The following is a 45,008-nucleotide window of genomic DNA, read 5'->3' on the forward strand; positions in this document are numbered from 1 at the left end:
ACAGGATCCTTGGGTGCAGGCCGTCGCCGTGGATAGCGACCTGAGGCTTCCCGAGCGGGTAGAGCGCCTCGATCTCAACGACACCGCGGCCATCGCGGAGTGGGTTCGAGGGTGGACGCAGCAGTGGCCAAGTCACTGCGAGCGCCTGCTCGGGAGGAAGGAGCGCTCATGACGACGCTGTCGTGTTTCGAGCTGGGCGAGCGAATGCTCTCCGTGGCAGAGGCGCATGAGGCCTTGTTGACCCTGGTGCCGCGACCGCTGGCATCAGAACGTGTGGCGCTGGTCGAGGCCCACGGGCGTGTGCTGGCTCAAGATGTCACGGCCGGCTTCGATGTCCCACGGCATACCAACTCGGCGATGGATGGCATCGCCTTGCGCTGGCCCCAGGACGCGGCACGCCAAGGCGGCGCCTGGCGCCGGGTCGGCGAGGCACTCGCCGGACATCCCTACACGGGTCGACTGGGCGTTGGGGAATGCATCGCCATCACGACCGGCGCGGCGCTGCCCGAGGGCGCCGATACCGTTATCATGATCGAGCAGACCTCGTCGGTGGGTGATGCGGTGTCGGTGCACGCCGTCGAGCGCGTGAAGCCTGGTCAGCATGTGCGTCAGGCGGGCGAGGATCTTGCCCGGGGCCAGGTGGCACTGGCCGCCGGGCACCGACTCGAGGCTGCGGCACTGGGACTGCTGGCGTCGCTCGGCATCGCCACCGTTGCGGTGCGTCGACGACCTCGGGTCGCGGTGTTCTCCACCGGTGATGAAGTCACGGCTCCCGGCGACGCGGTGGGACACGCGGGCATCTATGACGCCAACCGCTTTTCGCTGATCGGCCTGCTTCGGGAGCAGGGCGCCGAGGTCGTCGACCTGGGTATCGTCGTCGATGACCCCGCCGCGCTGGAGGAGTGCCTCGGCGAGGCGGCGCGCGTCGCCGACCTGGTGGTGTCCAGCGGCGGGGTGTCGGTCGGGCAGGCCGACCATACCAAGGCGGCGGTGGAGCGCCTGGGGCGGCTGACCCTCTGGCGCATTGCGCTGCGGCCGGGGCGACCTCTGGCCTGCGGCGTGCTCGGCGAGCGCCGGGTGCCGTTTCTTGGATTGCCGGGCAATCCGGTGGCTTGCCTGGTCACCGCGCTGAGGTTCATGGTGCCGATGGTGGCGGCCTTGGAAGGGCGTGCCCCCCTGGTGCCGGGCCTGTCGGCGGTGGCCGACGGGACCTTCCGCTCGCGGCTTGGGCGCACGGACTTCAATCGCGGCCACTATCATAGCGACGCGCAGGGGACATTGCGCGTGGTCAATACCGGTGCCCAGGGATCCGGTATCCTGTCCTCGATGGTTTCGGCCAATTGTCTGGTCGAGATTGCCGACGACAGGGAAGCGGCGGCCCCGGGCGATATCGTGACGATTCACCCTCTTTTTCGTTTTCCTTGAGGCAGAAACATGACGCTTTCCCATCTCAATGCGCGCGGCGAGGCCAGCATGGTCGATGTCGGCGACAAGGCTGAAACCCGCCGCGAGGCCACCGCCACCGGGGCGATCTTCATGGCGCCGGCGACACTGTCACTGCTCGTGGACGGCCGTCTGCCCAAGGGCGACGTGCTGGCCACGGCGCGGATCGCCGGGATCCAGGCGGCCAAGCGCACCCACGAACTGATTCCGCTTTGCCACCAGTTGGCGCTGTCGAAGGTCGCGGTCGACTTCGAGATCGATGGACCGGCGGGGTGCGTGCGTGTCTCGGCGACCTGTCGGCTCACCGGTCGCACAGGCGTAGAGATGGAGGCACTGACTGCCGTATCGGTCGCGTGCCTGACGCTTTATGACATGTGCAAGGCGGTAGACAAGGACATGACGATCGCCGAGGTGTGTCTTGCTGCCAAGACCGGCGGCAAGTCCGGCGATTATCGACGTCAGTCGTGGGGGGACGCAGGGCCGATCGTCACCGCATCGGCCGGTGAGACACCGATCGTCACAAGCCCAGGGGTGGCGGGGGAGTTGACGCTGGGGCTGTGTTCCCAGGGCGCGCCTAGCGTTCGCGTGAAGTGCTTGGCCGAACTGCGTGAGCGGTTGGGCATCGGCGAGACCACGGTAGCGCTGGACCGTCTGCCGAGCGCCGATGTCGCGGGGCTCAAGACGGCGCTGAAGGCCATTGATGAGCGCTTCCAAGGGCTGGACCAGGGGCGAGTGTTGTGTGCAGTGAACCAGGTCATGGCCGGTGACTCGACCCGCCTGACCAGTGAAGACGAGGTGGCCTTCTTTCCGCCGGTCACGGGAGGTTAGCGATGATTCGGGTGCAAGAGGAACCCTTCGATGCGGGTCTGGAGCAGCAAGCGCTGCTGGGCGGACGCACCGATATCGGGGCGGTTGTCGCCTTCACGGGCCTGGTCCGCGATTTCAATGAGCGTCCCGAGGTGACGGCGCTGACGCTGGAGCACTATCCCGGCATGACCCAGGCTTCACTCCGGCAGATTGTCGATGAAGCCTCGGCCCGCTGGTCGCTGGATGACGTTACCCTGATTCACCGGGTTGGACGTCTGTGCCCCGGAGATCCTATCGTATTGGTGGTGGTCGCCAGTGCGCATCGGCGGGCGGCGTTCGAGGCTTGCGATTTTCTGATGGATCATCTCAAGACCCGGGCGCCTTTCTGGAAGAAGGAGCATACCGCGAGTGGCGACTATTGGGTGTCGGAGAGGCATCAGGACCAGCAGGACGCTCGACGTTGGGAGGCAAGCGAGTCATGACCCACACATTGATTGACGATTTCGGCAGGCGTGTCTCCTACGTGCGCCTGTCGGTCACGGATCGCTGCGACTTTCGCTGCGTGTACTGCATGAGCGAGGAGATGACCTTTCTGCCTCGGGCGCAGGTGCTGACCCTCGAAGAGATCGGGCAGGTCGCCAGGGCCTTCACCGAACTCGGCGTGGAAAAGATCCGACTCACCGGCGGTGAGCCTCTCGTGCGGCGTAACATCGGTGAGCTGGTGTCGGCCATCGGGGCGCTGCCCGGTCTCAAGGATTTCGCCATGACGACCAACGGTGCGGGGTTGAGGCGCCATGCCGAGGCACTCAAGAGCGGAGGGCTACGACGGTTGAACGTGAGTCTCGACTCGCTTGACGCCGAACGGTTTCGGCGTCTTACGCGGACCGGTGATCTCGCCAAGGTGATCGATGGCATCCATGCGGCGCAAGATGCCGGCTTTCATCGTATCAAGCTCAACGCTGTTGTGCTCAAGGGCCGCAATGACGATGAGGTGATCGATTTGGTGGAGTTTGCGCGTCGAGAGCGACTCGATATCAGCTTCATCGAGGAGATGCCCCTCGGCGATGTGTCTGACCACTCCCGGGCGGAAACCTATTGCTCGAGCGATGAGGTACGGGAGCTGATCGAAAGCCGGCACCCATTGACGGCGACCACCGAGGCCACGGCTGGCCCTTCACGCTACTTCCGCATGGCGGATAGCGACACTCGCGTCGGGTTTATTTCCCCCCACAGCCATAACTTCTGCGCTAGCTGCAATCGGGTCAGGGTGACGGTGGAAGGCCGGCTTCTGCTGTGCCTGGGTAACGAACATTCGGTGGATCTGCGTGCGGTCATACGCCGTTATCCGGGCGATGGCGAACGCCTGAAGGCGGCCATCGTCGACGCCATGCCGTTGAAGCCCGAACGCCACACTTTTACCACCGACGGCGATGTGCAGGTGGTCAGATTCATGAACATGACGGGTGGCTAGTCGCCTCGTAGTTGCTCGTCTAAAGGGCGCCGTTGGCGCCCTTCTTGTTGGTAGTGCGCCGCGTAAATCCCCGGGACTCGACGCACATCGAAAGACGGTCGGGCGACGCATCATCCTGGCAACAGTCGCTAGCCGGGTGACACTGTGCGAAGAGGATGCTGGCGTAGGCTCTTGGGGTATTTGGCCTGCATAGTCGTCGGTATTCAGGACGTGTGCTTTAGAATCTCAACAGGCGGCGTTTGGAGTGAATGAGCGGTTTTTTTTCGCGATAGCGAAGAAAAATGTCGGGTTAATTCTTGCCAAGTGAAGGGGAGAGCATATACTTTTCCTCAAGTGAAACGCGGTTATACCCGTCAAATTGGTTAAAGGCATGGAGGGGCTTATGTCCAGTGAATCCCTGGAGCGCATCGCTCGGAACAAAAATGTTGCTCGCGCCGCCGCTCGCCAGCTGAGCATGGAACAGCTCCAGAAGCTCGCTGAGGTCGTCGAAGAAGTCATCGAGCAGAAGAAGGGCGAGGATCGTCAGCGTCAGGAAGACGAGGTGCAGAAGGCGCGTAAACTGGCGGAGATCCGCGAGCAGATCAATGAAGCCGGTCTGTCGTTGGATGACCTGGTAGCAGAACAGCCCAAGCGCAAGCGCGGTCGTCCACCGAAGAACGCCAGCAAGACCTGAGTGGCGACGAGCCGCGAGATGCGAGGCGTCGAGTGGTTCGTTTTTTCGCTCGACATCGGATGATGTCGAGCGATAGCTGTTCCGGGCAGGGATGGCGCTGATGCTTGGCCCGGGGCGCCATCGGTGGTCGCTAGACCCATGATCGCCCCCGATGGAGCCCCTGCTAGCGCATTGCAGGCCCGGCACGATGACGTACCGCTAGTGTCAGCACAGGCGCCCTCCGGGCGCTTTTTTTCTGCCGAGAGATGGCTGCCAGGAGAACGGGTTGGCCCTCGCGCGGGTGCGGGTGGCTGGAGCTCAGCTCAGGTCGCTGGCGAGGTTTTCGGTGTCAGTCGCCATCAGTTGCAGATGGACTTCGGGCACGCGGTGCAGGTGATCGGCGAGCCAGTGCAGCAGGCGTGGCTGCAGGGCTTGGCGCAGTGCTGCGAGGGTCGGCAAGCGCAAATCGTCGAGCTGGTCGTCCAGCCAATCGGTGAAGCTGGCTTCGTCCATGGCGCTGCATTGACTGGCGTCGACCATGAGTCGTCCTATTCGCGTCCAGCCACCCTCTGCGGCGGCCACCGACAGGGCCAGGAAGAGCGTGCCTTGACGACCACCGGCGGAAGCCGCTCCCATGCCCGCCAGTGGCGCGACGGTATTGCGCTGCACGATGCAGGGGGAAAGCGGTAGTCGTTGCTCGAGGCGCAGGCCCTGCGCATCGAAACGAACCAGGTCGCCGTTGCTGGGTGCCATTGGCGCACTGATGCCGAGGTCTTCGGCCAGCTCGATGTGTGCCTGCTGGTGCTCCGGTTCGCCGTGGGCAGGGAGCAGGTGAAGCGGTTGGAGCCACTCATAGAGTGTCTTGAGCTCTTCCTGAGCGGGGTGGCCGGATGCGTGCAATTCGGGATGGTTGAACTCATCGAACAGGATGACCTCGAAACGCTCCAAGGCACGTTTGAGGCGTGCGATCAGGTACTCGTTACCGGGGATCGCCTTGGCCGAGAAAATCACACTGTCGCCGGCCGTCAGTTCGAAGTGCGGGTGGCGACCCTGGGCCAGGCGCGATAATGCCGCGCGAGGCTCTCCCTGACTTCCGGTGGCGATCACCAGGACCTCTTCCGGGGGCAGGTACCCGAGGTCGCGAACCGGTACCAGTGCCGGGAAGTCGTCCAGGTAACCTAGGCCCCGAGCGGTGGCCACCAGGCGTTCCATGGAGCGCCCCATCAGGCTGACGCGACGCCCACAGCGAGCGGCCGCCCGGCCGATGGCCAGCACCCGGGCCAGGTTGCTGGCGAAACAGCTGACGACGACGCGCCCCTCGCAGCCGGCGATGGCTGTCGCCAGGGCTCGTGCGACGTCGCCTTCGCTGCGCGAATGTCCAGGCACAGGGGCGTTGGTCGAATCGCCCACCACCAGGTCAACCGGCGCCAGCGAGCGGAAAAGGGCTTCGTCTACCGGTGTGCCGATGAGCGGCTCCGGGTCCAGCTTCCAGTCTCCGGTGTGCAAGACGCGGTGGTCCCCGGCTTGGATCAGCAGCGCACAGCTCTCTGGAATGGAGTGTGTCAGCGGCAGAAACCGCACGGAGAACGGGGCCAGGTCGCGGGCTTCACCGGGATCGATGACTTCGATGGCGGCGGTCGCCAAGCCCCGTTCGGTGAACTTGTTGCGCAGCAGAGCCGCGGCCAGCGGCGTGGCCAGGATAGGGCAGCCCCATTTCGGCCATAGCCAAGCGGCGGCGCCGATATGGTCTTCATGGCCGTGGGTGATCACGAGTGCCCGAGGCTGGATGCCCAGGGTATCCAAGGCAGAAAGGTCGGGGACCTGAAGGGGGTTATCCGGCAGGTCCTGGCGAATCATCATGCCGCAATCCACCGCTATCCAATGGTCCTCATGCCCATAAAGGCTTAGGTTCATTCCGATCTCGCCACAGCCGCCGAGCGGCAGAAAGTACAGCGGCGGGCGTCGGCGTGGGCGGATTTCGGCGCGTGGCTTGAGCATCGCTTTGCGGCATCCTGGAGTGAGTGCTTGTCACTATACGGGAAGGCATCCGCCTGGCTCAACGCGATGCCCTGCCTCGTGTCAGGGTGTCGTGCTGGGCGCCAGGGTTTTCGCTACAATGCGCTCCCCTTGCCCGAACAGTTGTGAGAGTCCGAGATGTCGCATTTCTATCGCCTGGTAGTGTCCTGCCCCGATCGGGTGGGCATCGTTGCTCGCGTGTCCAATTTTATTGCCGGTCACGGCGGGTCGATTACCGAGGCCAGTCAGCATTCGGATCTGGCGGCGGATCGCTTCTTCATGCGCTACGAGATCCTGGCGGACTCCATCGGCATGTCGCTGGAGGCCCTCGGTGAGGCCTTTGCGCCGGTGGCACGGGAGTTCGAGATGGAGTGGACCTTGCGCGATACACGGCATAAGCGTCGCGTCGTCCTGATGGTATCCAAGGAGTCCCATTGCCTGGTGGACCTGCTTTATCGCTGGACCGCGGGTGAGCTCGACTGCGACATCGTTGGCGTCATTTCCAACCATGATGATATGCGCGGTATGGTGGAGTGGCACGGCATTGCCTATCATCACGTGCCGGTCACTGCAGACGGCAAGCGCGAGGCCTTCGCCACGGTGGAGCGATTGGTCGAGGAGGCTCAGGCTGACAGCATCGTCCTGGCGCGCTACATGCAGATCCTGCCCCCGGCCCTGTGTCAGCGCTACGCCGGCCGCGTGATCAATATCCATCACAGCTTTCTGCCGTCGTTCGCCGGTGCAAAGCCTTACCATCAGGCCTATGAGCGTGGCGTCAAGCTGATCGGCGCGACATGTCATTACGTCACCGATGAGCTCGATGCCGGGCCGATCATCGAGCAGGACATCCATCGCGTCAGTCACTGCCACACGCCGACCGCTCTGGTTCGCTTTGGCCGTGATGTCGAGAAGACCGTGCTCGCCCGCGGTCTGGGCTGGCACCTGGAGGACCGCGTCCTGATCCACGGCAACAAGACGGTCGTTTTCGCCTAGGGCGGTGGGCGCGGCGATGTCGGGCATGAACTGGCGTTGGCGTTGGCGTAGCGCCGCTGCTACCGGAGGTCGGAATGTCCTTTTCGCGTATGGTGCTGGCGCCCTGGATCGTCTGGGTGGCGACGGGAGTGGCCTTGGTGGCACTGGCCATGGCGGTGAGCCGGCGTCCGTGGCAAGCGCTGCTGCAGGATCATGCCATGCAGCATCGGTGGCTCGCGGCCACCGTGGCGGTCACGGTGCTGTGGCAGCTGCGCGCACAGGCCGTGGACTGGCTGACGCTGCACCTCATGTTCACCACCTTGATGACCCTGTTGTTCCGCGCCCCCCTGGCGTTGCTCAGCCTGGCGCTGGTCAACCTGGCGTTGGTGCTCGTCGGCCGGGTGGAGTGGCCGATGCTCGGCGTCAATCTGGTGGTGACCGGTGTGGTGCCCGTGCTCGTCACGGTGGCCATGTGGCGTTGGGTGGACAGGTGCTTGCCCAAGCATCCCATGGTGTTTCTGTTTGTCGGCGGCTTCTGGTGTGCAGCGCTGTCGAGCCTGGCCGCGGGGCTTGCGGTGCTGGGCTTGATGGCGTTGGGCTCGAGTGATCCGCAAGCGATGTTTCAGGCCCAGGAGTACGCCCGCTTCCTGCCGTTGCTGATGCCCTCGGAGGCGTTTATCAGTGGCATGTTGCTGAGCATTCTGATGTTCCATCATCCGCACTGGGTCGCGACCTTCAACGATCAGCGCTACCTGGATGATCAATAAAGGCCTGGCTTGCGCCGCGGTGAAGGCCCCGGCGGGTCCCCGAGGCCAAGCCTTCCTGGGCCGGTTGGGCATGCCTGCGCCTCGCGCGCAAGCGTCGCTGAGCGCTATTCGAGCGCTATTCGAGCGCTCGGGCAGCCGGCCTGGTGCCGCGTCGGGCTGGTCTCAGGCGTTCGCGTTGCGCACGTAGCGTGAGGGCTGCGGTTCGCTGTCGCCGTGCACGGCACAGTCGGGATTGAAATGCAGTCCGCGGGACTCTCGCCGCGACTGGGCGCTGGCGACGGTAAGCCGAGCCAGCGCCAAGGATTGGCGGCAGCCGATCAGATCGGCGTCCAGCGCGGCATCCGCCGCGGCGAGATCGATGTCGTTGGCCAGCGCGGCCAGTGTCTGCGCCGCCCTGGCCAGTCCTTCATCGCCTCTGACGATGGCGACCCGGGCGCTCATTTCTTCTCGCATGCGCTCGCGCCATGCGTGGATCTGTGCGCTTTCCAGGCGGACCGTGCCCCCTGCGCTAGCAGTCGTGGTGTCTGAGGTGGGCCTTGCTAGCGTGGCGTGCCTCAGGTGATCGGCGGCAGAACGCGCGAATACCAGGCACTCGAGCAGCGAATTGCTGGCCATGCGGTTGGCCCCGTGCAACCCGGTGCAGGCGACCTCGCCGATGGCGAACAAGCCGCGCACGCTGGTCGCGCCAGCCAGGTCCGTCGCGACGCCACCGCAGCTGTAGTGAGCGGCGGGGACCACCGGGATCGGGGTGGTGGCGATATCGAGCCCGCGGCTCAGGCAGTGAGCATGGATGGTGGGAAAGTGATGGCGGATGGCCTCATCGCCGAGGTGGCGAATATCGAGCAGGACGTGATGACTGGCGGTGCGTTGCATTTCGGCATCGATGGCCCGGGCCACCACGTCTCTGGGGGCGAGTTCGGCGCGCTCGTCGATGGCCGGCATGAAGCGCTCGCCGCGGACATTGAGCAGCAAGCCCCCTTCGCCGCGAACCGCTTCGCTGACCAAGAAGGGAGGACCCTCGGGATCGTAGAGACAGGTCGGGTGGAACTGCTGAAACTCGAGGTTCATCAACTCTGCGCCGAGGTCGTAGGCCATCGCCATGCCTTCGCCGCTGGCGGGGCTGGGGCTTGTGGTGTGACGATACAGACCGCTGGCGCCGCCCGTCGCCAGCACCGTGTCACGGGCTTGCAGGGTCACCATGTCACCCTCTGGCGTGAGGCAAAGGGCGCCGCGGCAGGCGCCCGTGGCATCAGGCAGTAACGTGACCGCGGTCAGGTCCGAGCGCAGGGTGATGTTGGGGTGGGCCGCGGCCTTGGCCAGCAGTGTGTCCGTTACCGCTCGGCCGGTGGCGTCGTCGGCGTGGATGATCCGGCGGGCGTTGTGCCCGCCTTCTCGGGTCAGGTGATAGGGATAGCCGGCAGCCGGGTCGGGATCGGGGGTGAACGGCACGCCCAGACCCAGCAGCCATTCGATGGCGGCAGGACCCTGTTCGACCGTGAACCGCACCGCCTCCTCGTCGCACAGACCGTCGCCGGCCACCAGCGTATCGTGAATATGCGCCTCGACGTCGTCCTGAGGCGACAGCACCGCGGCGATGCCACCTTGAGCCCAGCGGCTCGCGCCCTGGGCTTCATTGCCCGGGCGCAACAGGGTCACCGGGCGATGGTCGGCGATCTCCAGCGCCATGGCGAGGCCGGCGACGCCGCCGCCGATGATCAGGACGTCAAGAGTGGCGTTGGCCATGTGGGCTTCCTTCCTTACTGTCGAGGGACGGCGCATCATGCAGTCCGTGTCGCGGAGCGCGGCGGCGCAGGCGTTTGCTGGGCAGTCGCGTCAGGCTGCCGAGTCGCAGGGCCATGTCTTCGGCGAGTCTTGCGAGCTCGCGGTTGAGCCACAGATAGCCACTCGGGCTGAACAGCATTCTGCCATCTTTGCCGCGGGCGTGGGTCGCCTGCCCGGCGAAGGACTCCAGCGCGAACGGGGTGATATGCACCTCGATGGATTGCCCGGTTCTGACCTTGAAGGCGAGGGTGCCCAGATCCCGCGCCAGGCCGTGCTGACGTTCTCTGAGCCCGTCCATGGCGTCGATCCGCTCGTGGCCTTCGCGGGTGTTCCAGTGGGTTTCCAGCAGCAGCTCGATGGTCGAGAGCATGCGGCGCTGGAGCGAGATGAGATCGTCCACTTCCTCGCGGCTCAGGCGTCCTTCCCGGTGGACGGCCTCGACCAGGCCGCGCTGCTTGATCAGCAGACCGCTGGTCGATTTGAGCAGGGTGCGCGTGTCGACGCCGGGTGCCGCGGTCGCCGAGGTGTGGGCATGGTAGAGGCGTGCCATGCGGTCCAGGTTGTCGGCCATCATGAAGCGCAGCATGTCGGTGGCCTTCTGGGGCAGAAAGATGACCGTGGCGCCTATCCCGACGAGGGTCCCCACCAGCACGTCCAGGCTGCGCCAGAGCGCGACGGTGATTTCCTGGGTGCCGCCGCCGATGACCAGCAACAGGCTGATGGCAAACATCAGTCCGCTATAGGCGTGGCGATTGGAAAACACCACCCAGGTCGCTATCGAGATGCCGGTCAGTGCGCCGAGCTGGACGCCCCACAAAGGCAGCGGCAGGGTGATCAGCGTCAAGCCGAGCCCTGCGCCGAGCAGCGTACCGAGCAAGCGTTGGCGCCCCTTGTCGAGCACGCCGCCCACGTGGGGCAGGTTGCCCATCACCATGACGGTGCTGACCAGCGCCCAACCGCTGTGTTGGAACGGGAAGACATGAATGATGGCGAAGGTCAGCGTCAGTGCCAGTGCGACTCGAGCGACGTGGAACTTGCGCCGGTGGCGATGATTGGTGAACGGATCTCGTAGCCGCGAAAGCATCACCGGCCCCCTCTGTCCGAGTGGTCCGGGGGGGCGGCGAAAGGCGCCAGCGGGGCGCCGCCTGCCGCTGGCGACGACCGCCGTCCGGCGCCGCCGTTGAAGAGTCGTCTGGGGGGCTTGGCGTTATCGGTCAAGGTGGTGTCGGTTGTCTCGATGTGGCGAAAAGAACGGTCATGTGGCGCGCTGTTCGGGGGCTTACGTGACGAGTCGGTGCGAGCGCGCTACGGCACGTGTCGGTGCCTGGAGCCCGCCGAAACGGCGATGAAGGGAATCCCGAGAGGCGTGATTTTAGCACAGCGAGCGGCCGATCGTGAGCCTGGCCAGGTGGCTCCGACGCGATCGTGTGGAGACATGATCGATGAGGAAACATCCCGCGTAGCGCCCCGGGTGACGGATCCGCCGGGCAGGGTCGCCGGGTCAGGCCGCAGCCTCTTGCGGTGGCTGGGTTCCGGGAATGGTGCTGGATGTCGCCGCGCGGCGGCGTGGCGAGCCAATGGCAGTAGTGCCGCCCAGCGCCACCGGCCCGGCAATGCCCGTGACGAGCCGATAGCGGTGACCTGCGCGCCAGAGGGGGCTGGCGCGGCCCCGGATCCAGCGCCCTGGCATGTGCGGTCGTTATGCTCGGATGTCGCTTCCGCGGGTGCGGCTTTTCGCGAATCTTCCCCTTCGCCATGGTGGGCGGGCGATAGGATGCTGCCCCGGGGGCAGGAGCAGGGGAAGGGACAGGGCGTTAGTCTGCTGAATTAGGCATTATGCGGGCGAATCGTCGGCATTTTACGGCTCTCATGGGCATGATGATGACATGACCGCCAATTTCTTGCTGCGATGCAGCAAGATTGCGGTTATGGTAGTGGCCTATCCCTTAGGAGGGCTTCCCATGACTACCTTGACGTCGCTTTCATTGGATTCCATTGCGCTTGAATTCTGGTATCAGCAGGCTTGCTGGCAAGCCGCCGCCGCGCGTGCCATCGCTGATTACTGCGCGGAGTTATAGAGGCGCTACCCCCGGGGGGCTGGTGCCCCTCGGCGGTTTGGCCGGCAGGGTGTGGCGGGTAAAGGCCTGGGGGCTACCGGGATCGGCCCGAGCGCTTTTCAGGCTGCAGGTTGTTGCAGGAGGCGAAGATGTGCCAACTCATCCAGCGCGCGTCGTTGTTCAGCCGCGCGGCCCATCAGGCTATCGGCCAGCGCAGAAAATACACCGGGGAGCCATACTGGCACCACCCGGCGGTGGTGGCGGCGCTGGTGCAAGCGGCGCCGTCCGCTACCGAGGAGATGGTGGCTGCTGCCCATCTTCATGACGTCGTCGAGGACACCGAGGTGACCCATGATGACATCGCTCGTGAGTTCGGCGCGGTGGTGGCTGCCCACGTCGTCGATCTGACGGATCAGTTCACCGATCCAGGCCTGGGTAACCGTGCCCACCGCAAGGCCCTGGAGCGAGGGCGCCTGGCGTCGATTGCCGCGGGTAGCCAGACCATCAAATACGCTGACCTGATCGACAATACCAGCTCGATTACGCGACATGATCCCGGCTTCGCTCGGGTTTACATGGCGGAGAAGGCCGAGCTGCTGGCGGTGATGCGAGATGGGGATGCGGCGCTTCTGGAGCGGGCCTCGGGGCTTGTCGAGCGCTATCTTCGTTGCGAGCGAGGGTGAGTGGGCCTCATGCCACCGCCGGCTTGGTGGGCGTCGGCGTGGCGCTGGGTGGCTCGAGCCGGCGGGGCGTGGGGCGTCATCTTCGCGTGGAGTACCTTGCTGGCCCTGTCCGCCTTAATGCTCGTGGCCGCCATGCTCGTCGTCTCGATTGGGACCGCGCCCGCAGGGGGCAGATCCTCGACGTTGAGTGTGTCGAGACGTCGGAGATAGGCAGCGCACGAACAAGGTTGCCGCCTTGCTCAGGCCACGCCAGGCGGTGCGGAACAGCGTGGCAAATAGCGCGGCACGGGCCTCGGCGTTGCGCTGTTCGATCGCCCGCATCTTCGGGTCTGGGGTATGAAAGGCCATAAGCGATTCCTTTTCTCGTCGATGGAGGCTAGCACTTCCATCGGCGCTGCGCGTCGGTCGGCGTCGCCGAAGGCTGGGGGGAAACTCTCTGGCCTCGGCTTGGGCTTGGGCTCTGGGACGTAGCGTTCAAGCGGCTCCACCAGGGCAGGCGTGCGCATGACAGTCGCCCTGGGGGCGGTGAGTTCAGGCGGGCGGATCGAGAGCAAGGGAGGGAGTGATGGGCGAGTGCGCGAGGCCAGGTAATTCTCCAGGGCGGTCGCATTGTGTAGTGATCAGGCCAGGCGAATAGCGCAAAGGGCGAAGTGGTGCCGCTGCCAGAGGATGGCGCGCTGTTGTGGCGCAGCAGTCTGGTGGTCACCCGTCGCCATGCGCACACGTTGTTTTCGACATTGGATCGAATCGCCAGCAGGCTGCCGAGCCCGTGCGACCAAAATGCAACCATGGCAGCGGGCCGTCAGGGGTTAGTTCGAAGGGCTAGTTTGAAGGGCTAGTTTGAAGGGCTAGGTGGCATAAAGCATGCGATAGCTGGTGCCCGGAGCCGGGCTCGAACCGGCACGGTGTTGCCACCGAGGGATTTTAAGTCCCTTGCGTCTACCAATTTCGCCATCCGGGCAGGTGTTCGAGCAGTTGCAGCGACGTGTCGTCGAAGAGGGCACATCGGGAGGGGAAAAATGGAGGCTGGAGTCGGAATCGAACCGGCGTGCACGGAGTTGCAGTCCGCTGCATAACCACTCTGCCATCCAGCCTCATGAGTCGTGCCATTTGATGCAATGGAGCGGGAAACGAGATTCGAACTCGCGACCCCAACCTTGGCAAGGTTGTGCTCTACCACTGAGCTATTCCCGCCTGACTCGAGGACGCATTATACGGATAAGTCGGTGACTGTCAAACGCTTTTCTTCCAGGGCTACATCGAACGGCTGAGGTGGGGCCAGGCGGCACGCAGGTACTCGATCATCGACCAGAGCGTCAGAAGGGCGGCGGCGTAGAGCGTGATGACACCCAGTTCGGCGATCGGCGTGCCGGGGTTGAACGCGAGCAGCAGCAGCAGGGCGACCATCTGCAGCGTCGTCTTGACCTTGCCGATCCACGACACCGCCACCGAGCCTCGTTTGCCCATCTCCGCCATCCACTCACGGAGCGCCGAAATCACGATTTCGCGACCGATGATGACCAGCGCCGGCAGCGTCAACCAGATGGCGTCGTAACGCTCGATGAGCAGTGCCAAGGCCACCGCCACCATGAGCTTGTCCGCGACCGGGTCGAGGAAGGCGCCGAAGGGGGTCGATTGATTCCAGCGCCGGGCCAGATAGCCGTCGAGCCAGTCGGTGAGCGAAGCCAGACCGAAGAGCCCGGCCGCGACCATCAGGCTCCAGTCGAAGGGCAGGTAGAACAGCACCACCAGCAGCGGAATGAAAACGATACGTGCCAGGGTGAGAAGGTTCGGAATATTCATGGAATGCCGCTGTCCTTGCCTAGTGGGGCCTTGGAAGATCAAAGCTGTCGTGGGAGTGCACCATTCTATCCGTGAAGCCATGCCTCATCCATTGAGTGCACGATGAATTGTATCGGCCATGGTGGCGCTGATGCCGGGAACCCGGGCCAATTCGTCGCGGCTGGCCTGTTTGATGCCCTGCAATCCGCCGAAGAAGCGTAATAGCTCGCGCCGTCGTTTGGGCCCGACGCCGGGAATATCCTGAAGGGTGGACGTGCGGCGTGCCTTGTCGCGCTTGGCGCGGTGTCCGGCGATGGCGAAGCGGTGAGACTCGTCGCGGATGTGCTGGATGAGGTGAAGCCCCGGGGAGGTGGGGGCGAGTTGCAGGGTTCGATCGACGGTCTCGATGAACAGCGTCTCGAGCCCGGCCTTGCGGGTGGTGCCTTTGGCCACGCCGAGCAGGATCACGTCCTGGATCTCGAGGCTTGCGAGCACGTCCCGGGCCATGTTGAGCTGGCCCTTGCCGCCATCGACCACCAGGACGTCGGGCAATACACCCTCGCCCTTGGTCAGTCGCTTGAAGCGCCGCGTCAGCGCCTGTTCCATGGCCGCATAGTCGTCTCCCGCCGCCACACCAGAGATATTGAAGCGCCGATAGTCGCCCTTGCGCGGGCCATCCTGGTCGAACACGACACAGGAGGCGACGGTGGCCTCGCCGTGACTATGGCTGATATCGAAACATTCGAGACGGGCCGGTGGCTGGTCGAGGCCGAGCGCCTCGCGCAGTGCCTCGAAGCGTTTCTTGAGTTGGGTCTGGTTGGCGAGCTGTCCGCCTAATTGCTGTTCAGCGTTGGTGCGTGCCAGTTCTCGCCACTGGGCACGGTGGCCCCTGACCTTTTCTGTCAGGCGCACCCGGCGTCCCGCCTGTTCGGTCAGCGCCATGCCGATGAGCACCGCGTCCGGAACCGGATGCGTGGTCAGAACCTCGGCGGGAATTTCCTTGGCCTGCCCCAGATAGTACTGGCTGATGAATTCGCCCAGAAGTTCGCCCTCGCCGAGATCGAGGCCGTTGTTGGGGGAGTGGTGGCGGGCACCAAGGAGGCGGCCCTGGCGGAAGGCCAGCACCGAGATGACCAGCGCGCCCGGCTGGGCCGCCAGGGCGAAGACGTCGGCGTCGCCGCTGCCGGTGTCGACGATCTGACGCTGCTGCAACCGCCGCAGGTCCTGAAGCTGGTCTCGTAGGCGGGCGGCTTCCTCGAAGTCGAGGGCGGCACTGGCCGCCTCCATGTCCTGGCTCAGTTCGTTGCTGACCGCCTCGCTGCGACCCTCGAGGCATTGAATGGCATGCTCGATATCGCGTCGGTACTCCTCCTCGCTGATGTAACCCACACAGGGCGCGCTGCAGCGCTGGATCTGATACTGCAGACAGGGACGGGTGCGGTTGGCGAAGACGCCGTCCTCACAGTTGCGAATACGAAACACCTTCTGCATCAACGACAGACTTTCTCGTACTGCGCCGCTGCTTGGGTAGGGGCCAAAGTAGCGACCGTCCTGATGGCGCGTGCGCGCGCGCTTGTGCTCGAGGGCGGGGAAAGGGTGACGGTCGCTGACGAAGACGAAAGGGTACGACTTGTCGTCCCGGAGCAGGATGTTGTACGGCGGTCGTAGCTGCTTGATCAGCGTCTGCTCGAGCAACAGCGCCTCGGTCTCACTATTGGTGATAGTGACCTGTATGTCCGCGATCCGGCCTACCAGCGCCTGGGTCTTGGCGTTGAGGGTGCCGCGGAAATAGCTTGCCAGGCGCGCCTTGAGGCGCCTGGCCTTGCCGATGTATAGCGTATCGCCCTTGTCATCGAACATGCGGTAGACGCCGGGCGATTCGCTGACGGTGTCGAGAAAGCGGCGTGAGTCGAAGGTCATGGAGACGTCTTGTGGAAGGTCAATGGCGGGTGGCGTGCGGCGTTAGCGTGACACAAATCAAGGTTCTTGCGTGACGATGGCGAGGGCAAAGCCGCTTTCGGCGCGTCTTCGCACGTCACCTTCGTCTTGCGGCCGCATCTTATGCTACCAGAGCCAGTCCAACAGGCCAGCCGTGGGTGGCTTGGTGAACCCGCCAGGGCTGGCGGTGGTGCGGGGCTGGGAGATTCGCCTCCAGCCGACGTCGGCAAGGCGCGGACTCCGCAGGGCTGGCCTTTTTTGGGGGCGTGGGGACCGGGAAGCGCGCCGGGCTCCGGTGCAGGATGCACCGGAGCCCGGGGGCTAGCGTGGTCGTGCCTTCGGTGAACCTTGCGCCAACGAACCCGCAGTGGCAGAGCGCTGGACGTGGGGTCAGTCTTCCTTGAAACCCTCGACCAACCCATGGCGCAGCCCCATATGGGTAAGCGCCACGTCGGAGTTGACCCCGAGCTTCTCGAAGATTCGATAGCGGTAGGTATTTACCGTCTTGGGGCTGAGAAACATGCGATCGGCGATGTCGGCGACGCGCTGGGCATTGACGATCATCATGGCGACTTGCAGCTCGCGCTGGGACAGCTGGTCGAAGGGGTTGTCCTCATGATCGATGCGGGACAGGACCAGCCGCTGGGCGATTTCCGGACTGACGAAGCGCTGTCCGGCGAAGACGCTGCGGATCGCCTTGACCATTTCATCGTGCTGAGAGCCTTTGCTGATGAAGCCATGGGCGCCGGCCTCCAGCAGGCGCTGGGCGAAGGCTTCTTCGATAAATGCCGTGAGGACCAGAATGCGAATATCCGAGGTCAACCGGCGTATCTTGCGGGTTGCTTCCAGCCCGCCGATGCCGGGCATGCGAATGTCCATCATCACCACATCAGGACTGAGGCGACGTGTCTGGGCGATGGCCTCTTCACCGTCGGCCGCTTCGCCCACGACGCTAATGTCCTTCTCTGCATTGAGCAGATGGGCGATGCTGGTTCTTACCAGGTGGTGGTCATCGGCAACGAGAACCCTGATCAAAGCCGGCGCTCCTGAACGAGAGGTGATGGATAGGGTCATGGATTCGGCCCAGCCCGGACAATGCCCGAGGATCAGGCGAATTCATGAACTCTGGGTAGACTGTCACAGAATGATCCTAAGGGGAATTGGGGGGAGGTGGGGGGAAGGCGTTTTTGGCACATAGGTATTGACCACAGTATGCCAACCTCATAACATATTGCTCGTTTTCGCGCTGTCACAAGCGCGATGGGGCCTTAGCTCAGCTGGGAGAGCGCAACACTGGCAGTGTTGAGGTCAGCGGTTCGATCCCGCTAGGCTCCACCAACAAGTTTTAGCGATCTCGCCGCCTAGTGCAATGCACTAGGCGGCTTTTCGTGTGACCGGCACCGGGAACGTGGCGGTCGGGATGGCGTCGCGAGGGCGCCCCAGCGATCGGCCGTCGTGCCGTGTCAGCCGGCGCCAGGGACGAGTGTCGGGCGTTGCGCCAGCAGGCCCGAGGCCTGCTCGTAGGCATGGGCAATGTTCAGTACCTTGAGGTCCTGGTGCATACGGCCGATCAACTGAATGCCCATCGGACGCCCACGCGGGTCGAAGCCTGCCGGCACATTGATCACCGGGCATCCCGACAGGGTGCCCGCGATGACCACTTCCATCCAGCGGTGATAGGTGTCCATGGGGCGACCGTCGATCTCTTTTGGCCAGTGAATATCGGCGTCGAAGGGGAATACCTGGGCGCTGGGCAGTGCGACCACGTCGAAGGTGTCGAACAAGCGATCCAGCGTCTGATACCAGCGGCTGCGAGCATTCGAGGCAGCATAGACCTGCATGGCGTTCAAGGTCAGTCCGCCCTCGATTTCCCAGATCACCTCTGGCTTCATCTGTGGCCGGTTTTCCGCCACGTCATAGAGTCTCCCGAGGCCTCCGGCAATCAGGAAGTGGCGCAGGGTGAGCCAAGTTTGCCAGAGTTCATCCATGGAAAAGTCGACGGCGACTGCCTCGACGCTTGCCCCGATATCGACAAGATGCTTCAGCCCTTCCTGACACACCTCGAGAACCCCGGGTTCGGTGGCCAGATAGCCACCGAAATCGCCGAGCCAGGCGACGCGAAGGCCGCGGGTCTCCATCTTCAGGCTCTCCACGTAGCGCGAGGTATCCGTCTCTAGCGATAGCGGCACCCGGGAGTCGAAGCCTGCCATGGTGGCCAGCAGGCGGGTCGTGTCGGCGACGTTGCGCCCCATGGGACCCTCATAGCCGAGTTGCTGATAGAACATCTCTCCCGATGGGCCATGGGGGACGCGCCCCTGGCTCGGCCGAAAGCCGATGACGTTGTTGAAGGCAGCGGGGTTTCTCAACGATCCCATCATGTCGCTGCCGTCGGCGACCGGTAGCATCTGGGTGGCAAGCCCCACGGCGGCGCCACCGCTGCTGCCGCCGGCGCAGAGGCTGTGGTCATAGGCATTGCGAGTGGTGCCGTAGACGCCGTTGTAGGACTGCGAGCCAAGGCCGAACTCGGGAACATTGGTCTTGCCGATCAGGATGGCGCCGGCCCGGCGCAGACGCTCGACGAAGATCGCATCGACGTCGGGGATCCAGTCCTTGCTCAGCGCAGACCCTCGCGTCGTGACGATGCCGCGGGTGGCTGACAGATCCTTCACCGCATGGGGAAACCCGTGCATCCAGCCTCGGTAGTTACCCTTGGCCAGGTCATCATCGGCCTGGGTTGCCTGGTCCAACAGCCGGTCGCGGGGCTGAATCGCGACGATGGCGTTGTAGGTCGGGTTGTAGCGCTCGATATGATCGAGGTAAGCGGTCATGACCTCGCGACAGCTGACGTCACCGGTGCGGATGGCGCGGGATAGGTCGAGGGCGCTGAGGGCGACGATGTCGTCAAGGGACGTGACGGTCGCGGCCACGGCGTGGGAAAGGCCCAGAGTGCCGGCCAGGGCGCTAGCGCCGGCGCTGAGCTTGAGAAAGTGGCGACGATCCAATGCGGAGAAGGGCGTCATGGTGGAACCTCGGTGGCGATGGGGGCGGCCGTTGAGCTCGGTCGTACCGGGAGGGCGCAGGAGGGTCTCGTGAAGATCTCGGCAGGACTCGCATGGCAGGCTGGCGGCGGGAGAGTGATGCCAGGAGGAGGAACGTCACCTTGGCCATTGGAGGTGACGTTCATGTCTACCCAGGCACGCGACTGGTTCTTTTACGACCCGGAGCCTTAGGACGGTACGTCCTCGAACGCGTAGCGCTTGATGTCATGGTAGCCAGCGGCGGGGTGAGCGACAGCGTAGTGCGCGCCCCAGCGCATTCGTCGACTAACCTTGGGCGGATGCCGGGCTTGGTCATGGCGATCGGCAAAAACCGTCCTTCGTCATCATCTTCTTCGCTATCTGCTTCGCTATCTGCTTCGTTATCTGCTTCGTTATCTGCTTCGTTATCGGCTTCGTTATCTTCGGAGGCGCTGAGCGCCGGGTACGTCGAAACCGATATCGTGGCCGTTTTGCTGCGCCCAAGGGCCGATGTTGTGCGACTCACGCCGCCATTGTTGTGTTCTGACGGTGATCGTCGCTGGCCCCGCCGTTCGTGGCATGGTGCCGGTTGTTGGCGCCGCTCGGCCTGGCCCAAGGCATGCAGTTTTCGGCGTTGAGGTGACGGCAAGGCCAGGCGCTGGCCGAGGCCGGAGACGCTTGATGCAGCCTAGATATTGTCGTCGTCCTGTCCGGGTGACGGGTCGGCGCCGCGACCTGAGCGATAGACCAAAGTCGTTGTGCCTCATGCTTGCGGGTTGCCGGCCCGGCAACTAGATTCCGATGTGGTGGTATGACACGTATACAGGCCGATATGTCGGCCGGATCGGTCGTGCGGCCGATCAACACTGCGCTATTCCGTTCGTGATGACCGAAGGAGAACAACAATATGGGTACGCCCCGCCTACCGTTTCGTCCATCCCTGCTCGCACTAGGCATCGCCGGCGCCGTCGGTCTCTCTCTTGCCTCTGCCGCCCAGGCCGAGAGCCTGACCTTCGCCCACGTCTATGAGACCTCAGAGCCTTATCATCAGTGGGCGCTGTGGGCGGCCGATGAGATCGAGAAGCGCACCGATGGGCGCTATACGATCGACGTGCATCCGGCCTCGTCGTTGGGCAAGGAAGCCGATATCAACGAGGGGCTGAGCCTCGGCACCGTGGACTTGATCTATACCGGCAACCAGTTCGCTGGGCGCTCCTACGGCCCCATCGGTATCGCAGGCGCACCTTACATGTTCCGAGATTTCGACCATTGGCAGGCCTATGCCGACAGCGACCTGTTCAAGGAAATAGCGCAGGGCTACGAAGAAGCCACCGGTAATGTGCCCTTGGCAATGAACTACTACGGTCAGCGTCACGTGACCTCCAATACGCCGATCAACACGCCGGCCGACATGGAAGACCTCAAGATCCGTGTTCCCAACGCGCCCATGTACATGATGTTCCCGGAGGCCGTAGGCGCCAACCCGACGCCGATTGCCTTTGCCGAGGTGTATCTGGCGCTGCAGCAGGGGGTGGTGGATGCCCAGGAAAATCCGCTGCCGACGATCAAGGCCAAGGCCTTCTATGAGGTTCAGGACTACATCGACCTGACCGGACACATCACCGACTCTCTGATCACCATCGCCGGTGGCCCACTGTGGAACCGCCTGAGCGAGGATGACCGCTCGATCTTCCGCGACGTCTATGAGGAGGCCGGCGAGAAGATCACCGCCGATATCGCTCAGCAGGAGCAGGATCTGGTGGCCTGGTTCGAGGAGCAGGGGGTCACCGTCAATCGCGTCGATACCGAGCCGTTTCGTGAGGCGGTCATGCCGTTTCACAACGGCGAGGCGGCGACCTGGGACCAGGCAACCTATGACCGCCTCCAGGCGCTGGGCGAATAGAGCGAGCCGAACATTGCCCGGCGCTATCTCGGGGCGGCCGTTGGCCGCCCTTCGGGTGACGACACGGCGTCCTGGTCCGGTCGAGGCCCGTGGGCTTCGACGCAGTGCGGACATGGTCGGCTCATGAGCATGCGGTTGCCTGGTGTGGCTTGGCACCGACGCCATGGCCGCGGGAGGTCGTTGAACCTCAGGGCGTCAGTCCGCGGGACGACCATCGCAGGTGACCTGCAGGCCCTGGCACGAGGAGAGCAGAATGAACGATGAGCCGGCCACGACCGAATCGCCCGGATTCGCCATCGGCGAAGACGATGACAGTATCCACCCCGGGGACTATGCCGTGGAAGACTACGTGACGCTGGTGGTCTTCTGGCTGTTGGCCCTCGATGTGTTCGTGCAGTTCTTCAGCCGCTATGTACTCGGCAACTCCATCGCCTGGACCGAGGAAATCGCCCGCTACCTGTTGGTATCGGTCGGGTTTCTGGGCAGCGCCATGGCGGCTCGCAAGGGCTCCCACATCGCCGTGGAATTCTTCTATCGCTATCTGTCCGACGGCGTGGCCCGGGCCATGTCGACTCTGGTCGATGTGGTGAGGATTCTGTTCATGGGTGTCATGACCTGGATTACCTGGCAATTGGCCGAGCGTACCAACTCGATGATGGTCTCGGTGGATCTGCCGAAGAGCCTGCTCTACTACGTGGTGATGCTGGGCTTTGCGCTGATGCTGGTGCGCTCCATCCAGAGCGCCATCGGCCACTGGCGGACCAAGACCAGCGAATTGATGTTTACCGATGACGACGCCTGACCGGCGTCCGTGGAGTCTCTGAGATGACCGAAGCCATGATCACAGCGCGCCGTGGGTCTCTGGTTCCCCCCGTCATCGCCTTGTTGGCCGTGATCGGTTGCGTGGTGCTGGCCGTGACGGGCCAATATCTTTCCTTACTTTTCGCGGCGCTGTTCACCTTGCTGGTGTGTGGCCTGCCGATTGCGATAAGCCTGGCGGGGTCCTGCCTGCTGTATGTGATGTTGACCGGGCGGGTGCCCGATGTGGTGGTCGTGCATCGCATGGTGAACGGCATCGACAGCTTTCCGTTGCTGGCGATTCCGTTCTTTATCCTGGCCGGCAACCTGATGAACAACGGCGGTATCACCAATCGTATCTTCGACTTCGCCAAGGCGTTGATGGGCTGGATGCGTGGTGGGCTGGGTCATGTCAATGTCGGTGCCAGTATCGTCTTTTCTGGCATGTCCGGGGCGGCGGTCGCCGATGCCGGAGGCCTGGGAACCATCGAGATCAAGGCCATGCGTGATGCCGGCTATGATCAGGAGTTTGCGGTCGGCATCACGGCGGCATCGTCCACCATCGGACCGATCATTCCTCCGAGCCTGCCCATGGTCATCTACGGCGTGATGGCCTCGGTATCGGTGGGACAACTGTTCGCTGCCGGCCTGGTGCCGGGGTTATTGATGGGGCTGACCCTGATGGCGATGATCACCTGGCTGTCCTGGCGTCGCGGCTACAAGCGCGATGCGCGTTTCTCCATGAGCGTCCTGGGCAGGACCTTCTGCCGGGCCTTTCTGTCGCTGTTGACGCCGGTGATCATCGTCGGTGGGATCGTGACCGGTGCCTTTACGCCCACCGAGGCGGCGATTGCCGCCGTGGTCTATGCCCTGGTCCTGGGGGGGCTGGTCTACCGCACCCTGACCTGGCGCCGGTTGCTCAAGGTCAGCATGGAAACCATCGAGACCACGGCGGTCATCCTGTTCATCGTCGCGGGCGCCTCGATCTTTGCCTGGATCCTGACCTCGAACCAGGTCACCCAGCACGTCATGGGCCTGCTCGGGCCCTTCCAGGACAACCCTGTTGCCGTCCTGTTGATCGTGAACCTGGTGCTTATCGTGGTGGGTTGCTTCATGGAGACCATCGCCGCCATCACGATTCTAGTGCCGGTGCTGTTGCCCGTCGCGGTGGCCGCTGGGATCGACCCGGTCCACTTCGGGGTGATCATGGTGCTGAACCTGATGATCGGGCTTTTGACGCCGCCGGTAGGGATGGTGCTCTACGTGCTGTCCCGGGTGTCGCATATCTCCTTCGAGAAGTGCATGCGCGGTACGCTGCCGTTCCTGATCCCATTGGTGATCGCGTTGGGCCTGGTGACCTTCGTCCCGGCCATCTCGCTGTGGCTGCCGACCCTGGTCTATCGCTGAGTGGCGATACCGAAGCCCTGTCATCGACCTGGCCGGCAATGGGCTGACCGATGACAGGACCCCGGCGGCGGTGTCAGCGCCTCGAACCTCGACCTCAAGGAACCCCCCATGTCCGATTCCCGCTATGTGAGCTGTCGCGTCGACGCAGATGACCTGAGTCGCTTCATTCGACAGGCTCTGGGGGCCGTCGGTGCCGACGAGGCTTCGCGGCAGGCGGTGGCCAGAGCCTTGGTCACCGCGTCGCTGATGGGGACCGACAGTCACGGTCTGCGTCTCTTGCCGCATTACCTGAACGCCCTCGAAGGCGGTCGAATCGCGCCATCACCGCGACTCGCCTTCACCCGTCGACTCGCGGGGACAGGGGTGCTGGACGCCGGCAATGCACTCGGTCATCTGGCGGGATACCGGGCCATCGACCACGCCGTCGAAATGGCAGCGGAGGTGGGCTTGGGTGCGGTGGCGGTGGCCAACTCGTCGCACTTTGGCGCCGCTGGTTGCTATGCCCTGGCGGCGGCGGAGCGGGGCATGATCGGGATGGCATTCTGCAACTCCGACCCCTTCGTGCTGCTGCATGGCAGTCGCGCGCCCTTCCACGGCACCAATCCCATCGCCTTCGCCGCGCCAGTCGAAGGCGCTGATCCCTACCTGTTGGACATGGCGACAAGCGCGGTACCTTGGAACCGTGTTCAGCAGTATGCCGCTATCGACAGGACGCTGCCGCCGGACGTGGCGGCCGGCGCCGACGGTGCCATGACCCGTGAGGCCGCCGATGTCACGGCGCTGCTGCCGCTGGGGGGGGAGTCCTTTGGCTTCAAGGGCGCCGGGCTTGGCGGTGTCGTGGAGATCCTGAGCTCGACATTGGCTAACATGGTGCATGGTTTTCACCTGCTGCCCATGGGCGGGGAAGACCTGGCCACACCGCGAGGGGTGGGTCACTTCTTTCTGGTCATGAACCCCGACGCGTTCAGCGACCGCGCTAGCTTTCAGCGGCGCCTGGCGAGCTACCTGGCGGACCTGCGCGGACAGGCCGCGGTAGAGGGCAAGGCGGTGCTGGCGCCGGGGGATCGCGAGTGGCGCTGTCGCGATGAGCGACGCCGGATGGGGATTCCGCTGGATGTCGCGCAGCGGGATGCCTATCGAGGGGTTGCCGCTGGGTATTCGGTCGAGTCGCTGCGCGAAAGGCAGTGACATCGCCCAGGCCACGTCCAGGGGGCGAGGGCGCCGTCAGAGACGACGCGCTCGATGCGCGGCATGGCAGACGGTGTCGGGCTCCGCGCACAGCGCACAGCGCGCTCGGGTGTCCCATGGCAGACGGTGTCGGGCTCCGCGCACAGCGCACAGCGCACAGCGCGCCCGGGTGCAGTACCATGGCAGGGAGATGCGTTGGGTGAGCCAATTCACCCCTCGTCATGCACTGAAGGAGACCGGTGTCGATGAGCAAATATCGGGTGGAGCGCAAGACGCTCTCCGAACAGGTGGCCGAGCAACTGGAGGCCGAGATTCTGGAAGGGCGGCTCGGTGAGAACGCGCAGCTACCCTCCGAGCGTGAGCTGATGGAGCAGTTTGGCGTCGGGCGTCCGGCGGTACGAGAAGCCTTGTTTTACCTGCAGCAACTCGGGCTGATCGCGATCAATAGCGGGACCCGTGCGCGGGTGATACGCCCCACCGCGGAAGCCGTCATGGCGCGCCTTTCCGGCGTCACCAAGCAGCTGTTGTCCAAGCCTGCCGGGCAGCAGTACTTTCAGGAAGCCCGGGCGATGTTCGAGATTTCGCTGGCGCGTCACGCGGCGCAGCATGCCAGCGACGAGGACGTCGAGGCGCTGCGGGAGGCCCTCGCTCACCAGCGTTCCGTGCTCGGCGATGAAGCCGCCGTCAAGCGGGCCGACAACGACTTTCATGGCGTGCTGGCGGCGATCGGTCGCAATCCGATCTATGACGCCATCCACCAGGCCTTGTCGGAATGGCTGGACGATCGGCGTGCGCAGGCGCTGCAGCGCCCGGGGGAAGATCTCGCGGCGCTGGAGGCGCACACCGCGATCGTTGAAGCGATCGCTGCGCGTGATGTAGAGGCCGCCGAGGCCGCCATGCGCCGCCACCTCGATCGTCACTATGGCACCTACATGGAGCTCAAGCGGCGGTTGAATTCCTGACGCCCGAGGAGAACTTGCAGGGCGCCCGAGCGACGATGGAAGCGGCGATGAAAGCGGCGATTGAGCCCCTGTAACCGGAGGAAAACTACGGCCGGTGAAGAGACGGGCCAGCTGCAGCGTCCAGCGTCCATCGTCGTAGCCTATTCCAGTGTGGTCAGGGACGGGTGCAGTAGATCGACGAGGCTCTCGCCAGCGCCCGAGACACCCGTGGTGAACGCTACGGGAGGCGCCGATGCAACAATGGGGCTGGTGGACGGGGCGCCGGCGCTCGATGGCCACTGAACGCCATCCGCGGCATCGTCGCCCCATCCAGGCAGGCGCGACTCGCGAGCATCGAAGAGGTCCTCCTCGGTCAAGTGGCGCCTGTTGCCGCGACCCGCGCTATCGTCCTTGATGTCGGCGTTAACGGTGGTGCTTGCCTCGAATTCGGTGTCGGTAGTCGCGGCAGGCGTCACGCTGCCGTGAACGTCTGCACCCGCCGCCCGTGTAGCGCTGATGGAAGCCGGGCCTTTCGACGCCGCGAGGTACGAGCTGGGGCTATCGTCGTTGACGATGATGCCCAGCGAGCCATTGGCGGAATCGCCGTCAGCATCGGTCACGCGGTAGCCGATGTTGAACGCGATTGCGTCCTCGGTGCCTTGGGCAGGATGATCGAGTGGCCGGGCCAAGGCGACCTTGTAGCTACCGGTGGCCACATCGGTCAGTTGGATGGACAGCACTCTGTCGCCATTCTGACTGCATCCGATCAGCGAACGCTGGTTGCCATTCAGTTCAAAGTCGATGGGGGCGCCGTGGGAGGTGAGGCTAGGCAAGTCATCCATTTGCCATGCGAAGCCACCGATACCATCGTCGCCAAAATCGTACCCCAGCAGGCCAGTGGCGATCGTGCTGGGGCCCGCAAGGCCGTCGTGGCTCGCCGTGCCTCCGGGAAGGCCTTTCTCGTCGACCACTGCGGTCGCCGGCGCGGTGGGGGGGCCGGCAGACTCGGGGGTGGTTGGGGTGTCGTTGACGCGCTCGATGACGAATTTCCCCTCGGCGATGGAACGGTCGCCGTCACCGTCGGTAGTGATGATCTGGAACGTGACGTCAGGATCGGTGCCCCCCGGTAGGTTCGGCGCGGCGCCGAAGGTCCAGGTCCCATTGGTGCGCACTATCAGCGTGCCATTGTCGGTCTCGATGAGCGTGTCTAGGGGGGAGAAGTTGGTGTCGTCCTGCACTTGGATCAGGGTGCTGGCGATTCCATCGGCACCGCCCTGGGCCGACCAGGTGCCGGTCACCGAGTCCCCTTCGACGATGCTGGGAGGGGTGGTGATACGGCTGGTCGGGCTATCATCATCGACTACCATACCCATCTCGGCCGAGCCTTGGTTCCCCCGAGCGTCGGTGATGGTGTAGCCAAAGGTAAAGGCGAGGTCGTCTTCGCTGCCATCGATGAGGTGATCCAGAGGACGTGTCAGGGCCGCGCTGAAAAGTCCACGGCTGCTATCGATCATGGCCAATGCAAGCACGGTGTCGCCGCTATCGGTGTACCCCAGCAGGGTCGCGCCGTTATCGCGCAGCGTGAACCGGACATCTTCACCGCCCGAGCGAAGGCTCGGCGTATCGGCAAGGCGCCAGGTGAAAGCATCGCTGGCGGCCGGTCCAAAGGCGCCGAAGGAGTAGGCCAGTCGCCCGCTGGCCATGATCGACTCTCCGTCTCCATCGTCTTGGCCACCAGAACGTCCGAGGGGTAGGCCGTCTTCGTCGAGCTGGACGAGCCCCGCAATGGAGCCGTCCTCCAGTCGAGATGTCCAGTCCACGGACGTGCCGTTTTCGAATTGACTCATAGTGTCCTCAGCCTTGCGAAATTCACCGTCGTGTCGGCGGTTTGTGCGTCGAGTAAAACTAGGCGAAGGCGAGAGGGAGCAACATTGACCTCGTGGGCGAAAAAAATGCGCAGGAAAGTCTCATGACGATCGAAGTGGAGCAAAGACTACCGGCCTGGCCTACATTTTTTCGCCGCGGCGTCGTGCTTGTCGTCCGAGACCCTTTGTCGCACCGGCAGGATGTCGGGCGCGACCGAGCCGGCGGCCCGAGGAGCAAAGCGTTGCAGTGATGAGGCGCAGGTGCCTGCCATGTCAGACCCGCGACGAGGTCATTGGCGTGCCAGGGCCTGCTCCAGGATCGGGCAGCGTCTGCCTTGCTGGCGAGCCATCTCCACCACGGGGACGATCCGGCGCCGGCATTTCTCCTCGTGATGTTGGGCGATGTCGTCGAGCCGGTGGTCGAGATAGGGATTGGCAAAGCGTTCCAGGGTCGTGGTGACGTAGTCGTCGAGCCCCATGCCAGGCAGTGCACGATCGAGTACCGGCACGACTTCGGCGCGAAGCAGGGTCTCTAGTTTCCCCCCCAGGCGAGGATCGGCCATGGCCTCGCGGACCAGGCCGATGTCGTTGCCGAGCCCCAGCGAGCGACGTTGGGCCACCAACCAGCTGTGCGCCAGGTTCAGCACGTGCAGCTTGCGTTTCTCGAAGGGCGTGACGTCCGCCACGCACCGGACATCGGGATGCGGGAAGGGGAGTGCCAGTCCGGGGGTCTGCTGAATCGCCCATAGGCCGTAGGGCTCGGCCACTGCCCCGATGGGATCGAGGGCCTCCGACACGATGCGGTCGACCAGGGTGGTCGCCCACACGCACTCGTGCTCCAGCCAGTGGCTAAAATCGGCATCGGCGTAGTGTCTTTCGCACAGGCCGCTGACCAACGAACGCAGCTGCTGTGCATTGTTGGTCAACAGTTCGCAGGGCAGGACCGTCACGCCTGAGCCGCCTGCGTCGAAGCGGGCGTACAGGAGCTGGGTGAGCTTGGCCGGAAAGGAGCGTGGGCAGCGCAGCAGAGGGCTATCGCCCGGCGGCACCTCGTAGCCGCTTTCGCTGACGTTGGAGACCACATGACGGATGTCGTCGCGAAAGCGTGCCCGGACCTCGTCCCAGTCGTCGTCGGCCACCAGGACGGTTGCGATGCTGGAGACCCCAAGGACGCCGTCGATCAGGTGCCCGTCGCGGCGACCGCGCAACTGTACCGGATAGCTCGATACCCGTGCCAAGTGGTTGGCCTTGGCACGGCCCTCGGCGCGATCCGAGCTCTGCACGGCGATGATGGAGGCCGGCGAACCGCCGCCGGCGTTGGCCTCGTGGGCGAAGTAATCGACGTGGGCCAAGAGAAATCGACCGATACCGAACTGCATGATACTGGGGCGCATGAAGGGTCTCCAGGCGGAAGGGCGCCGACACGGGCGGTCGATTACAGCGACACACCGCGCTTCCAGGGAATGAAATCATGTTGGGACAGGCCGACGGCTCGAGTGGTATAGCGTCCCGAGGCGGTTTCGATGCATAACCGCAAGAGCTCATCGGCGAGCGCCTCGATACTGGTTTCACCGCGAATGACGGCGCCGCTGTCGAAATCGATGATGTCCGCCATGCGTGAGGCGAGCTCGGTGTTGCTGGCGACCTTGAGCACCGGGGCGATCGGGTTGCCGGTCGGGGTACCGAGCCCGGTGGTGAAGATCACCAGGTTTGCACCGGAGCCGACCAGCGCCGTGGTCGATTCCACGTCGTTTCCGGGGGTGCACAGCAGGCTGAGGCCGGGGCGGGTGGCCGGCTCGGTATAGTCGAGCACTTCCACGACAGGGCTTTCGCCGCCTTTCTTGGCAGCGCCTGCGGACTTCATGGCATCGGTGATCAGGCCGTCGCGAATATTGCCCGGAGAGGGGTTCATCGAGAAACTCGCGCCGACCGCGTCGGCGTGGCGCTGGTAGGCGCTCATCAGTGCCGTGAACCGTGTCGCGGTAGCGTCATCGACGCAGCGCGAGACCAGCTCATGCTCGACGCCACAGAGTTCCGGGAACTCGCTGAGGATACCGCTGCCGCCGAGGGCCACGAGGCGATCGATGGCGCCGCCGACCACCGGATTGGCCGACAGGCCAGAGAAACCATCGGAGCCGCCACACTCCACCCCGATGCGAAGCTTCGATAGCGGGGCCGGCGCGCGGCGAACGCTGTTGGCGGCCTTGAGGCCGTCGAAGATGGTGGTCAGGGCGTCGCGGATCAGGGCGTCCTCGCTGGTGCTGGCCTGTTGCTCCAGGTAGTGCACCGGTCGTAGCGCGCGGGGATCGCGTTCGGCCACGGCCTGGCGCAGCATGGCGATCTGGGCCTTCTGGCAGCCGAGGCTGAGCACCGTCGCCCCGGCCACGTTGGGGTGGCAGATGTAGCCCGCCAGCAGCCGGCAGAGTGCGAGGGCATCATCGTCGGTGCCGCCGCATCCCAGGGTATGGGTGAGAAACCGCACGCCATCGACGTTGGGGAAGGGCGAGGCCAGTGCATCCGGTGTCTCGTCGGCGCCATGGTCACCGTGGAGCATGGCGCGGGCCATGCGCTTGTACTCGCGATACGGGTCGTCGCCGAGGGCGTCGGCGACGCTTTGGCGCAGCACTTCGATATTGCGGTTCTCACAGAACACCAACGGCACCACGAGCCACAGGTTGGCCGTACCGACTTCACCGTCTGCGCGTGCATAGCCGTCGAAGCTCACGCCGGTGAACGCCGAGACGTCCGGTTGTAGCCACTCGCCGCGCCTGGGGGCTGCCCCGCTCGAGTCGGTAGAGTGTTCCACATTGTCGGTGCGGATCGCGCCGCCGGCGTGGATGGACCGCGTCGCCCTGCCCACCGTGACACCGTACATGACGACCCTATCACCCACGGCCAGGTCACACAGGGCGAACTTGTGCTTGTGGCGTATCGCCTCGACCAGACGCACATCACCACTCTCGTCGGCGATGTCGGTGCCCTCGGCGAGGTCCTGCAGGGCGACTCTGACGTTATCCTTGGCATGCACCCTGAGGCTGGATTGAGCGGGGCCGTCGGTGGCGATGGGGGAACGTGACGAGTGTTGGTCGGCGCTAGGCATGGTGAACTCCTGGGGCGAACGGACGTCTGGTCGAGATTCCTGCGCGTGCTCTCGGCGCCAGGCGACTCAGTGCGGTGGCTTGTCGTCAAGGTGGATCATCGCCTTGACCACGCCGCTGGCGGGATCGCACCAGTCCGGCATGAGGTCAGGCACGTCGGCGAGCGCAGCGCGATGGGTGATCAGCGCAAGGCTCTGAATCTTGTTGGCTTCCAGCAGGGTTGCGACACGCTCGAAGTCTTCGCGGGTGGCGTTGCGGCTGGCGAGCAGGGTCAGCTCGCGGGCGTGGAAGTCAGGGTCGGCGAAGCGAATGTCGGCCTTGACGACCCCGACCAGGGTGTAGCGCCCAGCGTGGCCGACCAGGGCGAAGCCCGCTTCCATGGCGTCTGGATTACCGGTGGCGTCGAACACCGCATCGGCCAGCGCCCCATCGTTGAGGGCGGCGATCCGCCCGGGGAGGTCTCCCTGGGTCGGGTCCAGGGTGCTCTCGAAGCCCAGTACGTCACGGCAAAAGGCGAGGCGAGCCGGCGCCGCATCCACCACCACCACGTCGGCCCCGCTGGCCCGCGCGAGTTGCGCCACGCCCATGCCGATCGGGCCGGCGCCGACCACCACCGCCAGCTCCCCTGGCTCGATAGCGGCCCGCCTTACCGCGTGGGCGCCGATGGCCTGGCACTCGATCAGGGCCAGGGCATCAAGCGACAGGCTATCTGATGTCACCAGGTGTCCCGTGGGGACGCAGAGATACTCGGCCATGCCGCCGTCGCGGTGCACGCCGATCACCTCCATCCGCTGACAGCAGTTGGTGCGCCCGCGTCGGCAGGCGCGACAGCTGCCGCAATGCAGGTAGGGAATGACGTAGGCCTGGTGGCCAATCAGCTCACGTGCCACCTCGGCACCGACCTCGACGATCTCCCCGGCCAGCTCGTGGCCCAGCACGCGTGGATAGTCGAAGTAGGGCTGGCGGCCACCATAGGCGTGGATATCCGTGCCGCACACGCCGATCCGGCGAATCCTCAGTACGGCCTCGCCGCGGCCCGGGTGTGGGCGCGCGCGCGTCTCGAGACGCATATCTCCCGGCGTCAGACAACAGGCAACCTGCATGGCCGCGTGGTTGGCCTCGGTGCTCATGCCGGTGGCTCGGCGACCACCTTCTGAGTCTGCTCGCCGAGGCCTTCGATGCCGAGGCGCAGGGTCTGCCCCGGGCGCAGGAACACCGGTGGGTTTTGACCGAGGCCTACGCCGGGGGGGGTCCCCGTGGAGATGACATCACCTGGCTGCAGGCTCATGAAGCGGCTCAGGTAGCTGATCAGAAAGGCGACCTGATAGACCATGGTGCGAGTGGAGCCGTCTTGATAGCGCTTGCCGTCGACCTCGAGCCACAGGGACAGGTCCTGCGGGTCGGCGACCTCGTCGGCGGTGACGAGCCAGGGACCCAGGGGGCCGAAGGTGTCACAACCCTTGCCCTTGTCCCAGGTGCCGCTGCGCTCGAGCTGGAATTCGCGCTCGGACACATCGTTCACGACGCAATAGCCGGCGACGTGGTCGAGGGCCTGGGCTTCGTCGATGTAGCGACCCGCCTTGCCGATCACCACCCCGAGTTCCACTTCCCAATCGGTCTTGGTGGAGCCCCGCGGAATGACGATGTCATCGTCGGGGCCGCAGATGGCACTGGTCCACTTGTTGAATACCACGGGTTCAGGGGGCACTTCGGCACCACTCTCGGCGGCATGGTCGGCGTAGTTCAGCCCGATACAGATGAACTTGCCGACGCGGCCGACGCAGGGGCCGAGGCGGATCGCTGCATCGACCTCGGGGAGGCTTGCGGGGTCGAGTGTGGCCAGGCGTGCCAGGGTTTCTTGAGACAGGCCATCGCCCGCCACATCGTCGATCACGCCGGTCAGGTCACGGATGATGCCATCGGCGTCCAGCAGGCCGGGGGTTTCGTTGCCCTGGGGGCCAAAGCGCAGCAATTTCATAGGGGATCCTCGAGTGGGAGAGGCAGCCCGCATCGGTGACGTCGGGGTTGCCAGTCGGTGTGTCGGCAAGGCGCCATCGAGCGCCGCATGGTCGTATCAGTGAGGTGGACCTAGATCCCGTCGGCGTCAGGCTAGCCAACCACCGTCGATGACCTGAGTGGTGCCGGTGGTGTAGCCGGACTCGTCGGAAGCAAGGTAAAGGGCCAGCGCCGCTATCTCATCGGGCTCACCCAGCCGACCCATCGGCTGACGCGCAAGAAAGGCCTCGCGTACTTGTCCAACGCTCGCGCCCTGTTCTTTCGCCTGGGCCTCGATGCGGCTCGCCAGTGACGGGGATTCCACGGTTCCCGGGCAGATGGCATTGCAGCGAATGCCCTGGGTGACGTAGTCCGCCGCGACGGCGCGGGTCAGTCCGATCACGGCGGCCTTGCTGGTGCCATAGGCGAAACGATTGGGCACCCCCTTGAGGCTCGAGGCCACCGAGGCCATGTTGACGATGCTGCCGCCACCTGTCTCGATCATCCCGGGCAAAAAGGCGCGCAGGGTATGAAACATCGCCGTGACATTGATCGTCATGGAGCGTTCGAAGGAGGCGATATCGCATTCCAGGAGTGTGCCGCTATGGACGTAACCCGCACAGTTGAACAGGACATCGAGGTGGGGCAACTGGTCGGCCAAGGCCGCGATGGCCTCGGGGTCGGTGACGTCCAGCCGATGGCACTCTATCCCTTGGTTGGCAAGCTCGCTGAGCTTGTCGAGATCGATATCGGTAGCAATGACCCTTGCGCCTTCTGCGGCGAAGCGTAGTGCCGTGGAGCGGCCGATGCCTTGGCCGGCGGCGGTGATCAGTGCGGTCTTGTCCTTGAGACGCATGAGGCTGGCCTCTGTGTCGATTGACGCGATGGGTTGTTATTGGCTCGTCGCTATCTACTCGGGGTGCTGCGGGGGCTGCTGGCGTCGCTGTGTATCGCGCGGGCTTGGCTATCTCGTCCGCCGCCTGGCCGTTCTGGTCCGACATCGACACAACCCCAGCCAGGCGGCAGCCGCAGCGGGCAGGCTGGTTGCCCCGGGCCTATCTGCCACCGTCCTGTGTGTCTGCCACCGTCCTGTGTGTCTGGCGCTGTCTCGTAGCGTCTGGCGCTGTCTTGGACTTCTGCTGGTATGACAGGATAACAGCATGATATCTGCTCGAAGTATGGCGCAGTTTCGACGGCTTGCCAATCGTGTGACGGTGTCGACTTTGGTGGTGTCGATCAGGCCGTGGCCTGGCCGCGAGTTGGGCGAGTTCCGGGGGAACGTCGAGGCTCGAGCGTCGGTGCCCGCACCGGTTGGCGAGGGCGGTCGCCGGTCGAGAGCGGTCGCTGGGTGGCGTCTGTTGCGGTGGTAGGGTGCCGCCTAGAAAAGCGCTGGCCGCGTCAAGGGTCTGGATCAGGGAAGCTGGACCAGGGAAGCTGGGTCAGGCGACAAGGCAAAAAAAAGACGACCCGGGGCGGGGTCGTCAGAAAGGCAGGGTCACGCCAAGAATGCCCTGAATATTGATAAATAGTTATATGCTAATAGAGGTAGGCAGAATGCTTCTGTTGACGCTCACTCACCGCCATCGAGGTTCGATAACGTACCCCCTCCCGCTGCCTCACCGGCGCCTTTTCCCGCCCTCAGTACGGGATAGTACTGGGTGAAGACGAAGTCGTCGGCGGCGACGGCGTCGTGGCAGGCGTTGCAGGCGGCGGCAGGGAAGGCCGCGTTGGTTTCCGTCAGCGTCTTGTGATCAGGCGTCGTGAAGCTGAAGTACGCCCAGTTCCCTGGTTCGTCGGGGAAGTACTCGCTGCTCTTGATCGATGCTTCCAAGCCGATGTAGTCGCCCATGAAGTAGCCGGCACCGCTGGCGGCGGCCTTGCTGCCGACGCTGATCAGCTCCTTGACGATGATCGCGCCGTCTCTGAACTCGCCGGTTTCCTTCCACTGATCCCAGCTCTCAGGATCGAGGTAGACCGCGTGAAACTCGGGAAAGGTGGCCTTGCCGTTGTTCATGTCATTGGGCGTCAGCGGGGTGCCAATGAAGACCCACTCGCGATATCCCGTGGGGCGGATCAGTTCGCCGTCTTTCATCTCGAAGAAGTCTTCGGCGCTGGCGATCGCGGGTATCAGCAGGCTACCTGTCATCAGGGTCAGGCCTAGCAAACCACTGGCAAGCGGTAGTCGGTGTGTCAGATGCATGGAGAGCTCCTCGGGTCCGGTCGTGTCATCGCGGGCTAGTGGACACAAGCTTGGTGAGCCTGGCCCGCCAGGGACCGCTGCGTGACGGTGTCGAGAACGCTGTCGGCGTGTCGCGTGGCCGTCAGGTCCCGTTGTTATCGGTGGCGCTGGCAGGTACGGGTGGCGATATTGATGTCGATCAAACTAGCGTGGGTTGAGGGTGGGTCCTCTCTAACGGCGGTGGAAAGGGCGTGCTGTGGATCTCTTTAGGGGCTACTACAGGGGCTACAGAGGCGGCTCTGGTCAAGGGTCGACTCCCTTTTGGCACGGGGTCGACGCTTTCCGGCACGGGGTCGACGCTGTGCCGGTACAGAAGCCGGAGGTTGCCAGTGTTGCTGGAACCGCTGTCATCGAGATCGTCCTAGCCAGGAGAGGTATAGATAGCTATATGCGATTAAAGCGGACGCTGCCACGAGAGTGCGGGAGTGCGCATATTTCGTTCATTCGATCCGCATATATGAGTGATGGATGCGCGTTTGGAGGTAGTGGCGAGCGACATCCCGGGCGTTCTGAGCAGCCAAAAAAATGCCCCGCCGAGGCGGGGCAAAGGGAGAATCCGTGATAGCGCCGGGCGCACGGCGGGCCGCGGAGGCTGAAGAAGCACGTCGGCAGAGACCTTGGCCGCTCTCCGACGCGGCGGACTGGCGGCGGTTGGCCGCTAACGGGTGCCGTGTGGTGCGGTTTGATGGGCGGTTTGATGGGCGGTTTGATGGGCCATCCAGGCTCGAAACCCGTAGGTCCAGGGAGGCAGGCGATCGCTGCGCTCGACGCGATTGGTCAGCGCGCCCAGCAGAGGGGTCGAGATCGTCACCGTGTCGCCGAGGTGGTGGGTGAAGCCCTGGCCCGCTCCGTCTCGGTCGAGAATTGGCGAGAACATGGTGCCGAGAAACAGCATGAAGCCATCCGGATACTGGTGGTGGGCGCCGATGGTCTGGGCCACTAGATCCTCGGGGTCGCGGCTGATCTCACGCATGTCGCTGGAGTCATCGAGCACGAAGTCGTCATCCTCGCCTTCGATGCGCAGGCTGACCAACGCCGAACGCACGTCGTCCATGGTGAAGTGCGCGTCGAACAGGCGAATAAAGGGACCGATGGCGCAGGACGCATTGTTGTCCTTGGCCTTGCCCAGCAACAAGGCGCTGCGCCCTTCCACGTCACGCAGGTTGACGTCGTTGCCGAGGGTCGCCCCCTTGGTCTGCCCACGGGCGTCGACGGCGAGCACGATTTCGGGTTCAGGATTGTTCCAGTGCGAGCTCGGGTGCAGGCCCACCGAGGCGCCGAAGCCCACCGACGACAACGGCTGCGACTTGGTGAACACTTCGGCGTCGGGGCCGATGCCGACCTCCATGTACTGCGACCAGGCGCCGCGTGACTGGAGCTCTGCCTTGAGTGCCATGGCGGCGTCGGAGCCGGGCACGATCTTCGACAGGTCGGTACCGATCAGTTGCTTGAGCTCGTCACGTAGCGCGCTGGCACGGGCAGGGTCACCGCCGGCGTTTTCCTCGATGACGCGCTCCAGCAGGCTAACCGCGAAGGTGACGCCGCAGGCCTTGATCGCCTGCAGGTCGCAGGGAGCGAGCAGATAGGGGGGGGTGGCGGGACTTGCGCAGGAATTGGCGATGAGGGCATCGACACTGCAAAGCACGTCGCCCTGGGCCGAGGCCACTAGGCCAGGGGCATCCTCATGGTCCAGCAGGTCCGACATCACGTTGATGGTGGCCGAGATGTCGATGATCTGGCCGCCGCGGACCACGACCAGAGCGGGGCCTTGCTGGTCATCGCGCCAGACGCGGCCGACGAGCAATGCACGTTCGTGGTCCTGGGGCAGGAGGGCGGTCGCGCGGGAAGAAGACGGGGACGTTGTCATGGGGCCTCTGTGTGTCGGTGTGGGTGAAGTCAGGGGGCGATGCGCACTGGTGTCGCCTAGTCGCAGGGGCTTGGGAGAATCCGTCCGGGAGACATCATGCCGCGAGGATCGAGCAAGCGTTTCACGCCGCGCATGATGGCGTGTTCCGGCGCCGACAGGGTTTCCAGGAAGGGGCCCTGCTTGACCCGGCCAATGCCGTGCTCGGCGCTGATGCTGCCCTCGAACTCGGCGACCAGTTCGAACAGCTGGACCTCGAGCTCGTGCAGCAGCGCGCGCTTGGCGTCGTCGGCGAGCGTCGCCGGCGGCAGAATATTGAAGTGCAGGTTGCCATCGCCGATGTGACCGTAGGCGATCACCATGGACTCCGGGGAGGCCCGGTGGATGGCCGCCTCGGCCTGGCGGTGAAACGCGGTCAGCGCCGAGATGGGCAGCGATATATCGGTGCGCAGGTGTTCGCCACGGCGTTGCTGACCCTCCAGCATGGCCTCACGGATGCGCCATAGCTGGCTGGCCTGGGCGTCGCTGGTGGCCAGCACGCCGTCCCCGAGCAGGCCCTGGTCAAGGCCGCGCTCGAACAGTGTCTCGATCATGGCGTCCAGATCCACCGGCCCGCTGGCGGCCACTTCCATCAGGACATAGACCGGGTGGGGAGTGTCGAGGGGGTCGGGAAGGTCTGGCGCGGCTTCCATGGCGAGCGTCAGGCAGGCCCGAGGAATCAACTCGAAGGCGCTCAGCAGGTCGCAGCAGCTGCGGCGCGCCTGGGCGTAGAGCGCAAGGGCAGCATCCACGTCGGGGCAGCCGATCAGCGCCGTGCGGGTGACCTGAGGGCGAGGAAAGAGCTTCAATACGGCGCCGGTGACGATGCCGAGGGTTCCTTCGGCGCCGATGAACAGTTGCTTCAGGTCGTAGCCGGTGTTGTTCTTGTGCAGCGCCTTCATGTCGTGCAATAGGCGTCCATCGGGCAACGCCACCTCCACGCCCAGCACCAGCTGTCGCATCATGCCGTAGCGCAGCACGTTGAGCCCACCGGCATTGGTGGCGATATTGCCGCCTATCTGGCAGCTGCCCTGGGCGCCAAGCGCCAGGGGAAAGAAGCAATCCTCGGCGTCGGCGGCGTCCTTTATCGTCTGCAGCACGCACCCGGCATCGACGCTCATGGAGAAGTTGAGAGGGTCGATGGCGCGGATGCGATTCAGGCGTTCGAGGCTCACCACCAGCTCCGGCGTGGTCGTATCCGGCAGCGCCCCTTCCACCAGGCCGCTGCCGCCGCCCTGGGGAACGACAGGGATGTCGTGGCGGTGGCAGTAGCCAAGCACCTCGGCGACCTGCTCGGGGGAGGACGGCCGGGCGACGGCCAGCGGTATGCCGCCCTGGGCGCCGGCCCAGTCGACGCGATAGCGTGCGGTGTCGGCGGGCTGGCTCAGCACACCGGAGGTGCCCAGGGTCTCGGTCAAAAAGGCGAGCAGGTCGTCACGCGTGGTCATGGCTAAGGTCTCGTCGGTTTGGACGTAGCGAATCGGGCTTAACGAATGGCGTTCTGGGCCAAAGGGGGGCGAGTGGTGCCTGTCGATCGGGGGCGGGTGAGCGCCCCTCGCCATGCTGCCCGTGTTGACGGGCATGGGGCGCGGGACCTGGCTCTCGGACATCGGCGGCCGGCAGCGCCCCGCACCAGGGCGACGGTGATCTAGCGGAACCATAGCACCACGCCCGGGAACAGCAGGAAGACCACCAGCAAGGCCACCAGGGTGAAGTAGAACGGCAGCAGGCTCTTGACCAGGCTTTCCATGCCGACCTTGCCGACGCCGCAACCGACGTACAGCACGGTGCCCACCGGCGGCGTGATCAGGCCTATGCCGAGAATGAACGACATCAGCACGCCGAAGTAGACCGGGTCGATACCGAGCTTCACCACCACCGGGGTCATCAAGGGCGCCAGGATCACCATGGCTGGGGTCAGATCCATGAAAAAGCCCACGACCAGCAGGAATGCCGACAGGATCAGCAGCAGCAACAGCCTGTTCTCGGTGATGGCCGACAGGCTGACCACGAGCTGCTGGGGAATCATGTTGGCGGTCAGCAGCCATGCCAGCACGCTGGCAAAGGCCAACAGCAGCATGACGACGCCCGTCAGCTTTCCGGTGGCGATGCACAGCGAGAAGAAGCGCCTAAGGCTCAGGCTGCGATAGACGAAGAACGACACCGCGAAGGCGTAGAGCAGGGCGATGGCCGCGCTTTCGGTCGGGGTGAAGACGCCGGAGAGGATGCCGCCGACGATGATGACCGGCAGCAGCAGGGCCAATACCGCGTCTTTCAGTGCGGCGGTCAGCTCGGGAAACGAGAACGGCTGACCACGGCCGTTCTTGCGCGACTGCACGTAGGTGGTGGCGGCCAGGCCCAGGGTGATCAGAATGCCCGGCACGATGCCGGCCAGAAACAGCTGCGAGATCGAGGTGTTGGTGACCACGCCGAACAGGATCATCGGAATCGACGGCGGGATGATGATGCCGACCACCGAGGCGGCGACGACGATGGCGGTGGCCAAGGGCGCGCTATAGCGGTGCTGCTTCATGGGTTCGATCATCATGCTGCCCACCGCCGAGGCGTCGGCCACCGCGGAGCCACTGATGCCGCCGAAGAACATGGAGGTCATCACCGCTACCTGGCCGAGACCACCGGCGACGAAGCCGACCAGGGCACTGGCCAGTCGCACCAGGCGAGTGGCGATACCGCCCTCGCTCATGACCTCGCCGACCAGGATGAACAGCGGAATGGCCAGCAGCGGAAAGGAATCCAGGCCGTTGACGGCCTGCGCCACGATCGGCGACAGCGAGTAGTCGGCGTAGAAGAAGATGAACAGGCTGATGGCGCCGAGGCCGAACGAGATCGGCATGCCGATCACGATGCAGATCGCCAGGCCGATCAGAATACTCCACAGGATCATGGTGCCGGTCTCCGCAGCAGGTCGATGAGTGCCAGGCTGTTGGCGATCAGGGTGAGCACCGCCATGACCGGCATGGCGCTATAGAGCCAGGTCTTGGGAATGCCGAGCATCGGCGTGGCGCTGGTGAAGCCGGAGATCAAGTCCTTGAAGCCGAGCAGTATGCAGACGCACACCACGTAGATGATGGTGATGGCGAGAAGACTGAGGGCCTTGCGCAGCCCGGAAGGAGCGAGGTCCTTGAAGTAGGTCACGGCGACGTGTTCGCGCTCGAGGCTGCCGAGCCCGGCGCCGAGCAGCACCAGCCAGATGAAGAGCACCCGGGACATTTCTTCGGCCCAGGCGTAGGACGTGTTCAGCACGAAGCGGCCAAAGACATTGGCCGTTACGCAGAACACGACCCCGAGCACCAGCAGGCCGACCGCGACCTTGAGCGTGGTGACGACAAGCCCGAGCCAGGCCGGTGCGGTTGTCTGTGTGGACATGAGCCAGCTCCATAGTGTCGCTGTAGTGTCTGTCGCAAAAGGAGACCGCGAAGGTCGATACGCCATGCGCCGCCCGAGTGTGGACGGCGCATGGCGCTTGGCGCCTGCGCGGGGTGGGACTACTGGGACTGGGCGCGGATATCGTCGATCAGCTCGCCGCCGATCTTCTCGCGCCAGTCGTCGTAGACCGTTGCCAGGCTGTCCTGGAAGGCGGCGACCTGATCGGGGGTCAGCTCGGTGATCTGCATGCCGTCATCGATGAGCTCCTGCTTGATCTGGTCGTTCATGGAGCGGCTGACCTCACGTTCGTAGTCGCCCATCTGCTGGGCGGCCTCTGTCAGCAGTCCCTGGTAGCCCTCCGGCAACTTGCTCCAGAAGCGCTCGGACACCAGCGTGATGAACGGCGTATAGACGTGGTTGGACTCGGTGGCGTAGTCCTGGACTTCGTTGAACTTGGACGACTGAATGGTGATCCAGGGGTTCTCCTGCCCATCGACCACCCCTTGCTCGAGTGCGGTGAACAGCTCGGCGAAGGACATCGGCGTCGGGTTGGCGCCCAGGGTGCGCCAGATATCCAGGTGGATCGGGTTCTGCATGGTGCGCACCTTGAGACCGTCGAGGTCGTCGGGCGTGGCCACCGCCTGTTGGCTGTTGGTCAACTGACGGTAGCCATTTTCGGCCCAGCCGATGGCCACAAGGCCATTGGTGGTCGCCGTCTCGAGCATGGCGTCGCCGATCTCGCCGTCGAGCACCTCATCGGCAACGTCCGGGGTGGGAAACAGAAACGGCAGGTCGAATACGGCGAACTGCGGGAACATGCTGACCAGCGGAGAGGTGGAGGGGGCGGTCATTTCCAGGGTGCCGGCCTGCAGGGCGCTGACGGCCTGCAGGTCATCACCGAGCTGGGCACTATGGAACAGCTCGACCTGAATGTGGCCGTCGCTGCGTTGCTCGACGATATCCTCGAAGTACTCGAGGCCACGATACTGTGCACCGGACTGGGTGGTGCCGATACTGAACTTGAGGGTGTAGTCGTTGCCATCGCCGTCGACCACGGCGCCATCGACCGCGGGAATAGGCGGCATCTCGGTGGCGGCCTGGGCGCTCAGCGTCGTGGCCGACAGGGCCAGGGCCGCGATGGCCACGGCCAGGGCGCTACGGCGCAGGGCCGAGGGTTGGCGCGAGTGAATTGCCGAGGTGGCATCGCTAAGGGCGGCGCAAGGGGTTGTCGTTGTTGTCATGCGTTGTCTCCAGAGAGATGGGCCGACCGGAGCCGGCGTGGCGTGCGAGCCGCGTTCATCGCCGCGGCCGTGGGAGGCGAGGCCCCGTCAGGATCGCATCGGTGCAGGGGCTAAGCCTCCTGCCAGGCGGCACCCTCGGGAAAGGCGTGACGCGCCAGGGATTCGGGCTTCATGGTGATGCTGTAGCCCGGTGCTTCGGGGACCAGATAATGGCCGGCACGGATCCTGACCGGATCGACGAAATGATCGTGAAGGTGGTCGACGTATTCGAGCAGGCGGCCCTCGAGGGAGCCGGAGACGGCGATATAGTCGAACATCGAGATGTGCTGGGTGAATTCGCACAGGCCGACGCCACCGCCATGCGGGCACACCGGGATGTCGAACTTGGCCGCCAGCAGCAGCACGACGATGACCTCGTTGAGTCCACCGAGGCGAGCCGCGTCGAGTTGGCAATAGTCGATGGCACCGGCCTGCATCAACTGCTTGAACATCACCCGGTTGTGACAGTGCTCGCCGGTGGCGACGCCGATACCGGAAAGGCGGCGACGAATCTCGGCATGGCCGAGCACGTCGTCGGGACTGGTCGGCTCCTCGATCCAGTGGGGGTTGTACTCGGCCAGGCGGCGCATGTTGACGATGGTTTCGTCGACGTCCCACATCTGGTTGGCGTCCATCATCAGGGTGCGGTCATCGCCGATTTCCTCGCGCAGGATGGCCGCGCGACGGCGGTCCTCCTCGATGTCGCCGCCGACCTTCTGCTTGAAGTGCTGCCAGCCATCGGCGAGCGCCTCGCGGCACAGGCGGCGCATCTTGTCTTCTGAATAGCCGAGCCAGCCTGCAGACGTCGTATAGCCGGGGTAGCCGCGCTGGCGAAGCTCGGCCTCGCGCTCGGCCTTGCCTGACTGACGACGCTTGAGCAGGGCGATGGCCTCTTCGGGGGTCAGGGCGTCGGTGACGAAGCGGAAATCCAGGCAATTGACCAGCTGCGCCGGGGTCATGTCGGCCAGCAGTTTCCACACCGGCTTGCCTTCACGTTTCGCCCACAGGTCCCAGAGCGCGTTGACCATGGCGGCGCAGGCCAGATGGATGACGCCTTTCTCCGGGCCCAGCCAGCGCAGCTGGCTATCGCCGCTGGTCAGCTCGCGCCAGAATTCGCCCATGCGTTGGGTGATGTCCTCGAGGCGTTGGCCCTCCAGGCGCGAGGCCAGCGAATTCACCGCCGCCACGCAGATCTCGTTACCACGACCGATGGTGAAGGTCAGGCCGTGCCCGGTGACGTCGTCGCCCTGGTCGGTATGCAGAATGACGTAGGTCGCCGAATAGTCCGGTGCCGCGTTCATGGCATCGGAGCCGTCGAGATCCCGAGAGGTCGGAAAGCGAATGTCGAGAGCTTCGACGCGGGTGATAGTGGTCATGCGGGCGGGCTTCCTGTTGTTAGCGGAGAGTTAGCGGAGAAATGACGGCGGTGGCTCATCGCGGCGACCCGTGCGGGTCTTGAGCGCTCATCCCTGGCCCGAGGCCTGGCCGGCGTGGTTGACGGTGCGGAGTAACCACTCGAGCCGAGCCTTCGAGGTGTCGGTCAAACCGTGCCGTTTGAGGAGTACTACTCGCGTCGTGTCGCCGATAAGACCCTGGTTGATCGCGCATTTGGCTGGGCCCTTACGTGATCATGTTCGTGATCCTGTGCGTGATCCTGTACGTGATCATGGCCGGCGGTGAAATGCCCCTTGTGGCGCTTGGTGAGTCGAAGCGCCAAGCCGGTGCACGCCAGCGTGAATGCCACGCTAAGGCCAGTGTAAGAACGGGCGAAAAACTAGCGCCAATGGTATTTTTTGTCGGGGCGATAACGCCAGGTTATCATCGTCGCCGGAAGCCCAAGGAGACCTCTCTGATGCCCCATGATAGCGGCGTTCATGTAAAAAGCTGGTTGCGACTGAAGCACCTGGTGGTGCTGGTGGCCTTGGACGAAAGTCGTAACATGCACACCGCGGCGCGGCAGATGAATATCAGTCAGCCGGCGGTCAGCAAGATGCTCAAGGATATCGAGAGCTTTCTCGGCATGGCGCTTTTCGTCCGAGAGCCGGGGCGTCTGGATACCACCGAGGCGGGAAGTCGAGTCCTGCGCTATGCCCGACGGCTACTTAATGACACCGATCGGCTGGTGGAGGATCTGGCGTCCTTGCGCGAGGGGGGAGCCGGCAAGTTGACGGTCGGGTCTGTGCCTGGGGCGGCACCGGTGATGCTCCCCCACGCCATGACCGTGCTCAAGGCTCGCCGACCACAACTCGCCATCAGCCTGTTCGAGAATTCCAGCGATCGATTGCTGGTGGATCTCGAGTACGGCCTGTTGGACGTGGTCATCGGCCGCTATACCGAGCATGCTCAGCGCCACCTGTTCGACTTTGAGCCGCTCAAGGAAGAGCCGGTGTCGGTGGTCGTGCGCCCCGGTCACCCGCTGTGCCAAGGCCTACCGACGCTGTCCGATGTCGTGCGCTGGCCTTGGGTGCTGCACCCGATGACCAGTCCCATGCGGGGCCTGTTCGAGGCCGCCCTGGCGGAGGCCGGCGTGGCATCGCCACGCAACGTGATCGAGACGACTTCCACCCAGGCGTCGCTTCAGCTCATCGCCTCCTCCGACACCCTGTCCGTGTTACCCAGCTCGGTGCTCAAGACCTCCTTCTCCGAGGGAAAATTCGCCACCTTGGCGTTGACCATCGGTGAGCCGCTTGGCTACTACGGCGTCATGACCCGACGCGATGAGCCGCACTCGGATATCGTCGATGAGTTTATCGCGACCCTGCTGTCATCCCCTGAGCAGGAGCGCGTCGTGGAGAACGGACCACCAGGATCGGCGACATCAGAGGGTTGAGGTTTCTCGGGGCTGAGGTTTCTCGGGGCTGAGGTTTCTTGGGGTGGCACCGGGCCGGCGTGGGTCGACCCGTATCGCCGCCGGGGTACTATGCACCGATGGTAGGCGAGCGTGACGAGGCCAGAATCTGCCGCCAGAGAGGGTCGGTAATGGCCTCGTTAATCGCCGAAAATTCTGTCGCATCGTTGGCCAGAGATGGGGGAGAATGAGGGCTCGTAAAGGGCGCTCAGGATGACGCTGTGGACGCCGCGCCCGGCGAGGGCTACCGCGATAACGGAGTGGGGAAACGGCGTAAACCGCGGGGGCAGGGAACGAGATAACGTGCAAAATCGATCTTGAAGGAGAGGATGCAAGATCGGTAGACGCTATACAGGAAAGGAGAGAATGAAAGGGAAAAAAGACTACTCGCAAGGCAATGAAAGACACCGAAGGCGACCAGCACAAAGGCCGCGTTCGGTGGTCTCTGGTCTGCTCATTCCCGAGCCATCGTACTGAGCATAGTACCGAGCCATAGCATCGAGCCATAGCACCGAGCATGGCGCGTCGCTGCGAAGCGCCCTCGACGAGCCATGAGATGGCTCACTGCCAGCCGCGCTGGCAGTGAGTCGTCTCGCCGAAGGTGGCGCTGAAGGTGGCGAGCCTGGTCATGGGCTCGCGCCCTCAGCCCTCGCGCTTGCCGTCCATCAGGCGGCTGACGCCGGCCGGGTTGGCGTCTTTCAGCGCTTCGGGCAACAGGCCCTCGGGCAGGTTCTGGTAGCACACCGGGCGCAGGAAACGGTAGATCGCG

General features: G+C 64.3%; 36 protein-coding genes and 4 tRNA genes (1 of these 40 cut by a window edge). 16 read left to right on the top strand and 24 right to left on the bottom strand.

The features are described 5' to 3' along the window. From mobB to ACUN9Y_RS16750, 6 genes are all read left to right on the top strand, one after another. Nucleotides 1-172 carry the 3' portion of a molybdopterin-guanine dinucleotide biosynthesis protein B gene (mobB, locus tag ACUN9Y_RS16725; RefSeq protein ID WP_445461860.1) on the top strand. Its footprint begins 422 nt before the window's first position, so only the last 172 of its 594 coding nucleotides appear in the window; its start codon lies off the left edge, out of view; the stop codon is at nt 170-172. Continuing rightward, nucleotides 169-1,425 carry a molybdopterin molybdotransferase MoeA gene (gene moeA, locus ACUN9Y_RS16730; RefSeq protein WP_445461861.1) on the top strand — a complete coding sequence of 419 codons (1,257 nt, stop codon included), beginning with the start codon at nt 169-171 and terminating at the stop codon, nt 1,423-1,425. Before mobB ends, moeA begins: the two co-directional genes overlap by 4 nt. A gap of 9 nt (nt 1,426-1,434) precedes the next feature. Beyond that, the gene (moaC, locus tag ACUN9Y_RS16735) at nt 1,435-2,271 is read left to right on the top strand and encodes a cyclic pyranopterin monophosphate synthase MoaC (protein ID WP_445461862.1); all 837 of its coding nucleotides are present in this window, start codon (nt 1,435-1,437) and stop codon (nt 2,269-2,271) included. Nucleotides 2,272-2,273: 2 nt separating this feature from the next. After that, entirely contained in the window at nt 2,274-2,732 is a 459-nt protein-coding gene (moaE, locus tag ACUN9Y_RS16740; RefSeq protein WP_445461863.1) for a molybdopterin synthase catalytic subunit MoaE, read from the top strand. Beyond that, nucleotides 2,729-3,721, top strand: coding sequence for a GTP 3',8-cyclase MoaA (moaA, locus tag ACUN9Y_RS16745; RefSeq protein WP_445461864.1), 993 nt, complete (start codon nt 2,729-2,731; stop codon nt 3,719-3,721). Before moaE ends, moaA begins: the two co-directional genes overlap by 4 nt. Before the next feature lie 382 nt (nt 3,722-4,103). Continuing rightward, nucleotides 4,104-4,394 (top strand): H-NS family histone-like protein, encoded by a 291-nt coding sequence (locus ACUN9Y_RS16750; protein WP_445461865.1) that lies wholly within the window; start codon nt 4,104-4,106, stop codon nt 4,392-4,394. 297 nt (nt 4,395-4,691) lie between these two features. Here ACUN9Y_RS16750 and ACUN9Y_RS16755 read toward each other — a convergent pair whose 3' ends face one another. Beyond that, nucleotides 4,692-6,287, bottom strand: coding sequence for a ribonuclease J (locus ACUN9Y_RS16755; protein WP_445461900.1), 1,596 nt, complete (start codon nt 6,285-6,287; stop codon nt 4,692-4,694). Between the two features lie 240 nt (nt 6,288-6,527). Here ACUN9Y_RS16755 and purU point away from each other — a divergent pair, with 240 nt between their 5' ends. Both purU and ACUN9Y_RS16765 read left to right on the top strand, forming a co-directional pair. Then, nucleotides 6,528-7,382, top strand: a complete 855-nt coding sequence (gene purU / locus ACUN9Y_RS16760) for a formyltetrahydrofolate deformylase (protein ID WP_445461866.1) — start codon at nt 6,528-6,530, stop codon at nt 7,380-7,382. Nucleotides 7,383-7,456: 74 nt separating this feature from the next. Continuing rightward, nucleotides 7,457-8,128: an energy-coupling factor ABC transporter permease gene (locus ACUN9Y_RS16765; protein WP_445461867.1), complete on the top strand. Its 672-nt coding sequence runs from the start codon at nt 7,457-7,459 to the stop codon at nt 8,126-8,128. 162 nt (nt 8,129-8,290) lie between these two features. On the opposite strand, the gene nadB is transcribed toward ACUN9Y_RS16765, so the two are convergent. Beyond that, complete coding sequence (gene nadB, locus ACUN9Y_RS16770) at nt 8,291-9,871, bottom strand: L-aspartate oxidase (RefSeq protein WP_445461868.1); 1,581 nt, start codon at nt 9,869-9,871, stop codon at nt 8,291-8,293. After that, the gene (locus tag ACUN9Y_RS16775) at nt 9,852-10,994 is read right to left on the bottom strand and encodes an FUSC family protein (RefSeq protein WP_445461869.1); all 1,143 of its coding nucleotides are present in this window, start codon (nt 10,992-10,994) and stop codon (nt 9,852-9,854) included. The genes nadB and ACUN9Y_RS16775 overlap by 20 nt, the downstream gene beginning before the upstream one ends. Before the next feature lie 1,122 nt (nt 10,995-12,116). Here ACUN9Y_RS16775 and ACUN9Y_RS16780 point away from each other — a divergent pair. Continuing rightward, entirely contained in the window at nt 12,117-12,650 is a 534-nt protein-coding gene (locus tag ACUN9Y_RS16780; protein WP_445461870.1) for an HD domain-containing protein, read from the top strand. Between the two features lie 114 nt (nt 12,651-12,764). Here ACUN9Y_RS16780 and ACUN9Y_RS16785 read toward each other — a convergent pair whose 3' ends face one another. The 7 genes from ACUN9Y_RS16785 to ACUN9Y_RS16815 form a co-directional block, all read right to left on the bottom strand. Further along, nucleotides 12,765-12,998 (bottom strand): hypothetical protein, encoded by a 234-nt coding sequence (locus tag ACUN9Y_RS16785; protein WP_445461871.1) that lies wholly within the window; start codon nt 12,996-12,998, stop codon nt 12,765-12,767. A 526-nt stretch (nt 12,999-13,524) separates the two neighbouring features. Beyond that, nucleotides 13,525-13,611, bottom strand: a tRNA-Leu gene (locus ACUN9Y_RS16790). 59 nt (nt 13,612-13,670) lie between these two features. Beyond that, nucleotides 13,671-13,744 (bottom strand) — tRNA-Cys (locus ACUN9Y_RS16795). 25 nt (nt 13,745-13,769) lie between these two features. Beyond that, a tRNA-Gly gene (locus ACUN9Y_RS16800) sits at nt 13,770-13,844 on the bottom strand. A 60-nt stretch (nt 13,845-13,904) separates the two neighbouring features. Next, nucleotides 13,905-14,453: a CDP-diacylglycerol--glycerol-3-phosphate 3-phosphatidyltransferase gene (gene pgsA / locus ACUN9Y_RS16805; RefSeq protein ID WP_445461872.1), complete on the bottom strand. Its 549-nt coding sequence runs from the start codon at nt 14,451-14,453 to the stop codon at nt 13,905-13,907. Nucleotides 14,454-14,537: 84 nt separating this feature from the next. Continuing rightward, complete coding sequence (gene uvrC, locus ACUN9Y_RS16810; RefSeq protein WP_445461873.1) at nt 14,538-16,352, bottom strand: excinuclease ABC subunit UvrC; 1,815 nt, start codon at nt 16,350-16,352, stop codon at nt 14,538-14,540. Nucleotides 16,353-16,760: 408 nt separating this feature from the next. Further along, a complete protein-coding gene (locus tag ACUN9Y_RS16815) occupies nt 16,761-17,405 on the bottom strand; it encodes a response regulator (protein WP_445461874.1) in 645 nt (214 codons plus the stop codon). A 227-nt stretch (nt 17,406-17,632) separates the two neighbouring features. Here ACUN9Y_RS16815 and ACUN9Y_RS16820 point away from each other — a divergent pair. Then, nucleotides 17,633-17,708, top strand: a tRNA-Ala gene (locus ACUN9Y_RS16820). A gap of 125 nt (nt 17,709-17,833) precedes the next feature. Here ACUN9Y_RS16820 and ACUN9Y_RS16825 read toward each other — a convergent pair. Continuing rightward, complete coding sequence (locus ACUN9Y_RS16825; protein ID WP_445461875.1) at nt 17,834-19,390, bottom strand: amidase; 1,557 nt, start codon at nt 19,388-19,390, stop codon at nt 17,834-17,836. A 904-nt stretch (nt 19,391-20,294) separates the two neighbouring features. Between ACUN9Y_RS16825 and ACUN9Y_RS16830 the strand changes: the two genes are divergently transcribed. The 5 genes from ACUN9Y_RS16830 to ACUN9Y_RS16850 all read left to right on the top strand — a co-directional run bounded on the left by ACUN9Y_RS16830 (nt 20,295) and on the right by ACUN9Y_RS16850 (nt 25,645). After that, a complete protein-coding gene (locus ACUN9Y_RS16830) occupies nt 20,295-21,290 on the top strand; it encodes a sialic acid TRAP transporter substrate-binding protein SiaP (RefSeq protein WP_445461876.1) in 996 nt (331 codons plus the stop codon). Nucleotides 21,291-21,543: 253 nt separating this feature from the next. Beyond that, on the top strand, nt 21,544-22,092 hold the full coding sequence (locus ACUN9Y_RS16835; RefSeq protein WP_445461877.1) for a TRAP transporter small permease: 549 nt from the start codon (nt 21,544-21,546) through the stop codon (nt 22,090-22,092). Between the two features lie 23 nt (nt 22,093-22,115). Beyond that, nucleotides 22,116-23,495: a TRAP transporter large permease gene (locus tag ACUN9Y_RS16840; protein WP_445461878.1), complete on the top strand. Its 1,380-nt coding sequence runs from the start codon at nt 22,116-22,118 to the stop codon at nt 23,493-23,495. A gap of 108 nt (nt 23,496-23,603) precedes the next feature. Next, a complete protein-coding gene (locus ACUN9Y_RS16845; RefSeq protein ID WP_445461879.1) occupies nt 23,604-24,683 on the top strand; it encodes an Ldh family oxidoreductase in 1,080 nt (359 codons plus the stop codon). 245 nt (nt 24,684-24,928) lie between these two features. Next, entirely contained in the window at nt 24,929-25,645 is a 717-nt protein-coding gene (locus tag ACUN9Y_RS16850; RefSeq protein WP_445461880.1) for an FCD domain-containing protein, read from the top strand. Nucleotides 25,646-25,785: 140 nt separating this feature from the next. Here the strand turns inward: ACUN9Y_RS16850 and ACUN9Y_RS16855 are convergent, their stop codons facing one another. The 13 genes from ACUN9Y_RS16855 to ACUN9Y_RS16915 all read right to left on the bottom strand — a co-directional run bounded on the left by ACUN9Y_RS16855 (nt 25,786) and on the right by ACUN9Y_RS16915 (nt 42,767). After that, nucleotides 25,786-27,471 carry a hypothetical protein gene (locus tag ACUN9Y_RS16855; protein ID WP_445461881.1) on the bottom strand — a complete coding sequence of 562 codons (1,686 nt, stop codon included), beginning with the start codon at nt 27,469-27,471 and terminating at the stop codon, nt 25,786-25,788. A gap of 308 nt (nt 27,472-27,779) precedes the next feature. Further along, a complete protein-coding gene (locus tag ACUN9Y_RS16860) occupies nt 27,780-28,883 on the bottom strand; it encodes a mannitol dehydrogenase (RefSeq protein WP_445461882.1) in 1,104 nt (367 codons plus the stop codon). Nucleotides 28,884-28,924: 41 nt separating this feature from the next. Further along, complete coding sequence (locus ACUN9Y_RS16865) at nt 28,925-30,589, bottom strand: UxaA family hydrolase (protein ID WP_445461883.1); 1,665 nt, start codon at nt 30,587-30,589, stop codon at nt 28,925-28,927. A 66-nt stretch (nt 30,590-30,655) separates the two neighbouring features. Beyond that, nucleotides 30,656-31,717: a zinc-binding alcohol dehydrogenase family protein gene (locus tag ACUN9Y_RS16870; RefSeq protein ID WP_445461884.1), complete on the bottom strand. Its 1,062-nt coding sequence runs from the start codon at nt 31,715-31,717 to the stop codon at nt 30,656-30,658. Beyond that, nucleotides 31,714-32,565, bottom strand: a complete 852-nt coding sequence (locus tag ACUN9Y_RS16875; protein ID WP_445461885.1) for an ureidoglycolate lyase — start codon at nt 32,563-32,565, stop codon at nt 31,714-31,716. The genes ACUN9Y_RS16870 and ACUN9Y_RS16875 overlap by 4 nt, the downstream gene beginning before the upstream one ends. A 126-nt stretch (nt 32,566-32,691) precedes the next feature. Next, the gene (locus ACUN9Y_RS16880; RefSeq protein ID WP_445461886.1) at nt 32,692-33,438 is read right to left on the bottom strand and encodes an SDR family oxidoreductase; all 747 of its coding nucleotides are present in this window, start codon (nt 33,436-33,438) and stop codon (nt 32,692-32,694) included. Between the two features lie 714 nt (nt 33,439-34,152). Further along, the gene (locus tag ACUN9Y_RS16885) at nt 34,153-34,782 is read right to left on the bottom strand and encodes a cytochrome P460 family protein (protein WP_445461887.1); all 630 of its coding nucleotides are present in this window, start codon (nt 34,780-34,782) and stop codon (nt 34,153-34,155) included. 697 nt (nt 34,783-35,479) lie between these two features. Beyond that, nucleotides 35,480-36,688, bottom strand: a complete 1,209-nt coding sequence (locus tag ACUN9Y_RS16890; RefSeq protein WP_445461888.1) for a fumarylacetoacetate hydrolase family protein — start codon at nt 36,686-36,688, stop codon at nt 35,480-35,482. Between the two features lie 56 nt (nt 36,689-36,744). Further along, nucleotides 36,745-38,172: an FAD-binding oxidoreductase gene (locus ACUN9Y_RS16895; protein WP_445461889.1), complete on the bottom strand. Its 1,428-nt coding sequence runs from the start codon at nt 38,170-38,172 to the stop codon at nt 36,745-36,747. A 200-nt stretch (nt 38,173-38,372) separates the two neighbouring features. Then, nucleotides 38,373-39,629 carry a TRAP transporter large permease gene (locus ACUN9Y_RS16900; RefSeq protein WP_445461890.1) on the bottom strand — a complete coding sequence of 419 codons (1,257 nt, stop codon included), beginning with the start codon at nt 39,627-39,629 and terminating at the stop codon, nt 38,373-38,375. Beyond that, entirely contained in the window at nt 39,626-40,111 is a 486-nt protein-coding gene (locus ACUN9Y_RS16905; RefSeq protein ID WP_445461891.1) for a TRAP transporter small permease, read from the bottom strand. Before ACUN9Y_RS16905 ends, ACUN9Y_RS16900 begins: the two co-directional genes overlap by 4 nt. A gap of 119 nt (nt 40,112-40,230) precedes the next feature. Beyond that, nucleotides 40,231-41,352: a TRAP transporter substrate-binding protein gene (locus tag ACUN9Y_RS16910; protein WP_445461892.1), complete on the bottom strand. Its 1,122-nt coding sequence runs from the start codon at nt 41,350-41,352 to the stop codon at nt 40,231-40,233. Between the two features lie 110 nt (nt 41,353-41,462). Further along, on the bottom strand, nt 41,463-42,767 hold the full coding sequence (locus tag ACUN9Y_RS16915; RefSeq protein WP_445461893.1) for an L-fuconate dehydratase: 1,305 nt from the start codon (nt 42,765-42,767) through the stop codon (nt 41,463-41,465). A gap of 476 nt (nt 42,768-43,243) precedes the next feature. Here ACUN9Y_RS16915 and ACUN9Y_RS16920 point away from each other — a divergent pair, with 476 nt between their 5' ends. Beyond that, nucleotides 43,244-44,221, top strand: coding sequence for a LysR substrate-binding domain-containing protein (locus ACUN9Y_RS16920; RefSeq protein ID WP_445461894.1), 978 nt, complete (start codon nt 43,244-43,246; stop codon nt 44,219-44,221). Nucleotides 44,222-45,008: the final 787 nt, after the last annotated feature.

This window comes from Halomonas sp. V046, assembly GCF_052645355.1.

Bases quoted from the DNA above. Each gene is read 5' to 3' on its own strand.
- moeA (WP_445461861.1), top strand. From the start codon at position 169: ATGACGACGCTGTCGTGTTTCGAGCTGGGCGAGCGAATGCTCTCCGTG.
- moaC (WP_445461862.1), top strand. From the start codon at position 1,435: ATGACGCTTTCCCATCTCAATGCGCGCGGCGAGGCCAGCATGGTCGAT.
- moaE (WP_445461863.1), top strand. From the start codon at position 2,274: ATGATTCGGGTGCAAGAGGAACCCTTCGATGCGGGTCTGGAGCAGCAA.
- moaA (WP_445461864.1), top strand. From the start codon at position 2,729: ATGACCCACACATTGATTGACGATTTCGGCAGGCGTGTCTCCTACGTG.
- ACUN9Y_RS16750 (WP_445461865.1), top strand. From the start codon at position 4,104: ATGTCCAGTGAATCCCTGGAGCGCATCGCTCGGAACAAAAATGTTGCT.
- ACUN9Y_RS16755 (WP_445461900.1), bottom strand. From the start codon at position 6,287: ATGAACCTAAGCCTTTATGGGCATGAGGACCATTGGATAGCGGTGGAT.
- purU (WP_445461866.1), top strand. From the start codon at position 6,528: ATGTCGCATTTCTATCGCCTGGTAGTGTCCTGCCCCGATCGGGTGGGC.
- ACUN9Y_RS16765 (WP_445461867.1), top strand. From the start codon at position 7,457: ATGTCCTTTTCGCGTATGGTGCTGGCGCCCTGGATCGTCTGGGTGGCG.
- nadB (WP_445461868.1), bottom strand. From the start codon at position 9,871: ATGGCCAACGCCACTCTTGACGTCCTGATCATCGGCGGCGGCGTCGCC.
- ACUN9Y_RS16775 (WP_445461869.1), bottom strand. From the start codon at position 10,994: ATGCTTTCGCGGCTACGAGATCCGTTCACCAATCATCGCCACCGGCGC.
- ACUN9Y_RS16780 (WP_445461870.1), top strand. From the start codon at position 12,117: ATGTGCCAACTCATCCAGCGCGCGTCGTTGTTCAGCCGCGCGGCCCAT.
- ACUN9Y_RS16785 (WP_445461871.1), bottom strand. From the start codon at position 12,998: ATGGCCTTTCATACCCCAGACCCGAAGATGCGGGCGATCGAACAGCGC.
- pgsA (WP_445461872.1), bottom strand. From the start codon at position 14,453: ATGAATATTCCGAACCTTCTCACCCTGGCACGTATCGTTTTCATTCCG.
- uvrC (WP_445461873.1), bottom strand. From the start codon at position 16,352: ATGACCTTCGACTCACGCCGCTTTCTCGACACCGTCAGCGAATCGCCC.
- ACUN9Y_RS16825 (WP_445461875.1), bottom strand. From the start codon at position 19,390: ATGACGCCCTTCTCCGCATTGGATCGTCGCCACTTTCTCAAGCTCAGC.
- ACUN9Y_RS16830 (WP_445461876.1), top strand. From the start codon at position 20,295: ATGGGTACGCCCCGCCTACCGTTTCGTCCATCCCTGCTCGCACTAGGC.
- ACUN9Y_RS16835 (WP_445461877.1), top strand. From the start codon at position 21,544: ATGAACGATGAGCCGGCCACGACCGAATCGCCCGGATTCGCCATCGGC.
- ACUN9Y_RS16840 (WP_445461878.1), top strand. From the start codon at position 22,116: ATGACCGAAGCCATGATCACAGCGCGCCGTGGGTCTCTGGTTCCCCCC.
- ACUN9Y_RS16845 (WP_445461879.1), top strand. From the start codon at position 23,604: ATGTCCGATTCCCGCTATGTGAGCTGTCGCGTCGACGCAGATGACCTG.
- ACUN9Y_RS16850 (WP_445461880.1), top strand. From the start codon at position 24,929: ATGAGCAAATATCGGGTGGAGCGCAAGACGCTCTCCGAACAGGTGGCC.
- ACUN9Y_RS16855 (WP_445461881.1), bottom strand. From the start codon at position 27,471: ATGAGTCAATTCGAAAACGGCACGTCCGTGGACTGGACATCTCGACTG.
- ACUN9Y_RS16860 (WP_445461882.1), bottom strand. From the start codon at position 28,883: ATGCGCCCCAGTATCATGCAGTTCGGTATCGGTCGATTTCTCTTGGCC.
- ACUN9Y_RS16865 (WP_445461883.1), bottom strand. From the start codon at position 30,589: ATGCCTAGCGCCGACCAACACTCGTCACGTTCCCCCATCGCCACCGAC.
- ACUN9Y_RS16870 (WP_445461884.1), bottom strand. From the start codon at position 31,717: ATGAGCACCGAGGCCAACCACGCGGCCATGCAGGTTGCCTGTTGTCTG.
- ACUN9Y_RS16875 (WP_445461885.1), bottom strand. From the start codon at position 32,565: ATGAAATTGCTGCGCTTTGGCCCCCAGGGCAACGAAACCCCCGGCCTG.
- ACUN9Y_RS16880 (WP_445461886.1), bottom strand. From the start codon at position 33,438: ATGCGTCTCAAGGACAAGACCGCACTGATCACCGCCGCCGGCCAAGGC.
- ACUN9Y_RS16885 (WP_445461887.1), bottom strand. From the start codon at position 34,782: ATGCATCTGACACACCGACTACCGCTTGCCAGTGGTTTGCTAGGCCTG.
- ACUN9Y_RS16890 (WP_445461888.1), bottom strand. From the start codon at position 36,688: ATGACAACGTCCCCGTCTTCTTCCCGCGCGACCGCCCTCCTGCCCCAG.
- ACUN9Y_RS16895 (WP_445461889.1), bottom strand. From the start codon at position 38,172: ATGACCACGCGTGACGACCTGCTCGCCTTTTTGACCGAGACCCTGGGC.
- ACUN9Y_RS16900 (WP_445461890.1), bottom strand. From the start codon at position 39,629: ATGATCCTGTGGAGTATTCTGATCGGCCTGGCGATCTGCATCGTGATC.
- ACUN9Y_RS16905 (WP_445461891.1), bottom strand. From the start codon at position 40,111: ATGTCCACACAGACAACCGCACCGGCCTGGCTCGGGCTTGTCGTCACC.
- ACUN9Y_RS16910 (WP_445461892.1), bottom strand. From the start codon at position 41,352: ATGACAACAACGACAACCCCTTGCGCCGCCCTTAGCGATGCCACCTCG.
- ACUN9Y_RS16915 (WP_445461893.1), bottom strand. From the start codon at position 42,767: ATGACCACTATCACCCGCGTCGAAGCTCTCGACATTCGCTTTCCGACC.
- ACUN9Y_RS16920 (WP_445461894.1), top strand. From the start codon at position 43,244: ATGCCCCATGATAGCGGCGTTCATGTAAAAAGCTGGTTGCGACTGAAG.